Source organism: Leucobacter albus (assembly GCF_039528015.1).
In the GTDB taxonomy this organism is placed as follows: Bacteria; Actinomycetota; Actinomycetes; order Actinomycetales; family Microbacteriaceae; genus Leucobacter; species Leucobacter albus.
In genome coordinates, this window is sequence record NZ_BAAAKZ010000006.1 from 56,747 (window position 1) to 112,536 (window position 55,790).

The window sequence follows — 55,790 nt, forward strand, 5'->3', positions numbered from 1 at the left end:
GAGCCTGTCGGTGAGCGACCGCACCTCTACCACAGTGTCGACGGGCACGGCGGGCGCCTCGGCAAGCGGAAATGCGCGCATAACGAGCACCACGGGGGTGTCGTCCATAATTCCGGCTGGCGCCTGCGTGCAGCCGTATACGGCAAGCACGTCGCCTCGGGTTTGCAGCCGCACCTCCGCCTCCCCGAGCCGCACCAGGCGGCCGAGAAAGTTCTGCAGGTCTTGGCGGGTCGCCGTGTCGGCGAGGGCTAGGGAAAGAGTCTCAGCGGTCATCGATCTCAGCTTAGCCCCGCGAGGTGAGCGCGGGCCGAGCGGCCGCGGCCTAGACTGAGCCCTATGACTGACCAGGCGAAACTGTCCCAGGCTCGCGACGTTCCTGCCCCGAACCTCGCCGAGATGCTCTCGCTCGCAAACACCGAGGCACGCACGCACTACGACATCTTCACCGGGCCCGCGATGCCGACGCCGCACGGCCGCGCCTTCGGCGGGCAGGTGCTCGGTCAGGCGCTCGTGGCCGCGGGGCTCACGGCGCCAGAGGGCCGCGAGATCCACTCCATGCACGGCTACTTCGTGCGCCCCGGAGACAGCCGCACCCCGATGACCTTCGAGATCGCACGGCTGCATGACGGCCGCTCATTCTCTACCAGGCGCGCCCAGGCCTACCAGCGCGGCGAGGTGCTCATGTCGCTCATTGCCTCGTACCAGGGCCCCGAAGAGGGGCTCGAGCACCAGGAGAGCTTCGATGTCTCGGCGATCGCACAGCCCGAGGACCTGCCGACGGTGTGGGAGAAGTACGGCCACCTCACCGGAGACCCGCGCAGCTCGTGGATTCTCAACCGGCCGTTCGATTTTCGCCACGTGGGGGCCGATATGGTCATGGAACCGGGCGAACTCACGAACCGGCAGTACGTGTGGCTGCGCAGCCGCGAGCCGCTCGCTGGCGGCCAGCCCGTGCACTCGGCGGCGCTCGCGTTCGCGTCAGACTACCTGCTGCTCGAGCCCGTCACGCGCAAGCACGGCCTGCCATGGGCGACACCTGGCATGAGCGCGGCGAGCCTCGACCACAGCATGTGGTTCCACCGCCCGTTCCAGGTCGACGAGTGGCTGCTCTACGAGCTCGAATCGCCAACCGCCCAGAGCGGGAGGGGGCTCGCGCACGGCCGCTTCTACGACCGCTCCGGCGCGCTCGTCGCGAGCGTCTCGCAGGAGTCGATGATCAGGCTGCCGCGGTAGCGCTACCGCGTGCGGAGCACGAGCGGCTCGTCCATCCATGCGGCGACCGCCTCGCGGGCGGGGCCCGTGATCTTCGTCGGGCGCACGGTTTTCGAGTCGACCATCACCGCGGCGGTGATCGCGCGCGCGACAACCGTGCGTTCTGTGGCCGCCCCGTCAAGAATCTCGCAGTGGATCTCGAGGTTGGCCCCGCCGAGCTTGCCGATCCACATCTCGACGATCACCGGGCGCGCCGAGTAGTCGAGCACCCGCACGAACTCGATCTGCTGGCTCGCGACGAGCATCATGTGCTCCGCCGTCTCGCCGGCGTTGAAGTGCTGCTCTAGGCCCGTCGGCTCGGTCGCGGCGCCCATCCAGAGCACGCGCACGCGCGCCTCCTCGAGCAGCCGCGCGTACGCGACGTTGTTGACGTGCCCGTATGCATCTTGGTCGCCCCAGCGCAGCTGCAGCTCGACGTGTGCTCGTGCCATGTTTTCACCCTTCCCAGGCCTTCGGCCCCCACTTCCGCGCACAAACAGCTGTGCCCGCGGGCCGAGGCCAGCGGGCACAGCAGCGCGAACTAGTCGCGCGTGAGCTTGCGGTAGTGGCTGCGCGACGGCTTGGCCGCGTCGACACCAAGGCGCTCAACCTTGTTCGCCTCGTATGCCTCGAAGTTGCCCTCGTACCAGTACCAGTCGGCCGGGCTCTCTTCGGTGCCCTCGTACGCGAGAATGTGCGTCGCGATACGGTCGAGGAACCACCGGTCGTGCGTGATCACCACGGCGCAGCCGGGGAACTCGAGCAGCGCGTTCTCGAGCGACTGCAGCGTTTCGACGTCGAGGTCGTTCGTAGGCTCATCGAGCAGCAGCAGGTTGCCGCCCTGCTTGAGCGTGAGCGCGAGGTTCAGGCGGTTGCGCTCACCACCCGAGAGGACGCCGGCCTTCTTCTGCTGATCCGGGCCCTTGAACCCGAACTTCGAGACGTAGGCGCGCGACGGGATCTCGGTCTTGCCGACGGTGATGATGTCGAGGCCGTCGCTCACAACCTCCCAGAGCGTCTTGTCTGGGTCGATGTTCGCGCGGTTCTGGTCGACGTAGCTGATCTGCACGGTCTCGCCGATCTTCAGGTCGCCACCGTCGAGCGGCTCGAGCCCAACGATCGTCTTGAAGAGCGTGGTCTTGCCCACACCGTTCGGGCCGATGACGCCGACGATGCCGTTTGGCGGCAGCGAGAACGACAGCCCGTCGATGAGCATGCGGTCGCCAAAGCCCTTCTTCAGGTCCTTCGCTTCGATGACGATGTTGCCGAGGCGCGGGCCTGCAGGGATCTGGATTTCCTCGAAATCGAGCTTCCTGGTGCGCTCAGCCTCTGTCGCCATCTCTTCGTAGCGCGCGAGACGCGCCTTCGACTTCGCCTGGCGGCCCTTGGTGTTCGAGCGCACCCACTCGAGCTCCTCCTTCAGGCGCTTCGCGAGCTTCTGATCTTTCTTGCCCTGCACGTCGAGGCGCTCGTGCTTCTTCTCGAGGTAGGTCGAGTAGTTGCCCTCGTAGCCGATGAGACGGCCGCGATCGACCTCGGCGATCCACTCGGCGACGTTGTCAAGGAAGTACCTATCGTGGGTAATCGCGATGACGGCGCCAGGGTACTTCTGCAGGTGCTGCTCCAGCCACAGCACGCTCTCGGCGTCGAGGTGGTTAGTTGGCTCATCGAGCAGCAGCAGGTCTGGCTTCTGCAGCAGCAGCCTGGTGAGCGCGACGCGGCGCTTCTCGCCGCCAGACAGCGGCCCGATCTCAGCATCGCCGGGCGGGGTGCGCAGCGCGTCCATCGCCTGCGCCAGCTGGTTGTCGAGATCCCAGCCGTCTGCAGCGTCGATCTCTTCCTGCAGCGTGCCCATCTCTGCGAGCAGCGCGTCGAAATCAGCGTCTGGCTCGGCCATGAGCGCCGAGATCTCGTTGAAGCGGTCGAGCTTGCCCTTGATGGCGATGCCGCCCTCGATGTTCTCGAGCACGGTCTTCGTCTCGTCGAGCTCTGGCTCCTGCATGAGAATGCCGACGGTGTAGCCGGGCGTGAGCGCCGCGTCACCGTTCGAGGGGGTGTCGAGCCCCGCCATGATCTTCAGGATGGTCGACTTGCCCGCACCGTTCGGGCCGACCATGCCGATCTTCGCGCCGGGAAGGAACGACATCGTCACGTCGTCAAGGATCAGCTTCTCGCCGACGGCCTTGCGCGCGCGAACCATCTGGTAAATGTATTCAGCCATATATTTTCCGGGCGAGCGTGCCCCGAACTCCCTGCTTCACGAGGTGGAATCTAACGCGGACTACTCTACCCGGTCTGCGCCTGCCTGGCAGTTCGATCTTGCACGCCTGCCGGGCGGCTTGCTCTTGCACGCCTGCCGGGCGGCTTGCTCTTGCACGCCTGCCGGGCGGCTCGCCCTCACGGGCCATTCTGGCGGCCGTGCGCCCGTAGACTCGTCAGCATGAGCGAATTCCCCTCACCCGTCGCCGAGATCCCTAGCGGGCCGGTCGCCGTGCCACCGCGAGTGGCCGAGCTCACGGGCGGCCGAGAGCTCGTTCCCGTGTGGGTAAACGGACTCGGCGGGCTGACGTTTCGCGACCCTGGCTCGGGTGGTTCGGCTGGCTCGGGTGGTTCGGCTGGCTCGGGTGGTTCGGCTGGCTCGGGTGGGGCCGAGTACGCCTCCGCGAGCTTCGTCAAGTGGGTCGCGGCCGGCACACCTGAGCTCGACCTCGCCGCTGAGGCTGAGAGGCTCGCGTGGGCGCGGGCTCGCGGCGCTGTGGTGCCCGAGGTGCTCACGCACGGTGAAGACGCGAGCGGGTCGTGGCTCATCACACGCGCGCTCGCGGGCGAGTCGGCCGTCGCGCCGCGGTGGATCCCCGAGCCCGAGACCGCCGCACGGTCGATCGGCGCTGGTCTGCGGGCGCTCCACGACCGGTTGCCGGTTGACGAGTGCCCGTTCGAGTGGGCGATCAGCGATCGCATCGCACGGTTCGAGGAGCGCGTGGCCTCGGGCGAGAGCCCGGCAGACTGGAGCCGCGACTACCGCGGCTTGTCGGTCGCGGAGGCGCGCTCGCTGCTGCACGATGCGCCAGCGGTGGATCGGCTCGTGGTGTGCCACGGCGACGCCTGCGCGCCGAACACGCTGCTTGACGCTGAGGGCCGGTTCGCCGCCCACGTCGATCTTGGTTCGCTCGGCGTGGCAGATCGCTGGGCCGATCTCGCAGTGGCTGCCTGGAGCATCGACTGGAACCACGGCCCGGGGTTCGATCACCTCGTCTACGAGGGCTACGGCATCGACCCCGACCCGGAGCGCATCGCCTACTATCGGTTGCTCTGGGATCTCGGGTAGGAGCGCGGGGCGAGCCGGGCGGGGTTTCTCCCGGCGCTCGAGTGCCCGCCGCCCCGGCCTCTGACCCGTCGCTTGGCTGGCTGCGCCGCCCACTGTCTCGGCCGGCCTTGGCCCGCTCACAATTACCAGTCGATGGGCCGGGTCTCGCCAATCATGCAGACGTTGCGTTCGGGGCCGACTGCGGCAACGGCCTCGGCCGCTACCTCGCGGCTGTCGGTGGCAATCTGGCCGATGAGGCAGGTCTCACCCGAGCGCACGGCGACATAGATGCTGTCGGCGACGAGGTTCGTTTTCGACTGATCGAACGAGACCTGCATGTCTGCTTTGTCGAACCCGCCAGCAGCCACGGCGTCGACGAGCGGTTGCCCCTGCACGGGCTGCTCCCCCGCCGCATAGTCGGTGAGCACCTGGGTGAAGAACGGCAGGTTCTCTTCGGCGGTACCGCCTGGCACGAACACCGCGGGCTCGGCCGGCGGCGCCGGGGTCGGCCGCTCGGGCGTCGCGGGCGTCGGGCCCTCGAGCAACGAGCACGAGGCAAGGCCGGCGGCGAGCAGCACCGCCCCCGTAACAGCGACAAGTGTGCGGCGAGCGCGTTTCACAACCATGGTGCAAGTCTAGGGGGCTCGCTGCTGTGAGCACCCAACAAGTCACGGAGTCGCCGAAGGCCCCGTTGAGCGTTCTCCACAGTGCGCGGCTCCCCTCGCCGTAGGGGCACGGTCTCCACATTTTCGTCATGCGACCGCTGGGTCGGCACACAGGCATGCACCCTGGATGCGAGGAGCGTCGCATTCCCGGCGTCGCCACCAACCACGAGGAGTTCCCATGTCACACAATCTCAGTCTCGTCGGCCAGATCGCGACCGACCCGAAGTTTTTCACCCCGCAGGGCGGTGCCGAGTTCTGTACCTTCAGGTTGGCGAGCACGGAGCGTCGCTACGACGCGAACAGCCAGGAGTGGGTTGACGGCGATACCAACTGGTTCACCGTGAATACGTTTCGCAGCCTCGCGCGCCATGCGAACCGTTCGTTCAAGAAGGGTGACCGCGTCGTGCTCACGGGTAAGCTGCGGGTGCGCACTTGGGAGAAAGACGAGAAGCGCGGCACCTCTGTTGAGGTAGACGCCGAGGGCATCGGGCACGACGTGCACTTCGGCGTATCGGCGTTCACGAAAGCCATGAGCGCCGAGGCGCCCGCGGGCCAGCCGACCGGAGCCGTGGCTGCGCCGAACCCCCACGACGCTCCGGTCCCTGCACCGGCGCCACCCTCCGCGCCCCCGCCAGCGGTCGCTGCCAGCGCGGCGGTCACCGGGTCAGGCAGCGAGCCGATGTCGCCCGACGGGTTTACCCCGAAGGTGCCATCGGCAGCCTAGCCCCAGGGGCGTGGTCGTGCCCCGCGGCCACGCCCCTGGCCTTGCCCGCAACCCGCAACCCGCAACCCGCCACCCGCCACCCGCCACCCGCATCAATATCCGCGCCCAATCGGCAATCTGCACCCAATAGCCTCTGAGATCGCGCCCCGGGCCGTGGGAGCGCAGATCACCTATCTACCGCAGGCGGCGTCGCGGGAGACGGCACCCAGGGTGGAGGGCCCCAGGGTGGAGGGCCGAGAGGCTACGCCGCTACGAGGCTTGGTGGCCACGCCGGTTGCGCGAGAGGAGTCGGTCGAGACCGAAGTAGGCGTAGCCGACGCCGATGAGTGCGACGGCGAGCACACACACCCGCACTGCGACGCCGGCGACACCGTGCTCATCGACGTTGAGAAACGGGTACGGGTAGCGCTGACCTGGCGAGAACTCGCCCCCAAGCCCGCCGTACACAAACGCGAACACCAGGTACAGCAGGGGAATAATCGCCCAGAGCAGCGGGTCGAACGCTCGCAGCCTCCCCTTGGGCACGAACACCATCCAGTCAACGATGAGCAGGCAGGGAGTAATGATGTGAATGAGATTGTCGGTCAGCGAGAACGGAACGTAGCCGCTGTCTTGCACGAACGTCGCCGGCACGAGCACGATGAGGTAGACCAGCATGGTGATCGTGATCGCCATCATCACGGCCGCGCTCCACCGCACCGAGGGCGTCGAGTACCCCCGCACGCCCTGCCCCCGCAAGTCGCGCACTGTCGCGACCACGAGCAGCGCTACCCAGACCAGGCACAGCAGGTTGCTCTGCACGGTGTAAAACGAGAACGCGGCCCACCCGGGGTTCGGGCCGAATATGCCGGTGATGCGAACAATGCCCAGAGCGATGAGCACCAGCGACACGACACGAAACGCCAGCGCCGCCGGGCGCCATGCCAGCGCGCCGTCGCGAATCATCCGGTCGGAGCCCGCGCCCGCGGGTGCACGATGTTCGGTGGTTGAGCGTTCTGTGGTTGAGCGTTCGGCCGTGGCTCGTTTGGTCATGGCCAAATCATACGAGACCGCGGGCCGACCACGCGGCAGGCCGCGCGCTCACACCAGGTACTCGGCGAAGCCCGCGCGAATCTTGTTCACCTTCGGCACGGCAACCGCGAGGCAGTACCCCTGCGTCGGGTTCTTCGCGAAGAAATCCTGGTGCTCCTCGGGGCCAGGGAACACGTCGCCGAGCTCTGAGATCTCGGTCACAACGCCGCCGCCCCAGGCCTCGTCTGCGCGGGCACGCGCCGCCTCGAAGAGTTCGCGCTGCGCCTCGTCTGCATAGAACATCGCGGAGCGATACTGGGTGCCAACATCGTTGCCCTGACGGTTCAGTTGGCGCGGGTCGTGCATCGTGAAGAACGCGTCGAGCACGATAGCTGCCGGCAGCACCCGCTCGTCGAACTCGACTTCAACGACCTCGGCGTGGCCCGTCAGCCCCGTGCAGACGGCCTCGTAGCTGGGGTTCGGCAGCTCGCCCCCGGTGAACCCGGAGCGAACCGCCACGACACCGCGAAGCGCGCGGTAGGCCGCATCGAGGCACCAGTAGCAGCCGCCACCGAGTACAAATGTCGTCGTCATGCGCGCTCTCCCTCTGTTGCTGCGTCGTCGCCCGCTATCCACCACGAGTCGTTCGGCCCGACGGGCACGCGCCGCTTGTGATCGGTCGCGAGGAAGCGGCGCTCGAGGTTCGTGCGCGCCTCGTCGGAGACGGGTTCTCCGCGCAGGTAGGCGTCGATCTCGGGGTAGGTCACGCCGAGGCTCGACTCGTCGGTCTCCCCAGGCTTACCGTCGAGCAGGTCTGCTGTCGGCACCTTCTCCCACAGCCTGTCGGGGGCGCCGAGCTCTCGCAGCATCTCGGCGCCCTGGCTCTTCGTGAGCCCCTGCAGTGGGATCGCATCTGCCGCGCCGTCGCCGAATTTTGTAAAGAACCCGGTAATTGCCTCGGCGGCGTGGTCGGATCCGATCACTATGAGCCCGCGATCGCCCGCCAGGCCGTACTGGGCGACCATGCGCGCGCGGGCCTTGATGTTGCCCTTGTTGAAGTCGCTCACGGCCTCGCCGGTAGCTTCGGTGAGTGCGTGGACCAAGCCGTCGACCGAGGCGGCGATGTTCACGGTGACCGTGTGGTCTGGCTGAATGAACTGCAACGCGAGCTGCGCGTCGGCCTCGTCGTGCTGCACCCCGTAGGGCAGCCGCATGGCCCAGAACTCGGCGTCGCGCCCGGCCGCACGCAGCCGCTCGACGGCGAGCTGGGCGAGCCTGCCGGCGAGCGAGGAGTCCTGCCCGCCGGAGATGCCGAGCACGAAGCCGCGAACGCCGGGGATGCTGGCCGCGTAGTCCGCGAGGAATGCGACGCGGCGCTCGATCTCCTCAGCCGGCACGATCGACGGCTGCGACCCGAGTTCGCGAATAATCCGCTGCTGCAATTCGTTCACGACACAAGCTCCTCTACGTCCATGAGGCACCGGGGCCCCAGCAGTCCCTTGAGTTCCCCAAACAGGTCAGACGAGATCCGCACCTGCTCGCGCAATTCGAACACCCGCACCGCGTGCGGGGTGATGAGATTCAGTCTAATCTCGGAGTCGCCGGGGTGACGCTTGAGCGTTGACTGGAGTTCTTCCATGAGCGGCTCGGTCGCGCGGGCCTCCGAGATCGTCAGGGTGAGTGCCCCGGCCTCGTCTTGCACTGACGTGTCAACACCGCGCACCCCATAGGCATGCATCGACATCCCGTCGTCGCGCGCGTTGAGCTTGCCCCGCAGCGCGACGACCGAGTCGGCCTGCAGCATCGGCCCGAACTCCTGATACGACTTCCCCATGAAGAGCGCCTGGATCTCACCAGTGAAGTCTTCAATCGTGGCCATGCCGTAGAGGTTGCCCGACTTCGCGGTGCGGTGCTGCACGCTCGTGAGCAGCCCCGCGAGCACGACGGTCTCGCCGTCGAAGTTGCCATCGGGGTTCGTTACCTGCTCGACCGTCGCCGTTGCCTCCTTCGCGAGTGTGGTTTCGAGGCCGCGAAGCGGATGGTCTGACACGTACAGCCCGAGCATCTCGCGCTCAAACGCGAGCTTGTCTTTCTTCGTCCACTCCGGCCGCTCGGGCACGAGCGACACCGTCTCGGCGCTCTCCCCCGAGGCCTCTGCAGCCTCGGCGAAGAGGCTGTCGAAGTCGAAGCCGACGTCGCCCTTCTCTTCGGCGCGCTTCTCCTTCACCGCCCCTTCGACCGCGCTCTCGTGAATCTCGAGCAGCGCACGCCGCGTGCCGCCGAGCCCGTCGAACGCGCCGGCCTTGATGAGCGACTCGATGGTGCGCTTGTTCAGGGCGGGGAGGCCGACCTTCTTCAGGTAGTCGTGGAAGGTCTCGAAGTTGCCGAGCTTTTCGCGTGCCTCGCGCACCGCCTCGACGACGTGGCCGCCGACGTTGCGGATCGCGCCGAGGCCGAAGCGAATGTCGTCGCCAACTGCCGAGAAGTTCGCGAACGACTCGTTCACCGCGGGCGGCAGCACCTTGATGCCCATGCGGCGGCACTCGTTGAGGTAGATCGCGAGCTTGTCTTTAGAGTCGCCGACGCTCGTGAGCAGCGCGGCCATGTACTCGGCCGGGTAGTGGGCCTTCAGGTAGGCCGTCCAGTAGCTCACGACGCCGTACGCGGCCGAGTGCGCCTTATTGAAGGCGTAGTCGGAGAACGGCAGCAGAATATCCCAGAGCGCCTTCACCGCAGCGTCGGAGAAGCCGCGCTCGTGCATGCCGCCCGAGAACCCCTCGTACTGCTTGTCGAGCTCCGATTTCTTCTTCTTGCCCATCGCGCGACGCAGAATATCTGCCTGGCCGAGGGAGAACCCGGCGACCTTCTGCGCAATCGACATCACCTGCTCCTGGTAGATGATGAGGCCGTAGGTCGTGTCGAGCACGTCTTTCAGCGGCTCTTCGAGTTCGGGGTGGATCGGCGTGATCGGCTGCAGCCCGTTCTTTCGCAGCGCGTAGTTCGTGTGCGAGTCGGCGCCCATCGGGCCCGGTCGGTACAGCGCGAGCACGGCCGAAATGTCTTCGAAGTTATCGGGCTTCATGAGGCGAAGCAGGCCGCGCATCGGTCCGCCGTCGAGCTGGAACACGCCGAGCGTGTCGCCGCGGGCGAGCAGCTCGTACGAGGGTGCGTCGTCGAGCTCGAGGCGTTCGAGGTCGAGCTCGACACCGCGGTTCAGGCGAATGTTCTCGAGCGCGTCAGAGATGATCGTGAGGTTACGAAGCCCCAGGAAGTCCATCTTGATGAGGCCGAGGCCCTCGCACGTCGGGTAGTCGAACTGCGTGACGATCTGGCCGTCTTGCTCACGCTTCTGCAACGGGATGATGTCGATGAGCGGGTCGCTCGACATGATGACGCCGGCGGCGTGCACGCCCCACTGGCGCTTCAGCCCCTCGAGGCCGAGCGCGGTGTCGTAGACGCGCTTCGCATCAGGGTCCTCCTGCAGCACGGCGCGGAACTCCGCCGCCTCCTTGTAGCGGGGATGCTCGGGGTCGGTGATGCCAGACAGCGGAATGTCCTTGGCCATGACAGCCGGCGGCATCGCCTTCGTGAGCTTCTCGCCCATGCCGAACGGGAAGCCGAGCACGCGCGACGCATCTTTCAGCGCCTGCTTGGACTTAATGGTGCCGTAGGTGACGATCTGGGCGACGCGCTCGTCGCCGTACTTCTCGGTCACGTACTTGATGACCTCGCCGCGGCGACGATCATCGAAGTCGACGTCGAAGTCGGGCATGGAGACGCGGTCGGGGTTCAGGAAGCGCTCGAAGATGAGGCCGTGCTGGAGCGGGTCGAGGTCGGTGATGCGCATCGCGTACGCGACCATCGAGCCCGCGCCCGAACCACGGCCGGGGCCGACGCGGATGCCGTTCTCTTTCGCCCAGTTGATGAAGTCGGCGACGACGAGGAAGTAGCCGGGGAAGCCCATCTGAATGATGACCCCGATCTCGTACTCGGCCTGCTTGCGCACCGAGTCGGGGATGCCGCTCGGGTAGCGGTAGTGGAGGCCCTTCTCGACTTCCTTGACGAACCAGCTGTCTTCCGACTCCCCTGCTGGCACGGGGTAGCGCGGCATGTAGTTCGCCGAGGTGTTGAACTCGACCTCGCAGCGCTCGGCGATGCGCAGCGTGTTATCGCACGCCTCGGGCAGCTCGCGGAAGATATGCCGCATCTCTGCTGCGCTCTTCAGGTAATAGCCCGAGCCGCTGAACTGGAAGCGGTTCGGGTCGTCGAGCCGCGAGCCCGACTGCACGCAAAGCAGCGCCGAGTGCGCCTCTGCATCGTTCTCGTGAACGTAGTGGAGGTCGTTGGTCGCGAGCAGCGGAATGCTGAGGTCGCGCGCGATCTCGAGCAGCTCCTTCTGCACCCGGCGCTCGATCTCGAGCCCGTGATCCATGATCTCGCAGAAGAAATTCTCTTTGCCGAAAATGTCTTGGAACTCGGCGGCCGCCTGACGGGCCTCGTTGTACTGACCAAGGCGGAGGCGGGTGTGGATCTCCCCCGACGGGCACCCAGTCGTCGCGATGAGACCCTTCGAATAGGTCTGCAGCAGCTCGCGATCCATGCGTGGCTTGAAGTAGTAGCCCTCGAGCGAGGAGTAGCTCGACAGCCGGAAGAGGTTGTGCATGCCCTCGGTTGTCTCCGAGAGCATCGTCATGTGCGTGTACGCACCGCCGCCCGAGACATCGTCGCCACCGCCGTCGCCCCAGCGCACGCGCGTGCGGTCGGAGCGGTGCGTGCCGGGAGCGAGATACGCCTCGATGCCGATGATCGGCTTCACTCCGGCGTCTTTTGCGGAGCTCCAGAAGTCGAACGCACCGAACGTGTTGCCGTGATCGGTCATGGCGACCGCTGGCATGCCCTGCTCGGCGACCGCTTGCATGAGTGGCTTGACTCGCGCCGCCCCGTCGAGCATCGAGTACTCGCTGTGCACATGGAGGTGAACAAAACCGTCAGAATCCGACAAGTGTGGGCCCCTTTCGAAGACCTCTCAAGGGTACCGCGTCGCCCACCGATCCACACTCAGAATGCCCGGTGGGCGCGGCCCAAAAACACACCGCGGGGCACGGCGCCCCGCGCCCCTGGCCCCGCGATATCGCTACGCGTCGAGCACGTCGATCGCGTGCTGCAGATCTTCCGGGTAGGTCGACTCGAACTCGACGGGCTCCCCCGTGCCTGGGTGTCTGAACCCGAGCCGCATCGCGTGCAGCCACTGCCTGGTGAGCCCGAGTCGCTCCGACAGCACCGGATCCGCCCCGTACATCGTGTCGCCCACGCACGGGTGGCGCTGCGCCGACATATGGACGCGAATCTGGTGCGTGCGGCCAGTCTCGAGTTCCACCTCGAGCAGCGTCGCGAACGGGTAGGCCTCGACGGTCTCGTAGTGCGTGATCGACGGCTTCCCGTCGCTCGTCACAGCGAACTTCCACTCGTGGCCGGGGTGGCGACCGATCGCGCCCTCGATTGTGCCAGAGAACGGATCGGGGTGCCCCTGCACGACGGCGTGATAGATCTTCGTCACCTCGCGGTCGCGAAACGCGCGCTTGAGCAGGCTGTAGGCGCGCTCGCTCTTCGCGACGACCATCAGCCCGCTCGTGCCTGCGTCGAGGCGGTGCACAATGCCCTGGCGCTCGGGCGGCCCGGAAGTCGCGATGCGGTAGCCGGCGCCCGCGAGCGCCCCCAGCACCGTCGGGCCAGTCCAGCCCAGCGACGGGTGCGCGGCAACGCCAGCCGGCTTATCGATCACCACGAGGTCGTCGTCGTCGTAGACGATGCCGAGCTCTGGCAGGTGCACGGGCACGACGGTGGGCTCGGCCTTTTCGGCCCAGCTCACCTCGAGCAGCGCGCCGGGCGCGAGCCTCGCCGACTTCGAAACGGTCTCGCCGTCGAGGGCCACGCCGCCGGCGACGATGACCTCCTGCGCGAAGCTGCGAGAAAAGCCAAGGAGCTTCGCAAGGGCGGCATCGACGCGTTCACCGGCGAGCCCCTCGGGCACGGGAAGGCTACGGTGTTCCACCCTCGGGCCCCTCCTCGGCGGTCATCGGATCCGCCGCGACCTCGTCTTTCGCGCCGCGCTTCTCTCGGCCGCCCTCGATCGAGAAGCCGAAGAGCGTGATGAGCACGAACAGCACCATGCCGCTCACGATGCCGATGTCTGCGATGTTGTAGATCGCCGGCATCATCCACGGGGTGTAAATGAAATCGATGACGTGCCCCTCGGGGAAGCCTGGGGCTCGCGTCAGCCTGTCTGTGAGGTTGCCCAGCACGCCGCCGAGCAGCAACCCGAGAAACAGCGCCCACGGCACCGACCGCAGCCGGCGAATCTGCCACACGATCACGCCGACAACGATGGCCGAGAGAATCGTGAAGATCCACGTCTGGCCGCTCGCGATCGAGAACGCGGCGCCCGGGTTTCGCACGAAGTGCCACTGCAAGAACTCGCCGAGCACCGGCACCGACTGGCCCTCGGGCAGCGAGGCGACCACCCAGTTCTTCACGAGCTGGTCGCTAACGAGCACCGTTGCGGCAACGGCAACGAGCAACAGCGGCACCAAGACCCGGCGAAGGGTGCTTGGTGCCGCTGTGGCAGAAGTGTGTGTCTCCACCCTCGATTTACTCGAGGCCCTCGGGCCTGACGAGCGGCTCCGGCGAGCTGTCGAGGTCGCGCAGCTGCGACTGGATGTAGGAGCGCAGCGTGGAGCGGTACTCGCTCTCGAAGCCGCGCAGCTCTGCGACAACCTGGTTGAGCTTTTCCATCTCGTCGCTGTGCGCGCGGAGCTCGTCGGTGCGACGCTTCTGAGCCTCTTCGACGAGATCGCGTGCGGTGCGCTCGGCGTCGTCGACCATCTGGGTGCTCTTGGTCTTCGCTGCGGTGATGAGCTCGTCGCGGGTGGTCTCGCCCTCGCTGACGTACTTGTCGTGCAGCTCGAGCGCCATCTGCAGCATCGCGCTCGACTTAATCGCGTCGGGGCGCTGTGCACCCGAGTCGTCGGCGGCCTGCGCTGCCGGCTCCGCAACCGGCTCGGGGGCGACTGCTGCGACGGGGGCGTCGACAACGATCGTCTCCTCGGAGGGGTTCACGGAACCGCGCTCCTCGAGCTGGGCGGTGAGCTCGGCGATCTTCGCCTCAAGCTCCTGCTTCTCTGCGTCGCGCTGGCGGATCTCTTCAACGACTGTATCGAGGAAGTCGTCGACCTGATCGAGATCGTAGCCGTCACGGAACTTTGTGATCGTGAACTTCTGATTCACAACGTCTTCAGGAGTTAAGGCCATCGGTAAGTCTCTTTCTGTGGGATGGATCGCTTGCGCAATCTACACGTCAACGCTAGCAAACTCTCATTGAGCTTACGGTGTTTACACCCAGCTCGGGATAATCCGGATCAAAATGATGCAGGCGAACATGGTGAGAAACCAGCCGAGGTCGAGCGCGACCTGGCCGAGTCGAATGGGGGGAAGGATCTTGCGGAACATCCGAATTGGCGGATCCGTGACCGTATACACGACCTCAACGACAATCGCGAGAAAGCCCTTCGGTCGAAAGCCGCGCACGAGCACGGTCACCCAGTCAAGGATGAACCGCGCCCACAACAGCAGCACGAACAGCCGCAGCGCAACAACGACTACGGTGCCAAGGATGTAGAGAATCTCCACTATGCAGAGGGCGCCACGAAGAACGAGCCATCGGCCTCGGGAGCGGGTTCGTCACTGCCGACCTCAATGTGCTCCGGGGTGAGCAGGAACACCTTGCTCGTCACGCGCTCAATGCGGCCGTTCAGCCCGAGGGTCAGCCCGCTCGAGAAGTCGATGAGGCGCTTCGCCTCTTCGTCACTCATGCGCGAGAGGTTCATGATGACGGGAATGCCGTCACGGAAGCTCTCTGCGATCACCTGGGCGTCGCGGTAGGCGGTCGGGTGGACGGTAAAGATCTCGTTCATCGCCTGGGGTGCTGGGTTGCGGACTGGGGTGACCCGGCGAAGCGGGGCAACGGCTGGGCGAACGGCCTGCTGGGGCTGCTTCGCGGGCTGGGCCGCGGGAGCAGGGTCGCGCTCGGGCGCCGCCTGAGCGACAGGCTCATCTTCAAGGCCTTCCTCGGCCAATCCGAGGAACACCATTGTTTTCTTCAACGGGTTGCTCATCTGTTCTCCCAACGGTTGTTTGCATCGAGACTACCGGGCATCTGGCCGGTTTCCCGTGATTGCGCTGCCGATTCGCAGGTGTGTCGCCCCCGCGGCGATAGCCTCGGCGTAGTCGTGGGTCATGCCAGCGGAAATGTCGGTCGCATCGGGGGCCAGCGCGCGAACACGCTCGGAGTAGCCGGCGAGCCGGGCGAAAGCCGCGGAGGCTGGCTCCTCGAGCGGAGCAACCGCCATCACGCCACGCAGCCGAAGCGTCGGTGTTTCAAGAATACGCTCGGTGAGCGCCTCGATCTCGCTCGGGGCGGCCCCGCCGCGGCCGGGGTCGTCGGTGAGGTTGATCTGCAGGAAGACGTCGAGACTGCGCTCGATCGGCGCGAGGGCGTCAATGAGTCGCGCGCGGTCGATCGAGTGGATCGCCGAGGCATACTGGGCCGCCTGCCTGGCCTTCTTCGTTTGCAGTTGACCGATGTAGTGCCAGTTCAGGTCGAGATCGGCGAGATCGGCCGCCTTCTCTTGGGCCTCCTGGTGGCGATTCTCCCCCACGTCGGCGACCCCGAGCGCGGCCAGCTCGCGCACGAGCGCGGCCGGGTGAAACTTCGTCACGACAATGAGGGTCGTCTCCGCCGCATCGCGCCCGGCAGCGCGGCACGCTTCCGCGATGCCCTGCTGCACGGCCTGCAGCCTGTCGGCAAGCCCCTCGTAGGGCTGCGCCCCCTCAGATACGCTCACGCCACTCGCCTACCTCAGGAAGGCGGGAATGTCGAGGTCGTCGTCATCGTCGCCGTCGAACGCCGGGTCGCGCAGTTGCTCTTCGACCGGCGGGTGGGCGAGCGCGCCGCCGAACTCGGCGGTCTCGTTCGCCTGGTCGGCCTGGCCGGCGCGTGCGCCAACTCCCGACAGCGCGGCGCTGACGGCAGAGGCCTCCTCGATACTCTCGACGTGACCGGCGCGGCGGCCGCGGTCGCTCGCGCGCGCCTGCGCGTTCGGCTCCTCGTCGAAGCCCGCAGCGATAACCGTGACGCGAACCTCATCTCCGAGGGTCTCGTCGATGACGGTACCGAAGATAATGTTCGCCTCGGGGTGCACGACGTCTTGCACGAGCGTCGACGCCTCGGTGATCTCGCTGAGCGCGAGGTTCGACGAGCCCTGAATCGAGAAGAGCACGCCGTGCGCACCCTCGATCGAGGCCTCGAGCAGCGGCGAGGCCACGGCGAGCTCCGCCGCCTTGATGGCGCGGTCGGCGCCACGTGCGGATCCGATACCCATGAGGGCGGAGCCGGCACCCTGCATCACGGACTTCACGTCGGCAAAGTCGAGGTTGATGAGGCCTGGCGTCGTGATGAGGTCGGTGATGCCCTGCACGCCGGCGAGCAGCACCTGGTCTGCGGCCGCGAACGCATCGATCATGCTGATGCCGGGCTCGCTGATCTCGAGCAGTCTGTCGTTCGGCACGACGATGAGCGTGTCGACGGCCTCGCGAAGCGTGTTCACGCCCGCGTCGGCCTGAGCTGCGCGGCGCTTGCCCTCGAAGCTGAACGGGCGGGTGACGACGCCGATGGTGAGCGCACCAATCGACTTCGCGATGCGGGCAACAACGGGCGCCGCACCGGTACCGGTGCCGCCCCCCTCGCCCGCGGTCACGAAGACCATGTCGGCGCCGGCGAGCGCCTCTTCGATCTCTTCGGCGTGGTCTTCGGCAGCGCGGCGGCCAACCTCGGGGTCGGCGCCAGCGCCGAGGCCACGGGTGAGCTCGCGCCCGACATCGAGCTTCACGTCGGCGTCACTGAGCAGCAGCGCCTGCGCATCGGTATTCACCGCGATAAATTCAACACCGCGAAGGCCGAGTTCAATCATGCGGTTCACGGCGTTGACGCCGCCACCGCCGACTCCCACAACCTTGATCACCGCGAGGTAGTTCTGGTTCATGGCCACCTGGTCCCCTCAACCTTAAAGTTCAATCAACATTAAAGTTCTAGTTGAACTTCAAAGTTAGTATTGCCGTATACGCTTTCGTGACAACGGTATGGGTCGAAGCCGCGCTGGCACCTCCGACACGCCGCGAAGCTACCTGAAGATGGGCGACTCGGTCGACGACACGTCGATATGGCTCACGGGGCGATCGGCCAACGAGGCAAGCATTGCCTCGAGTACGAGCGATTTGCGCTTCGTCTCATCGTCGTTGCCCCAGAAGACTTCGATGCCGTTCGTGAGCATAAAGGTCACGTCTTGGCCGCTCACAGCGCTCACCTCAGCGAGCTGCGCCCGCATCGCGCCCGGCATGTCTCTCACGACCTTTGCCGCCATGAGAAACCCCTTCGACGAGGTGCTGTGCAGGCCGTCGCCGCCAAGCGGAACGCCCTCGGGCCGCTCAGCAACCTCGCCGACGAGCACCCCGGCTGCGTCGTAGAGCTTGAACACGTCGCTCTCGGCAAGCGCGATCACGGGCACTCGCTCCTCGATGCGCACGACAAGCGTGCTCGGCGGCACGCGCTCGACCGCGAAGCGCTGAATCAGCGGGAACCCCTCGAGCGCCCGCAGCACCTCATTCTCGTCGACAAGCGCGAGCGGCACCCCGTCAAACGGGGCGAGCGCTTGCTGCACCTCGTCGACGTTCACGCTCGAGGCCCCCTCGATGCGCACCTCGCGCACCGCCATCACCGGGGTCAGGGTGCCGACGAGCACGAAGAGCACGAGGCCCGCAACCGTGCCGAGGGCGATGTACACCCGCCGCCGCTTGCGCCTGGCCCCTGCCGTGAACCGCCGCTTCTCCCGCTGCTGTCGCTGCTTGTTCTGGCGCTCCGCCGTGCGCAGCCGCCGCTCGGCGGCGCGCACCGGGTCTGCGTCGCGCGCACGTGGCGCGAACCGAGCGAGCCCGGTGCGCGACGAGCGTACCTCGGAGAGCTCGAGCTCGCCGAGGGTGAGATCAGACAGGTCAACGGTCTCCGCTTCTGCGGCACCCGATGGCGCGGCGCTTGATGGCGCGGCGCTTGATGGCGCTGCGCTTGATGGCGCTGCGCTTGATGGCGCTGCGCTCGATGGCGCGGCGCTTGATGGCGCTGCGTGCCCTTCGGCATTACTGAGCGCGGCGGCCCGCATCTCAACTGCTTCGGCCTCGGCGGCGCGAGCCTGCGCGGCCCGAGCCTCGGCGGCCCGACGCTGCAGTTCGTCGTCTTCGACGCCCCCGTCGAACCCGCCGGGTCGCTTCATACGGCCCCGTTCGCCTCGCCGAGCGCCTCGGCAAGCTGCGGCACAATCTTGTACACGGTTCCAGCTCCGACGACGAGCACGAGGTCTCCCGGCGAAGCGAGTTCGCGCACTTGCTCGGCCGCCCGCGCCCAGTCATCGACATAGCTCGCGCGCGACGGGTCTGCGAACGCCTCCGTCACCAGCGCGCCGGTCGTGGAGGGGTCTGGGGCCTCACGCACCCCATCGATTTCCAGAACAATCGTGTGATCCGCCGCCGCGAACGCCGCGGCGAACTCGCGGTAGAACGTTCGCGTGCGGCTGTACAGGTGCGGCTGATGCACAACGATGAGCTTGCCCTCGCCCGCCACCGAGCGCGCCGAGGCCAGCAGCGCCTGCACCTCAGTCGGGTGGTGCGCGTAATCGTCGTAGAGCCGCACGCCGCCCGGCTCGCCGTGAAACTCGAAGCGCCTGTGCGTTCCCGTAAACGCGGCGACCGCGGTGAGCGACGCCTGCAGGGTGAACCCGAGCCCGGTGAGCACCGCAACAGCCCCGGCCGCGTTCACTGCGTTGTACTCGCCGAACACTCCGAGCTGAGCGCTCGCGCGCTCCCCCGCGCTCTCGAGCTCAAGCGTTGCGCGGCCGCTGGTGTCGACAGACACGATGCGCACATCGGCTTCTGCCGCGTACCCGAAGGTGCGCACTGGGGTCACGCTGCCCCCGCGATCCGCCCCCGGCGCGCGCTCAGCACGCTCAGCACGCTCAGCACGCAGCGTGGCAAGCACCTCCTGGGCTCCCGGGTCGTCGGCCGAGATCACGAGCAGCTCGCTCGCACCACGCGCAAACTCCACGAACGCTGCCATGAAGTTCTCGCGCGAGCCGAAGAAATCGAGGTGCTCGGGGTCGACGTTCGTGATGAGCGCTACCTGCGTGTCATAGATGAGGAACGACTTGTCGCTCTCGTCGGCCTCAATGACGAACAGCTCGTCCGTTCCCGCGGCAGAAGCCGCACCAATGCCGGCGATCACGCTGCCGTTCACAAATGAGGGGTCAGTGCCGAGGCCGCGAAGCCCAGTTGCGAGCATTCCCGTCGAGGTTGTTTTGCCGTGTGCGCCGGCGACTGCGACGAGTCTGCCAGACCTTGCTAGCCAGGCGAGCGCCTGCGACCGGTGCAACACCGGAATGCCGAGTTCGCGGGCGCGCAGATACTCCGGGTTTTCGGGCGAAAGTGCCCCGGTCACCACGAGGGTGTCGGCCGAGCCGACGTTCTCTGCGGCGTGCCCGATGGCCACCCTGACTCCGGCGGCCTCGAGCGCGCTGGTGCTGTAGTTGGCCCCGCGGTCTGAGCCCGTCACTGTGACACCCGCAGTGTGCATCATGCTAGCGATTGCGCTCATACCCGCGCCGCCGATGCCCACGAAGTGCACCCGCCCGAGATCAGTTGGAATTTCGAGCTCGAGGTCGGGGTAGATCATCGGGGTGCCTCCTCAGAGCGTCATGGAGTTCGAGCACGCCATCAACCCGTTCGAGGGCGGCTCAAGACGCCCCATCTTATCGCGCGGCTCCCCCGAACACGCTGCGCCACAGCGGGAAGCGGCAGCAGGCGGCCGCACCGCGATGCCCGCGGCACTGACCGGGGCAATCAGCGCAATAACGCACAGATTTCGGCTTCACGGCCCCTGGCTGTGCAGATCGCATATCTTGCGCAGCTCACCGCGCCCCCTCGGGCCTGGGCGGGGCACCGGCCCTGAGATACCGCCCCTACCGCGCAGCCCGCGCAGCCCGCGCAGCCCGCGCCTACCGCCCCTACCGAGCCGCCCGAGCGGTGCGGGTCGCGGTCGCGTGCGCTTCGCGCTCGCTCGGCACGAGCGGCACCGCGAGCAGCGGCGCAATCGCCACGGCGGCGAGGGTTGCCGGCACCCCAGCGACCGCGATGAGCGCACCGACTGCCGGCGGCAGCAGCGACGATGCGAGAAACTGCCCGGTGTTCTGAGTGCCAAGGGCGCGACCAGACCACTTGGGCCCAGCGATCTCGGCGACTGCGGTGAAGGCAAGCCCGTTGTCTGCGACGCTCACGCAGCTGACAAGCACGTACGCGACGGCCGCAGGCAGCGCCCAGTCGGCCCAGCCGAATGCGGCAGAAATAACGAGCAGCACCGCACACGCGAGCGCGATCAGCCGAATCGGCCGCAGCCGCGAACCTGCCCTGTCGCTCCACACACCAGCCACGACGCGCCCGCCGGCACCGATGAGCTGCGCAGCAGCGACAAGCGCACCGGCGGCAAGCTCGCTCCACCCAAAGCCCAGCACAAACCACACGAGCCCGAACGACGAGAGCACGAACTGCGGCACGACGAGCAGCACCGAGACAGCGTGAATGCGGGCGAGCGTCCACGACTCGCGGTAGGGGTTGCTGCTCGCAGCCGCGAGCGTCTTCGCCGGGATGCTCGGGTCTGCCACGACCACGGCGCAGGCGACCAGGCTCACGAGGGTGAGCAGGCCGCCGAAGGCGAGCGCCCCCGCGATGCCAAAGCTATTGGCGAGCGCCGGAATGGTAACCGCAGCGACCGCCATGCCGACGGGCTGACAGGTCTGCCTGATGCCCATTGCGAGGCCGCGTCGATCGACCGGGAACCACCCCGCGATCAGCCGGCCGCTCGCGTTGTTAATGCAGGCCGACATCGCGCCCGAGGCCACGAGCGCTAGCCCCAACCACACGACGCCCGAGGTGTATATCGCGGCGCACACTGAGAGGGCGATCGCGAGAGTGGTGAGCGAGAGCCCCGTGATCAGCACGCGTCGCTCCCCGAATCGGTCGGTGAGCGCGCCCCACGCGATCAGGGTGAGCACGAGCCCGAAGTGCGGCGCACCCGCGAGCACGCCGGCGCTCGCGAGACTCATGCCGAGCTCGGCGTGCAGATACGGAATGAGGAAGGCCGGGGTCGCCGTGACGAGTGTGGTCGAGGCCTGCCCGAACACCATCACGGCGAGCATTGCCCACGATCGCGGCGCTATGCGAGTGGGCGCGCCAGCGCCGCCAGCGCCGCTGCCGGCCCCGCCAGCCCCGCCAGACCCGCTACCGATTGCCAAGGGCTTCGTGCACGAGGTCGTAGAGCTTCGCGGTGCCGTCGAGCGCGCCTGCGCCCCGTGCCCGCGCCGCCATATCGGTGAGCCGCGCACGATCGCTGAGAAGGGGCAGTAGGGTGCCGGTCACCCACTCGGGGGTGAGCTCTGCATCGTCGACCATGAGCGCGCCACCCGCGGCGACGACGCCCGCGGCATTTGCTCGCTGCTCTCCGTTGCCGTGGCTGAGCGGCACAAACACGGCTGGCACGCCGAGGCCGGAAAGCTCGCTCACGGTCGTTGACCCGGCGCGCGAGATCGCGAGATCGCATGCTGCGAACGCGAGATCCATGCGATCGCAGTACTCGATCACCCGGTAGCCGGGAACGAGCGGATCCTCGATCTCCGTGAGACCGCCCCACACGTGCAGTACCTGCACGCCAGCGTCAACGATCGCCCTGGCAGAGCTCGAGATACCGCGGTTGATCGCCCGGGCCCCGAGGGAGCCCCCGGTGACGAGCAGCGTCGGGCGCTCGGGGTCGAAGCCGAAGTGGGAGCGGGCCTCGGAGCGCAGCGCCTCGAGGTCTAGGTTCTCGATCTCGGGCCGAAGCGGCATTCCTGTGACCCTGGCGTGCGCGATGGGGGTGCCCGCGAACGTCACCCCGACGAACGACGTCGAGCGGGCGCCGAGCTTGTTTGCCATGCCTGGCTTCGCGTTCGCCTCGTGAATCACCGAGGGCACGCCCTCCTTGGCCGCAGCCCGGTAGGCGGGGGCCGATGCGTAGCCACCAAAGCCGACAACCACGTCGACGCCGCGGTGGCGGATGAGCGCCCGCACCTCGCGAATGGCCCGGAAGTAGCGCGCGGGGAACTTCAGCGCGTAGCCGTTCGGGCGGCGCGGGAACGGCAGTCGCTCGATCGTCGAGAGCTCGTAGCCGCGCTCGGGCACGAGCCGCGCCTCGAGGCCCTCCTTCGTGCCGAGCACCACGATCTCCGCGTCGGCCTCGCGCGCCCGAATTCGGTCAGCGAGTGCGAGCAGCGGGTTCACGTGGCCGGCGGTGCCGCCGCCGGCGAGAAGGTAGGTCGTCATACCTGCTATCGTCCCACGGATAGCGTGCCAGCGAGTTCTTCCTGGTGCAGCTTCGCGTCGCGCGCGATCGAAATCACGACGCCCATCGTCACCAAACACGACACGAGGGCGGTGCCGCCGTAGCTGATCAGCGGCAGCGGCACGCCGAGCACCGGGAAGAGCCTGATGACGACGCCGATGTTGATGAAGGCCTGGCCGACGATCCACACGAGCGCGCCACCGACGACCGCCCTGCCGAAGCGGTCTCGTGCGCGCGAGATAACGCGAAGCATCAGCACAGCGAGCCCAATGAACAGCGCAATGACGAGCATCGCGCCGGCAAAGCCGAGCTCCTCCCCGATGATCGCGAAGATGTAATCGTTGTCAGCCGCGGGCAGCCAGTTCCACTTTGCTTTCGAGCCGCCGAGCCCGACGCCGAACAGCCCGCCGTTCGCGAGCGCCCAGAGCCCGTGCTGCGGCTGCCACCCGAGGTTCGAGTAATCCGAGCCACCCCCGGCGTGCTCGAACAGCCTGTCCATGCGGTTCTCGCTCGTCACGACGAAGAACACGACCGAGATGAGCCCGCCGAGCACGATGATGCCGAGCGACTTCCAGCTCACCCCGCCGAAGAACATCGCCCCGACCACGAGCGCGGCCATGATGATGACGGTGCCGAGGTCGCGCCCGAGCAGCACGAGCCCGAGCGCGAGCAGCGCGCCCGGGAAGATGATCGGAATGAGTTCGTGCGACACCCGCCCAAGGAGCTTCTCTTTCTTCAGGAGCACCGCGCCGATCCACACGACGAGCGCGAGCTTCAGCGCCTCAGAGGGCTGCGCCTGAATGCCCGCAACGAGAATCCAGTTGCGGTTGCCGCCAACGGCGAGGCCGAGCGGGGTGAACACGAGCATCTGCAGCACGAGCCCCGCGCCGAAGAACCACCACGCCCAGCGTTTCCAGAAGTCGAGTTTGCGGGTCGCAGCGAACGCCATGAGCGGCAGCCCGAGCGCAGCGAACAGCATTTGCCGCCAAAACACGCCGAGAAAACCCTGATCTGCCGTGTACGACGTGATCGACGAGGCAGAAAGCACCATGATCAGGCCGATGCCGGTGAGCAGCAGCGTGATGCCCCACAGCATCGCAACGGTGCGATCGTTGCCGCCCTTCTCTGCAGCTCCGAGCGAGATTCGGGTGCCGAGAATCGCGGGGCGCGGCTTCCCGCTCCCCGAGTTCGGTGCCCCGGCCCGCCCGGCCATCGGTTATTCCCGGCCCGCCGTCAGCTCCGCGAGCGCCTCTTGGAAGGCGCGGCCGCGGGCGGCGTAATCGGCGAACTGATCCATCGACGCGCTCGCTGGCGACAGCAGCACCGTGTCACCCACCTGCGCGAGCCGCGCGGCCGCGGCAACCGCCTCGCGCATGACGTCGATCCCGCGCTCGGCGAGCACCTCGGCGACGGGCACTCCCGGCGCGTGTTCGGTGAGGATCCGCAACACTTCCGCACGATCCGCCCCAATCACCACTGCCCCCCGGAGCCGGGCCGCGTTGGCGGCAACGAGTGGCGAGATGTCGACGCCCTTGAGCAGCCCGCCAACGACCCACACGACGCCCTGGAGCGCGCGCAACGACGCCTCGGCCGCGTGCACGTTCGTGGCCTTTGAGTCGTCGACCCAGCGCACCCCGGCGAACTCACCGAGCTGCTGGGCTCGGTGCGGGTCGGGGGTGAAGCTCAGCACAGCGCCCGCGATCTCGGCGGGCTCTACGCCGCGCGAGCGCGCGAGCGCAGCCGCAGCAAGAATGTTCAGCCCCATGTGCGGCTGCCCGATGCCGCGGTTCTCAAGCTCCTCGACGGTGACGAGCTCGAAGGCCTCGCCGCGGCGATCGGCGTGGAATCCACGGTCGATGAGAATACCGTCGACAACGCCGAAGCCGCTCGGCGGCGGCGAATCGAGCCCGAAGCTGATCGCGCGGGCGCCCTCGATGACGTCGGCCTCCTCGACCATGCGCTCGGTCTCGAGGTCGCCGCGGTTGTACACGCACGCGACCTGAGTGTTCGCGTAGACCTTCGCCTTCGCGTCGCGGTAGGCCCCTGCGCTGCCGTGCCAGTCGAGGTGGTCATCGGCGAGGTTCAGGCAGGCCGAGGCGTACGGCGACATCGAGTGCACCCGCTCGAGCTGAAAGCTCGACAGCTCGACGACGAGGGCGTCGTACCCGACGGGGTCGCGCAGCGCGTCGAGCAGCGGCGTGCCGATATTGCCGACCGGGGCGGCGCGCAGCCCGCCGGCGACAAGCATGTGCGCGGTGAGCTGCGTCGTCGTGGTCTTGCCATTGGTGCCGGTGATGCAGATCCAGTCGGCAATCCGGTCGGTCTTATCGCGCAGCCGCCAGCCGAGTTCGATATCGCCCCACACGGCGACGCCGTGCTCGGCGGCCCAGGCGACCGCGGGGTGGTGCGCCGGGTAGCCGGGCGAGACGACCATGAGCTCGGGCCCGAAGGCCGCGAGCTCGGCGAGATGCTCCTCGTCGGAGGGGGCGAGAGCGCGCTCGGCGCCGATGACGTCGAGCAGCCGCTCGCGATCGGCATCAGGCTTGCCGTGAATGACGCGCACGCTGGCGCCGAGCTCGACAAGCGTATCGGCGACCGAAAACCCGGTCGCGCCCAGCCCGAGCACGGCGACGCGCAGCCCCGACCAGTCGTGGTGCCAGCTCGTGAGCGCGTCGAGGCGCTCCGCGACCGCGCTCACTGGCTCAGCACCCATTCTGCGTAGAACGCGCCGATGCCGACGATCGCGAAGAGGCCGGCGATGATCCAGAACCGCACGACGATCGTGACCTCGGCCCAGCCCTTGAGCTCGAAGTGGTGGTGAATCGGGCTCATGCGGAAGATGCGTTTGCCCTTCGTGACCTTGAAGTACACGCGCTGCAGAATCACCGAGCCGGTCTCGATGATGAACAGGCCGCCGATGAGCACGAGCAGCACCTCGGTGCGGGTGAGAATCGCGAGCGCTGCGATCGCGCCGCCGATGCCCATCGAGCCGGTGTCGCCCATGAAGATCTGCGCGGGGTTGGTGTTCCACCAGAGGAATCCGGCGACACCGCCGAGGAAGGCGGCGGCAATGACTGCGAGATCCATCGGGTCGCGCACCTCGTAGCAGCCTGCCTCGCCAGCCGTTGTCGCGCAGTTCTGCGCCGACTGCCAGAAACCGATGATGAGGTAGGAGCCGAACGCGAAGATCGAGGCGCCTGCTGCGAGCCCGTCGAGGCCGTCAGTGACGTTCACGGCGTTCGTCGTTGCAGTGACGATCACCATGACCCAGAGAATCACGAGAATCGTGCCGGCGATCACACCGAGGCTCATGAAATCGAACGGCAGGTCGCGGAAGATCGAGATGTGGGTCGAGACCGGGGTCAGCCCGTGGTGGTCCATGAACTGCAGGCCGAGCAGCGCGAACGACACCGCGATCACGACCTGGCCCGCGATCTTTGCCCAGCCGCCGAGCCCCGCAGAGTTCTGCTTGCGCGTCTTCATGAGGTCGTCGATGAAGCCGACCGTGCCGGCGCCGACGGCCATGAGAATGACGAGCAGCGCCGACGGGGTCGGAGTCTCCCCCATGACGAGCTTGCCGACGAAGTAGGCGAGCACCGAACCCGAAATGAAGATCAGGCCGCCCATTGTGGGCGTGCCGCGCTTCGTCTCGTGCTCCTTCGGCCCGTCGACGCGAATCGGCTGGCCCCACTTGAGCTTGTTAAACACGCGCACGAACACGGGCGTAAACAGCAGCGAATACAGCAGCGAGAATCCCGCAGCGATAAGCATCGCGATCATACGTAGGCCTCCCCCAGGCGATCGCCGAGAGCTTGCAGCCCGGCGGAGTTAGATGACTTGACGAGCACAGTGTCGTCGGCGCGCAGCGTCTCGGTGAGGTAGGCAAAGGCCTCGTCTTGCGTCTCGAAGAAGGCACTCTCGCCATCCCACGAGCCCTCGTTAATGGCGCTGATGTGCAGGTGGCGGGCGTCTCGGCCCACGACCACGAGCTGGCCGATGCCGAGGCGCACCACCTGCAGCCCAATGCGCAGGTGCTCCTCGATGGTCAGGGAGCCGAGCTCGGTCATCGCGCCGAGCACGGCGACGGTGCGACCCGCCGGTTTCTTGATCTGCGCGAGGGTGCGAATCGCCGCGCTCATCGAGTCGGGGCTGGCGTTGTAGGCGTCGTTGATGATCGTGATGCCATCGCGCCCGCCGAGCACCTGCATGCGGCCCGGGGCCGCGAGCGTCGCGGCCTCAAGCACGTCGACGACGGCGTCGAGGCTGAGCCCGAGCGTGAGCCCGATCGCCGCAGCGGCAAGCGCGTTCATGACGTGATGCTCGCCGAGCACGTGGAAACGCACTGCGCGAGTTTCGTCACCGTGGTGGATCGTGAAGGTCGTTCCGGCGGCCGAAGATTCGATGTCGGTCGCGCGTACGTCGGCCTCGGGGTGCTGGCCGAACCACAGCACGCGTGCCGGGGTGAGCTCGGCCATCTGCACAACGCGCGGGTCGTCGCGGTTCAGCACTGCGACCCCGGAAGCGTCGAGGCTCTTCACCATCTCGCTCTTCGCACGGAACGTCGCCTCAATGCCACCGAACTCGCCCGCGTGTGCGAGCCCCACCGACAGCACAACGCCGATGTGCGGCTGCGCCATAGCAGTGAGGCGCGCGATCTCGCCGGTCGCGCTAGCCCCCATCTCGGCCACAAGCGTCTCAGTCTCGGCGGTCGTGCGCAGCATCGTGATCGGCCCGCCGACCTCGTTGTTGAATGATTTCTCGCTCGCAACCGTCGGCCCAAGCGTTTCGGCCATCGCGGCAACGAGGTTCTTCGTCGTCGTTTTGCCGTTGGAGCCGGTGATGCCGACGATCGTGAGCGCCCCGCGCTCGCGCAGCCGGTGCACGACGAGCGTCGCGAGCGCGCCGAGTGCCGCGGTGGTGTCGGCGACGACAATCTGGCTGACGGGAGAGGCCGCGTCGGCGAAGCCGAGATCCGCCGCGCCAAGCTCGCGCTCCACGATCAGCAGCGCCGCCCCCGCGCGCACGGCCTTGCCCGCGAACAGGTGACCGTCGGTGCCCTCACCGCGCCTCGCAAAAAAGAGCTGCCCTGGCTGCACCTCGCGGGAGTCGGTTTGGGCCTCACCCGAAACGAGCGTCTCGCCGGTCTCCCCGGCGGCCACGATCAACGTGCCGGCCATGGCCGCCGCGATCTCGGAATAAGAGAGTTCAATCACGGAAGCAATCCTGCCTCGCGGAGCGCGCCGCGTACCTCATCACGCGCCGAATACGGCAGAAACGCACCGGCGACCTCCTGGTAATCCTCGTGCCCGGGGCCGGCGTACAGCACGACGTCGCCGGGGCCGGCAAGCGACAGCGCGAGGCGGATCGCCCGGCGCGGATCGGCCTCTTCGTAGAGCGTCGCGTGGTTCGCCGAGCGCGCGCCGGCGAGCAACTGCGCGCGGATCTGCTCCGGCGGCTCGGTGCGCGGGTGGTAGTCGCAGATGATCACGGTGTCTGCGCCCGCGGCCGCGATGCGCCCCATCTCCTCACGCTTGGTAGTGTCGCGGTCGCCGTCTGCGCCGAACATGAAGATGATGTCTCCCTCTACGACCTCGCCGAGCGCGTCGAGCATTGCCTCGAACGAGCCGGGCGTGTGGCCGTAGTCAACGAAGAAGCGCGGCCCCGGGCCGCCCTCGGTCATCTCCTCGAGCCTGCCCGGAATGTGCACGGGAATGAGGCCGCGGTCGAGACCAGCTTCGATGCGGTCGAACGAGATACCGGCCTCGTGCAGCATGATGAGCGCGAGCGCCGCGTTCTCGGCCATGAACCTTCCAAACACGGGAACGCGCCCGCGGAAATGAGCACCCTCGGGCCCCTGGAGCACGAACGAGACGCCGTCGAGGCTCTGTCCGGTAATCGCTAGGTGCCAGTCGGCGGTTCTGCCGTATTCGGTGGCGAGCGTGGTCACGGGAACCTGAGACTCGCGCGCGAGCCGTTGACCGTGCGGGCCGTCAACCACAACGACGCCGCGCGCCGCGTGCTCGGGCACAAACAGCGCCGCTTTTGCCCTGAAGTACGTCTCCATGTCGCCGTACTCCTCCAGGTGATCCTGCGAGAAGTTATTGAAAGCGACGACGTCGAAGTGCACCCCGTCGATGCGGTGCCGGCCAATCGCCTGCGCCGACACCTCGATCGCGATGCCCTCGACACCGCGCTCGACCATGCGAGCGATCAGGCCGTGCAACTCCGATGCCTCGGGGCTCGTAAGGTTCGAGACGATAACCTCGTCGCCGATGCGTCGCTCGGCCGTCGAGCTCAGGCCGGGGCGCAGCCCCGCCGCCTCGAGCAGCTGCGCGATGCAGTACACGACGCTCGTCTTACCGTTCGTGCCGGTGATGCCAAATGTCTTCGCCGCGAGGTCATGCGTGCCGTAGACGCGGGCAGAGAGCTCGCCGAGCACCTCGCGCGGGTGACGGTCGATGACGACGATGGGAAGTGCGGTGACCCCGGCGTCTGTGGCGAGCTTTCGCCCCGCCTCGTCGGTGAGCATGGCTGCGGCCCCGCGTTCGAGCGCCGCCGCAGCGAACGCCGCGCCGTGGTGGCGCGCGCCAGGCAGCCCGACGTAGAGGTCGCCCTGTTGCACGTCGCGCGAGTCGATTGTCACGCCGGTTACGGTCACCCCGCCCGCACCCTCGGCCACCTCGATCGGCAGAGCTTCCGCGAGGGTCGAGAGTTGCACGGGCCGTGGGTGTTGGGGTCGGATCGTCAGATCCTCGTTAGAGCTGCTCACGTGAATCAATCCTACCCAGCCCCGCCGAGCTCATCGCCAATCGGCAGCTTGACGTAGCCCGGCTCCGACGGTGGAATGCGGAACTTGCGAATCGTCGACTCCGCAGCGTCGTGAAACGCCGTCACCGCCGCGGCCGTGCCGTCGCCGCCGTGCGGGAAGCCGATTGAGGCGACAATCACGTACTGCGGGTCATCCATCGGAAAAACGCCGGCGAAGCTGTGCACGTAGTCGGTGCGGTAGCCGCCCTGGCCGTCTGATTGCTCTGCCGTGCCCGTCTTGCCGCCGATGCGGTAGCCGGGAATAGTCGCCATGTCTTTCACCAGGCCGTCGGTGCCCGTCGTTTCAAGCATGTTCTGGGTGATCTTTGCGGCCTCTGGCGAAAGCACCTTCACGGGCTTGCCGTGATCGGGGTTTTCTGCTTTGCCTTCGGCAGGCGTGCAGCTCTTCACAATCGACGGCGGGATGCGCACCCCGTCGTTGGCGATCGCCTGAAACACGCCGGCCGTTTGCACGATTGTCGACGACAGGCCCTGGCCGAACATCGTCACGTAGCTCGTCTGCCTGTCCCAGTCGGCGACGTTCGCAAGGGTGCCCGCGTCTTCAAGCGGCATGCCCGCGTTCGTCGGCTGGCCGACTCCGAACTTCGTGAGGTAGTCGTAGCGCGTCTCCGGCGACATGCGCCCGCCGAGCATAGAGATGCCGACGTTTGACGAGTACACGAGCGTTCCCGTCAGCGTCCAGTCAGCCGGGCCGTGCTGGAACCAGTCGCTGAACGACACGCCCTCCTCGGGTTGCCACGAGTACGGGGCGGTCACGGTGCTCTCGGGGGTCGCCTTACCCTGGTCGATGAGCGCCGCTGCGGTAATCACCTTGAACGTCGAACCGGGTTCGTAGGGCCGCACGAACGCCCGCGAGTTGTGTCGGCTGTCGTCGGAGGCTCCGACATCGTTCGGGTCGACCGAGCCGTCTTCTGCCACGGCAATGAGCTCGCCGGTCTTCACGTCTTGAATCACCAGGTAGCCGTATTCGGCGCCCGCGTTTTGCGTTTGTTCGTTGATAATCTGCTGGGCCGCCCACTGCAGGTCGCGGTCGAGCGTGAGTTCGACCGTGCCGCCGTTCTCAGCGCGCTTGGTTTCGACGACACTGCCGGGGAGCTGCACGCCATCGGCGCCGCGCTCGTAGGTCTCGGCGCCGTCGGTTCCCGCGAGGCATTCGTCTTGCGAGAGCTCAACGCCCGCCTGGGCGATCTCGTCTTGCCCCGCGAACCCAACAATGTTGCCGCCGATCGCTCCGTTCGGGTAGACCCGTTTGTGTTGGCTGTCGAATGTGAGCCACGGAATGCGCAGCTCCTTGAGCGCCTGCAGTTGACTGAGATCGATGCCGCGCTTCACGTAGGCGAAGTCAGAGTTTTTATTGACCGCGATTGCGTCGTCGACGATCTGCTTGATCTCGGCGCCGGTTTGGCCGGTAATCGCCCCGATCTCTTCGAAGGCCTGCTCTGCCGTGACATCGATCGTGCCCGCTCCCCGTTCGAGGTCTGGCCTCGTGAAGACACGGCCGTTCTTCGCGGTCACGTTCTTGGGCGAGAGCTGCACGTCATAGCGCTCGTCGGTCGTAGCGAGCACGTCGCCGTTGCGGTCGACGATGTCGCCGCGCACACTCGGGATCGTAATGGGAACCGCCCGCTTCTCACGCGAATCCTCATTCATCTGCGGCGCAGAGATCATCTGCACATCGATCAGCCGAACCATGAACGCGAACGCGGCGACCAAGATGATGCCAAACGCGACAAGGTTTCGCCCGCGCGTGCCACGAATCATCTTCCAGCGCACGTGCCCGTCCTCTCTTCGCGATTCTGCTGCACCTTCGTGCTCAGCGGGTCTACTTTACGGGTCTGCCTAGCGGGGCTGCTGAGCGAGTCTGGCTTAGCGGGTCTGTGGAGCCGGGAGCTTGCCCTGCCACGCGACGGCCTTCGCCGCGTCGGCAACCGGCGCCTGCCCGGCGTCGCGGCTCGTGAGCAGCCCGGCCGCGTCGAGCACGGGGAGCGTCTCGAGCTGCGCGTTCGGCACGAGGTTCTCGCTCGCCTCGCGGGTTGTCGAGTCGAGCGACCCCTGAATCGCGCCGTCGCTCAGCCGCATCGTCGCCGGGGCGACGTTTTGCACCATGCCGAGCGCCGCGGCGTTCGCGACCAGGTTTTGCGGAGAGGCGAGCTTGTCGAGGTTCTGCGACAGCACTCGCTCCACCCGGCCGAGATCGCGCTCCTCGATCTCGAGCGCGCGGCTCTCGTAGGCGCCCTGCGAGACGAGAATGCTCAGCGCGAGCTGAGCCGCGAAAATACCGAGAATCACGCAGACGGCGACGATCGCGCCGACGACCGGGCTCTTTCTGGGCTTTGGCGCAGGCGTGGTGACCGGGCGCAGCCGATCCGCCCGCTCACGGGTCGTCTCTGGCCGCGGGGCGGGCGCTCCTAGCAGGCGGAGCTGATCCAGCTCGACGGGGGCGGTTGCGTTCATGCCACTTCCCTAACTCGCTCAGCCGCGCGCAGCCGCGCGGGAATGGCGCGCGGGTTCACCGCGCGCTCTGCTTCTGTTGCCTGTTCGGCGCCCTTGGTGAGGATCTTGAGCTCGGGGCGATGCTCCGGCAGCTCGACCGGCAGCCCCTGCGGAGCGGTCGACCGGCTGCGCGCCTGGAATGCCCGCTTGACGATGCGGTCTTCGAGCGACTGGTACGACATCGCCACGATCCGCCCGCCGAGATTGAGCCGATCGATCGCGGCGGGAATCGCGCGCTCGAGCGTTGCGAGCTCTCCGTTTACCTCGACCCGGAGCGCCTGGAAGACACGCTTTGCCGGGTGGCGCTTACCGAGCACCGCTGCCGGAGTCGCCTGCTGCAGCACGTCGACGAGCTGGCCCGAGCGCTCGAGCGGCGACACCTTGCGGGCCGCAACGATTGCGCGAGCATAGCGCCCGGCCAGCGGCTCTTCGCCGTAGCGCTCGAACAGCTCTCGCAGCCTGCCCTCAGGCTCCTCGGCGAGGATCTCTGCCGCCGTGCGCCCGCGCGTCTGATCCATGCGCATGTCGAGCGGCGCATCCTGAGCGTAGGCGAAGCCGCGCTCGGCGTCGTCGAGCTGCAGCGAGGAGACGCCGAGATCGTAGAGCGCGCCGTCGAGGCTCTGGGCGCCGGCCTCGCCGAGCGCGAAGTCGATCTCGTCGTACACGGCGTGAACCGGCACGAAGCGGCTCCCGAAGCGCGCGAGGCGTGCGCTCGCGAGCTCGAGCGCCTCGGTGTCGCGGTCGAGCCCGATGACAGTGAGCTCGGGGAAGCGTTCGAGCAGCGCCTCCGTGTGACCGCCCATGCCGAGCGTCGCGTCGATGACGTGAGCTCCTGGGCGCGCCGCGGCAGGCGCGAGCAGCTCAACGCAGCGCTCGAGCATCACCGAGGTGTGGAGGTCAGCTGGGTTGCGGGGGGTGAGATCATTCATACAGCGTTCCCGGCTAGAACATGCCGGGAATCACCTCCTCTTCAATATCTGAGAAGACCGATTCCTGCTCAGTGAGGTAGGTCTCCCACGCAGCCGCATCCCAGATCTCTGCGCGGGAGCCCGCGCCGATGACTGCGAGCTCACGGTCAAGCCCCGCGTAATCGCGCAGGCCCTGCGGAACGGTGATGCGGTGCTGCTTGTCTGGGGTCTCGGGGTGAGCACCCGAGAGGAACACGCGGAGGTAGTCGCGCGCCTGCTTCGAGGTGAGCGGAGCCTGCCGTACTCGCTCGTGCATCGACTCGAACTCTGCCTCGCTAAAGACGTACAGGCAGCGCTCCTGCCCGCGAGTAATGACGAGGCCCTCTGCGAGCTCATCTCGGAACTTGGCGGGGAGAATGAGCCGCCCTTTTTCGTCGAGGCGCGGGGTGAACGTGCCGAGAAACATGGTCCACTCCCCTCCTCCGCCGTTACGTTTCTCCCACGGTACTCCACTTTCCTCCACAATTCACGCAAATGCGGCGCTAATTCAACAAATTGACACCGATTGACGGCTCAACTACTGGTGGAGTGAAGTGGAGGTAATTTCGAGTTAGGTACGTTGTTTTGGGCATGGCAGTACTCGGCGGGGCCCCGAGGGGTGCGCTGTGGGGCCTGACGGGGGCAGCGTGGGGCCCGACCGGGGCGCGCCTGGTAACAGCGGCGCGCCCCGGCCGCCGCCCCGCTACCCGGCTACCCCGCTACCCCGCTACCCCGCCGCCCCGCTACCGAGTTCATGTCAGTTTCCCCGCGAAACCGGCTCTAACGGCCTCAAATCCGGGGGAAACTGACATCGAGTTGCTGCGCGGGCGAATGCTGGCGGGCCGGGCTGTCAGTGGGCCGGTGGACCGGTGGCGGCAGCAGCGGCAGCGGCAGCAGCGCGGGGCCACCGCAAAAAACAATGGGCCGCAGCCGAAGCTGCGACCCATTGGGGAGGAAAGTGGAGCGGAGACCCGCGGCGGGCTATTGACCGCCCATGCGCTCGTCCCAGCGGCGCTCCATGCGGTCGGAGAGCGACTCCTTCGCCGCGGCCTGCTGCCGCGTCTTCGACGCGAGCTGGTCTGGCTCAACCTCGGTGCGCTTCGAGAACATCACGAGCACACCGCCGAGCATGGCAACGAAGCCGAGCAGCCCCAACCAGAGCTGCTGCATGGCCGCACCCCCGATGAGCAGGCCAATGCCCGCGAGCCCGAGCAGCGTGCCGAGCACGAGCGAGCGATAGTTGAACCGACGCGGCACGCCCGTCGACGCAGGAAGCAGATCGGCCTCGCTCTGATAGAGCCTGCGCTCCATCTCGTCGAGCAGCCGCTGTTCATGTTCTGACAGCGCCATGATGCCCCCTTCATCTATAAGAAAAGTCTTTCCTACCATTTTACGACCACTGCTCCCAGATAGGCTAGTCGGGTGGACGAAACGACGAGACTCGCAGGCCTTATACAGGAGCGACTGAACGACATCATCGACACGCATCGAGCCGAACTGGAGCCCCTCGGCCCCGATGCCGAGCCGCTGCTCGATGAGGTCACCAGCTTCCTGACCGGCGGCAAGCGGTTCCGCGCACTGTTTGCGGTGCACGGGTACCGAGCCGTGAAGCCACTCGCTATCGACGGCCCGGTAGACGCTGAGTTTGGGGCCCTGCTCGATGCGGCCTGCGCACTTGAGCTCTTTCACGCGGCCGCGCTGATCCACGACGACGTCATCGACCGTTCCGACACCCGCCGGGGCCGACCATCGGTGCACCGCTCGTTCGCGCGATTGCACGAACAGCACGGCTACCGAAACGCTCCCGACCACTTCGGCATTTCGGGCGCCATTCTCACGGGTGACCTGCTGCAGTCGTGGTCTGACGAACTGATGGCGAGCGCGTGCGACGCGATCGACGATCGCGCCGCGGCCCGTGCCACCCGCGCCCACTTCAACCGCATGCGAAGCGAGGTCGCGGTCGGTCAATACCTCGACGTGCTCGAGGAGCAGCGCGGTGGCTTCGCCGAACACGCAGAGCAGCTCGACCGCTCCACCCGTGTGCTCGTCTACAAGTCGGCGAAGTACAGCGTCGAGGCCCCACTACTCATTGGCGCGGCGCTCGCCGGAGCCTCTGATGCGCAGGAGGCCGCGCTCGCGGGGTTCGGCCTTCCCGTTGGCGTAGCCTTCCAGCTACGCGACGATTTACTCGGCGTGTTTGGCGACGAAGAGATCACGGGCAAGCCGAGCGGCGATGACCTCATCGAGGGCAAGCGCACCGTGCTCGTTACGCTCGCCCGCGAGGCACTGCCGGGCACTCAGCGCCGCATTTTCGACGACCTACTCGGCACCGATCTCGACAAGGAGCAGGTCGCAATGCTGCAGCGCACGATCCGCGGCAGCGACGCCGATCAGCAGGTCGAACGCATGATTAGCCGCAACATCGAGCGGGCGCACCGCGCCCTGGCCGACGCGAACCTCGACAGCGCCGCTGCCGATCGGCTGATGAGCCTCGCCGACCGCGCCGCCAGCCGCGATTCCTAAACCGCCGCGCTGAGCAGCCCGCCGCAGCTAGAACGCGAGCGACTGCGTCGCGCGGCGAACCGCGCTCTTGCGCCCGTCGACCAGCGAGTCGATGGGGCATTCGCCGAGCTCGTCGCTCACGCTGAACAGCCAGTCCATCGCCTCGTCGTCTGAGAAACCCGCGTCGATGAGCACGAGCAGGGTGCCGCGAAGTGAGGGCAGCGGCTGATCGTCATGGATAAATTCGGTGGGAATGTGCAGAGCGCCGTCGATGCGCACCGCGCCAAGGTAGTGGTCTTCAATGAGACGTCGAACCTTGCTCACAGAGAGCCCAAGGCGCTCTGCAACTTCGCTGAGGGTGAAATAGGAGCGTGTTGATCCGCTGTTTTCTGGCACCCTCTAACTCTGCCAGCGTGATTGCCGAAGCGCAATCCGCGCAAACGCGGCGCGCGCCACGACTCACACAGTCAAACTTCCGTAGACTTTCGGCGTGACCGCTCCACCCATCGACCCGCTCATCGGGCAGACGCTCGACGCGCGCTACGTGATTCGGTCGCGCATCGCGCGCGGCGGCATGGCGATGGTCTACCTTGCGCACGACCTCAGGCTCGAGCGCAAGGTTGCCGTGAAGGTGATGCACGAGCACCTGGCAGAAGACGAGAACTTCACCCGCCGCTTCGACCGCGAGGCGCGCAGCGCCGCCAGGCTCTCGCACGCAAACCTCGTGAATGTTTTCGACCAGGGCCAAGACCTCGGGCGCGTCTACCTCGTCATGGAGTACCTGCCGAGCATCACGTTGCGGCAGCTGCTCAAGAAGCAGCAGCGCCTCACCCTCGACCAGAGCCTCGAAATCGGCGACGCAATTCTCGCGGGGCTCGCGGCCGCCCACAGCGCAGGCATCGTGCACCGCGACCTCAAGCCCGAGAACGTGCTGCTCGTCGACGACGGCCGCATCAAGATCGGCGACTTCGGCCTCGCGCGCGCGGTGAGCGCGAACACGACCACGGGGCAGGCGCTGCTCGGCACGATCGCCTACCTCTCCCCCGAGCTCGTCACCCGCGGCATCGCCGACGAGCGCAGCGACCTCTACGCCTTCGGCATCATGCTCTACGAAATGCTCACCGGCACGCAGCCGTTCACCGGCGAGCAGCCGATGCAAATCGCCTACCAGCACGCGCACTCAGACGTGCCGCCACCGTCGGAGGCGGCCGACGTCTCGACTCCCGCACTCGACAGCTTCGTCGTCTGGCTCACCCAGCGCGACGCGGCGCTCAGGCCAGCAAATGCCGGCGAAGCGCTCACGCACATGCGAGAGCTGCGACACGATCCATACAGCTTTCCCGAAGCACTGGCCACGGCGGTGCTGCCGACCGGGGCGCTGCCAGGAGACACGACCGTATTGCCAGCTGGCTCGCAGTTCACCGACGCAGCCACCACCAACCTCACGCCAGCGACCGCGGTGCTCGGGCGCCCCGAGCAGGCGTCGTTGCAGGGCAGCGAGACGGGCAAGCTCGCGCCCGCGCAATCGGCGAGCGACGTCGATAGAGTGCGCGATCAGGGAGCGAAGCGAGCGCGCTCGGGCCGCATCACCGCCGCAGTGATCGCGGTGCTACTCGCCGCGACGACGGGGGTTGCGCTCTGGTTCGGGCTCGGCCCTGGCTCGGCCGTAACCGTGCCCGAGGTCGCTGGCCAATCGATGGCCGAAGCGCAGGCGACACTCGAGCAGCTCGATCTCGTTGTGGCGACCGGCGAGTGCACGAGCCTCGACATCGAGGTCGGCCTCGCAGCCGGCATCACCCCCGAACCGGGAACGAGGCTCGACCGGGGCAGCGATGTGACGCTGTGCCAGTCAACCGGCCCGGAGCTGCTCGCCGTGCCAACCCTCGTCGGGCTCAGCCTCGACGATGCCATCGCCCAGATCGAGGCAGGCCGCTTCACCTTCGGCAAGGTGACCGACACCAGGTTCTCGGGGGCCGCGGCTGACGAGGTGCTTGCCGCCCTCGATTCGAACGACGCCGAGCTCGGAGACACCTTCCCAGAGCGCGGCACGATCAACCTCATCGTGTCGGCGGGGCCGGTGCCCGACGTGAGTGGCCTGAGCGTGGAGCAGGCGACAAAGACCCTCGCGGGCAGCGAGCTCAGCGTCGATGCTTCCCAGAACACCGAGGTGATCAGCGACGAGGTGCCGAAGGGGCAGGTCGTTGGCATCGTGTGGCTCACCGACCCCGTGCGCCCCGGCGACTCCGTTGGGCTGCAGATCTCGTCTGGGCCCGAGCTCTTCGCCATCCCCGACGTTTCTGGCATGGGCCTGCAAGAGGCGATGGACACGCTTGCGGCCGCAGGGTTTTCGCCGACGACGCTCGTGCCCGAGGCGCTGCGCGGGCTCGCGCGTGCAACCGGCACCAACCCGGCAGCCGGCACCGAAGTCGAAGCGGGAACAGAGATTCGCGTCACCTCGCAAATCTCGCTGTAGCCGCCCCACACCGCCTCAACACAGCAGTGCGGCCGCAGCCCCGAAGGGCCACGGCCGCACTCACCAGGTCGTGCAGAACCGGCGCGCGCCGTGCGCTTACGGCCGGCGCACGCCCACGGTGCGCTTCAGCTCCTCAGCCACCTGGAAGGCGAGCTCGAGCGACTGCATGTGGTTCAGTCGCGGGTCGCACACCGACTCGTAGCGCTGCTCGAGCGCCTCTTCGTCGATGTTCTCGGAGCCGCCGAGGCACTCGGTGACGTCGTCACCGGTGAGCTCGACGTGAATGCCACCGGGGTAGGTGCCGACCTCGCGGTGCGCCTCGAAGAACCCGAGGAGCTCGTCCATCACATCGTTGAAGCGGCGCGTCTTGAAGCCGTTCGCCGTGGTGATGCCGTTGCCGTGCATCGGGTCGGTAACCCACAAAGGCTGCGCCCCCGCGTCTCGCACGCCGGCGAGCAGCCCCGGCAGCACATCGCGAATCTTCTCGGCGCCCATGCGGGTGATGAACGTCAGGCGCCCGGGCTCGCGGTTCGGGTCGAGCTTGTCGATGAGACGCATCGCGTCGTCGGTCGTCGCGGTCGGCCCGAGCTTCACGCCGATGGGGTTGCGCAGCTTTGACAGGTAGTCGACATGGGCTCCGTCGATGTCGCGCGTGCGTTCCCCGATCCACAGCATGTGGCCCGAGGTGCCGTACAGCTCGCCGGTGCGCGAATCAATGCGCGTGAGCGGCCGCTCGTAGTCGAGCAGCAGTGCCTCGTGGCTCACGTAGAACTCGGTCTGGGTGAGCGCGGTGTGATCGACACCGCACGCATCCATGAACCGCAGCGCCCGGTCGATCTCGGTCGCGAGCGCCTCGTAACGCTGATTCGCTGGGTTCGAGACGAAGCCCTGGTTCCAGGCATTCACCTGGCGCAGGTCTGCCATGCCCCCTTGCGTGAAGGCGCGAATGAGGTTGAGCGTCGATGCCGAGACGTGGTAGCCGCGCACCAGCCGGCTTGGGTCGGCTGTGCGAGACTCCTCGGTGAAGTCGTAGCCGTTCACCAGATCGCCGCGGTACGCGGGCAGCGTTACGCCCTCGCGCGTCTCTTCGTTGCTCGAGCGCGGCTTCGCGAACTGGCCGGCCATGCGGCCAACCTTGATCACCGGCATCGAAGCGCCGTAGGTCAGCACGACGGCCATCTGCAGCAGCGTCTTCACGCGGTCGCGAATCTTGTCGGCGGTTGCCGCCTCGAACGTCTCAGCGCAGTCGCCGCCCTGCAGCAGAAAAGCCTCGCCGCGCGCCGCGCTCGCAAGCCGCTCGCGCAGCTGGTCGACCTCGCCCGCAAACACGAGCGGCGGCTGCGTCGAGATCTCTTGTTTCGCATACTCAAGGGCGGCGGCGTCGGGCCAGCTCGGCTGCTGCTTCGCGACGAGTGCACGATAGGTGTCGAGCTGCTCGAAGGTCTGCTGTGCCGTCAGGGTCTCTACGCTTACTGCGTTCATGGCCATCCCGTGTGTATCTCAAACGTGCCGCCCTGTTTGGCGGCCCCACTCAAGACTACCCAACACGCCCGACATTCGGCGCATGCGCGTGCGATGCCCAGAGCGAACGAGCAGCGCGAGGCGGATCCGCGGGCGCTCTAGCGGTTACGCACGCTCGAGGCGTAGACGTCGACGTACTCCTGGCCACTGAGCTCTTGAATCGCGAGGGTAATTTCGTCGGTCACGCTGCGCAGCACGAAGCGGTCTGCGCTCATGCCCTCGAAACGGCTGAAGTCCAGCGGCTTGCCGATAACCGTGCCGATGCGGCGAACCTTCGGAAACTTCGCGCCGATGGGCATGGCCTTCTCCGTGTCGATCATCACCACGGGCACCACGGGCACCCCTGATTCGAGCACCATGCGCGCGACGCCGGTGCGCCCGCGGTAGAGCCGGGCGTCGGGGCTGCGCGTGCCCTCGGGGTAGATGCCGAGCACATCGCCGCGCTCCAGCACCTGCAGGCCGGTGTTGAGCGATGCCTCCGATGCCTTCCCGCCCGATCTATCGATCGGCAGCTGACCAACGCCGAGCATAAAGTTCTTCACGAGCCAGCCCTTCAGGCCCTTACCTGAGAAGTATTCGCTCTTCGCAAGAAAGTACACTCGGCGCTCGATCATCACGGGAAGGAAAAACGAGTCGATCACCGATAGGTGGTTCCCGACAAGAATTACGGGCCCTGTGGCCGGAATATTCTCGGCTCCCTCCACCCACGGACGGTACACGGCCTTCAGAAAAGGCCCGACAATCAGGTGTTTAAAGATCCAGTAGAGCAAAGTGACCTGGTTCCCTTCGTAGATCTTCACAATAGCGGAGCCGCGCGCCCTCAGGCGCATAGAGATAGGCTGTGAGCATACATGTCCGTGGCCCCCTGGCCGCGCATTGCACCCGACACGAGGTACAAAGGAGTTGCCGTGAAGCTGTCAGAAACACCACTGCTCGTTCCCCCGGTTCCAGAGGACAACATTACCGACCTCCTCGAGCAGCGGGTCGCCGCTACTCCAGATCGCCCCCTGTTCGCCACACCAGCCAACGGCGGCTGGAGCGACATCAGCGCGACGGAGTTCAGAAACCAGGTCGTCGCGCTCGCCAAGGGCTTCGTCGCCGCCGGCGTCGAGCCGGGCGACCACATCGCGTTCATGTGCAAGACGACCTACGAGTGGTCGCTCGTCGACTTCGCGCTGCACTACGCGGGCGCGGTGATGGTTCCCGTCTACGAGACCTCGTCTGCACTGCAGATCCATTGGATTCTCGAAGACTCGGGGGCCCGCGGCTTCATGATCGAGACGGGCGACCAGTTCGCACGCTTCGCCGAGGTGCAAGATCAGCTCACGAAGGTCGACCTCGTGTGGCGCCTTGACGAGGGCGCGGTCGCGAGCCTCACGAGTGATGGATCCGCCGTCGCCGACGAAGAGATCGAGCGGCGCCGCAACCTCGCGAACGGCGATGACATCGCGACCCTCATCTACACCTCGGGGTCGACCGGCCGGCCGAAGGGCTGCGTGCTCACCCACTCCAACTTCGTCGAGCTGTCGCGCAACGCCGGCAGCGCGCTCTCCGAGCTCGTGCAGCAGCCCGGTGCGGCGACCCTGCTCTTCGTGACGCTCGCGCACGTGTTCGCCCGCTTCATTTCGGTGCTCTGCGTGCACGCCGGCGTGCGCGTCGGCCACCAGGCAGACACGACGCAGCTGCTGCCCGCGCTCAGCACGTTCCACCCAACGTTCCTGCTCGCGGTGCCGCGCGTCTTCGAGAAGGTGTACAACTCGGCCGAGCAGTCGACGGAGGCAGAGGGCAAGGGCAAGATCTTCCGCTCCGCGGCGAAGGTCGCCGTCGCCCACTCCGAGGCGCTCGACGCAGGCAAGGTTCCCTTCGGGCTCGGCCTGAAGTTCAAGGTCTTCGACAAGCTCGTCTACTCGAAGCTGCGCGAGAAGCTCGGCGGGCGCGTGCAGTACGCGGTCTCGGGCTCGGCCCCGCTCAGCCGCTACCTCGGGCATTTCTACCGCAGCCTCGGCATCAAGATTCTCGAGGGTTACGGCCTGACCGAGACGACTGCCCCCGTGACCGTGAACCTGCCAGACAAGTTCAAGATCGGCACCGTTGGCCCCGCGCTCCCCGGTCACACCGTGCGCATCGCCGACGACGGCGAGATCGAGGTCAAGGGCATCGACGTCTTCAAGGAGTACTGGAACAACCCGGAGGCCACCAAGGCGGTCTTCACCGAAGACGGGTTCTTCAAGACCGGAGACCTCGGCTCGCTCGACAGCGACGGCTACCTCTCGATCACCGGGCGCAAGAAAGAGATCATCGTCACCGCCGGGGGCAAGAACGTCGCCCCGGCCGCGCTCGAAGACCCTATCCGCGCGAACACGATTATCAGCCAGGTCGTTGCCGTCGGCGAGCAGAAGCCGTTCATCGCGGCCCTCGTCACGCTCGACATGGAGATGCTCCCGGCCTGGCTGAAAAACCAAGACGAGAACCCCGATATGACCGTCGAGGAGGCGGCCCGCAACCCCAAGGTGCTCGCCGAGGTGCAGCGCGCCGTCGACCAGGGCAACAAGTTCGTCTCGCGCGCCGAGTCGATCCGCAAGTTCGTCATTTTGCCGACCGACTTCGTCGAGGCCAACGGGCACCTCACGCCGAAGATGAGCATCAAGCGCGACAACATTCTGCGCGACTTCTCCGCCGAGATCGCGGAGCTCTACGGTGAGAACCCGCAGACCGATTTTGTGCAAACGCAGTAATCAATCGACCGCGCATTGGGGTTGGCGCTGCGCACGCGTACCCATCCCAACTTGCGCCTCGTAACAGCGGCCCTCGGATCCACATCCGGGGGCCGCTTTGTCGTCGCCGAGGGCGGCCCCTAGAACCAGTTCGACGTGCGAATCTGCCGCATCGCCTCGCCGCGCGCCTCGCGGTCGAGCCGCGAAATGTAGAGCTTGCCGTCGAGGTGGTCGCACTCGTGCTGCAGCGCCTGCGCCTTGAGCCCCTCGCCCTCGATGATGAGCTCGTTGCCTTCGAGATCGATGCCACGCACCTTCGCGTAGGGGTAGCGGAGCACCTCGAACCACAGGTCGGGCACCGACAGGCAGCCCTCGCCAGTAGGCACGGGCTCCCCCGACACCTCGATGAGCTCGGGGTTCAAGACATACTCGATCACCCCATCAATGTTCAGGCTGAACGCGCGCTGCGTGTAGCCGATCTGAGTGGCGGCCAGCCCGGCCCGGCCGGGTTCGTCGACCGTTTCGCACAGATCCGCCACGAGCGCGTGCACGCCCGCATCTAGCTCCGTAATTTCCTCACACACGGTACGAAGCACCGGGTCCCCAAACAAGCGAATCTCGCGTCTAGCCATAGTGAAATGCTATCGGGTGCCGCAGTTCGAGCTCACAAAGCTGAGAACGGCCACCAGATTCCAATCGGAATCCAGTAAGCTCGAATTGTGCATGTATTGAGTGTCAGCTCCCTCAAAGGTGGCGTAGGAAAGACGACCGTGAGTCTAGGCATCGCGTCGGCAGCGTTCTCGCGTGGCCTGCGCACGCTCGTGGTTGATCTCGACCCGCAGTCCGATGTTTCGACCGGCCTAGCTGTCGACCCTGACGGGTACGCGAACATTGCCGATGTGCTCGAGTCTCCAAAAGAGAAGGTCGTTCGCTCCGCAATCGCGCCGAGCGGTTGGAACGAGTTTCACGAGGGCGGCAAGATCGACCTGCTCGTCGGCAGCCCCTCGGCCATTAACTTCGACGGGCCGCACCCGTCTGCGCGCGACATCTGGAAGCTCGAGGAGGCGCTCGCGATTGTCGAGGCCGACTACGACCTCGTGCTCATCGACTCGGCGCCCTCGCTCAACGCACTGACGCGCACCGCGTGGGCCGCCTCCGATCGCGTGCTGATCGTCACCGAGCCCAGCCTGTTTGCGGTCGCCGCAACCGACCGTGCGCTGCGCGCCATCGAAGAGATTCGGCGCGGCGTGAGCCCCCGGCTCCAGCCGCTCGGCATTCTCATCAACCGCGTGCAGCCGCAGTCGATGGAACACCAGTTCCGCATTCGCGAGCTGCGCGAGATGTTTGGGCCCCTCGTGCTCAACCCACAGCTGCCCGAGCGCCCCGCACTGCAGCAGGCACAGGGCGCGGCAAAGCCCGTGCACCTCTGGCCAGGCGAACCTGCGCAAGAGATGGCAGCGAACTTCGACCTCGTGCTCGATCGAGTGCTCCGCTCCGCCGGCGCCGCCGCCGCACAGGCAAAGTAGCGTGCGCAAACACCCCCGCCCCGGCAGCCCTCTCTGAGAGCGCCGGCGCGGGGGTGTTTGCTCGCTGCGCGGTTCGCCGGCGGGCCAGCCAGGGCGAGACCTACATTTATCTCCGAGCACCCCTCACTGCACGCGGGTGCAAGGGGGTGCTTTGGGAGGCATGTGCAGGGATCGGGTCCCCGCCCCCGGGCAGCGCGCAGGGCGGCGCGGCGCAGGGCGGGCGCGGCGCAGGGCGGGCGCGGCGCGGGGCTGCGCGGCGCGGCGCGGCGCGGCGCAGGGTCGTACCGCGCGGCGCAGGGTCGTACCGCGCGGCGCAGGGCGCGCTACGAGGTTTTGCGGGCCGCGCGGCGCGCCGCGAGCTCATCGCCAGCAGCTGCCTCGTCGGCACTCTTCTCGCGGTGGTCGTCGAGGTCGACGAGCGAGGTCTCCACCTCGCGCAGCACCTTGCCTACGGCAATGCCGAAGACGCCCTGACCGCGGCTTACGAGGTCGATCACCTCGTCGCTCGAGGTGCAGAGGTAGACGCCAGCCCCGTCGCTCATGAGCGTGGTCTGCGAGAGATCGTGCACGCCCGCGGCGTGCAGCTGCGCGACCGCGGTGCGAATCTGCTGCAGCGAGATGCCCGTGTCGAGCAGTCGCTTGACGAGCTTCAGCACAAGAATGTCGCGGAAGCCGTAGAGGCGCTGCGACCCCGAGCCCTGTGCCCCGCGCACCGTTGGCTCGACGAGCCCCGTGCGCGCCCAGTAGTCGAGCTGGCGGTAGGTGATGCCTGCGGCGCGGGCCGCAACCGCGCCCTTGAACCCGCCGTCGGTGTTGGGCTTCGGGAGGCCGTCGCTGAAGAGCATGTCTGCGGCGTCCAGGTACTCGTTTGCACCCTGCCCGCTACCGCCGGCTGGCGGCTCGATCTGCTCCATGACGTCCCTCTCTTCGCGCTGTGCTCAGTTCACCTAACGCTATCGCCGGGAGGGGCCCATGGCAACGACCGCGGGCACCCATTTCACCACACCCACCTTAAGGTTCAACTTGAAGGTGAGAAATCAGCGGAAACACGCCAAACTACTGCGCGCCAAACTTGCGCCGCAACACGCCGGAGCGAACGGTCTCCAGGTATTCGAGCAACTCGAGCGAGCCGTCGACCGCGCTCGGCGACCCCTGCTTCTCGCCGCGCGAGGCAACGGCGTGCGACAGCATCTCTGCCTCGCGCTCCGCAGAGATGCGCAGAGACCGCAGGTGTCGCGGCGTGAGGCCCGCCTGAGCGAGCTTCATCAGTGCCGTCAGCTGCGCGATCGAGTCAAACGGAAACACCTCGGTAGCGGGCAGCAGCCCCGCCGCAATGGCCTCGCCAAGGAATCGTTTGTTCGTCGCGGCCGCACGGCACAGCTCGTCGCTCGATAGCACCTCTTTCGACGAAAGAATCGTCGATGCGCTGCGCGTCGACGCGCCGGGAATCACGGGGTCGCGGCCCGCATCGAGCTCCTCGAGCACCTCCGCGATCTTCTTCAGCGGCAGGTAGTGATCGCGCTGCAGGGTCAGCACGAGGCGAATGCGCTCGACGTGCTCCTGCGAGAACTTTCGGTAGCCCGACTTCGTGCGCTCCGGGGCGACGAGCCCCTGGTCTTCAAGAAAGCGCAGCTTCGACGGCGTCAGGTCGGCAAACTCCTCTTGGAGCGCCTGCAGCACCTGCCCGATGCTCAGCAGCCCGGCCGGTACGGCGCGTAGCGGCAGCGCCCCCATTAGAACGAGCCCGGCAGATCGAATCGCGATGCGAAGAACGTGAACCGAAACTTGCCGACCTGCACCTCGACGCCGTCTTCGAGCACGACCTCGCCATCGATGCGCTCCCCATCGCAGTAGGTGCCGTTGAGCGACCCGCGATCAGCGACCGAGAAGATTGTGCCGCGGCGCTTAAACTCCGCGTGCTTGCGCGACACCGTCACATCGTCGAGAAAGATGTCTGCCGCGGGGTGGCGCCCGGCAATCGTGAGGTCTTGGTCGAGCAGAAACCGTGCGCCAAGATCGGGGCCGCGGCGCACGACGAGCAGCGCCGCCCCCGAGGGCAGCGACTGCACGGCCTCGAGCTCGTCGACGTTGAGGTCGGTCACCTGCGCCCGAATCATCGCGTTCAGATCTTCACGGAACTGCTCCGTGGCGCGTACCTCGGTATCCTTGTTCCGCTTCTCGCTCACCACTGCATCACCCGTTTCATACTCAACGGAGCAAAGGCTCCGATACTGTCCCCCTACGCTATCGCAGTGGGGCATCATGGCGCATCCCTAGCGCCGATTTACGCGTGTGTTTGTCAGCCTTGCGTGCCCCCGCACCGCCAAATGCGACCCTCGCCGCAGCTTTCACTCGTGCGACTCGAGAAACTCGTAGACCTCGTGCGAGTCGACCCCGGGGAAGGTGCCCGTCGGCAGCGCTGCGAGCAGGCTCGTTGGCGTCGCTGCCTCGGGCCAGGCCGAGGCCTGCCACTTGTGCGTGAGCTCGGTCGAGGCGCGACGACAGCAGCGCTCGTCGGGGCAGAACGACTGCGAGCGGTGCTGGGTTTCGCGGCCGCGGAACCACTTGACGTCTTCGAATCGCACGCCGACACTCACCGAGTACTGCCCCTCCTTGGCGTTCTCGAGCCGCGAGGTGCACCAGTACGTTCCCCCAGATGCCATGTCTGTGTACTGGTACCAGGGGTTAAAGAAGTCGGGCTGGGCGAACACCGTGCGGGCCGTCCAGTTACGGCACACCATGGCACCCTCAAGGTTGCCGAGGGCGTCTGACGGAAACCGCACCCCGTCGTTCTCATACGCCTTAATCAGCGTTCCAGATTCGTGGGCCTTCATGAAGTGAACGTTCAGGTCGAGCCACTCGGTCGCGAGGTTGGTGAAGCGGTGAGCTGCCATCTCGTATGAGACGGCGAACGCATCCCGCAGATCCTCCATCGAAATCTCGCGGCGGCTCTTCGCGTCTTTGAGCGACTCAACCGCGGCCGCCTCGGGCAGCAGCACCGCGCCAGCGAGATAATTCACCTCGACACGCTGCTTGAGAAAATCGCCATAGTTGCGCGGCTCCTCGTGCCCGCAGACCAGGCTGCCGAGGGCACGCAAGATCGGCGCACGCGCATCGCGGGAGGGAAGGTTCGCGCTGAGGTAGATTCGGCCGTTTCGGCGATCGATGACGGATCGCGTCGAGTGCGGCAGATCGCTGACGTAGTGCAGCGTGAACCCGAGTTTCTCGGCCACTCGCGCGACGGTCTGCTGCAGCACCGGCCCCCCGGAGTACCCCACACTGTCGAGGAGCTGGGCAGCGGCCCGCTCGAGATCGGGGTAGTAGTTGTTCGCGACCCGCATGCCGGCGCGCAGTTCGGTGTTTGCTCGCCGCGCCTCCTCAGGCGTTGCGGCCCGCTCGGTGTGCAGCCGCTCAACTTCCTGGTGCAGGCCGATAATGGCGCGCAGCGTTTCGTCGTTCGTTGTTTTCGATACGCGGATCGGCTGCAGCCCGAGCGACCGAAACACCGACCCGCGCTGTGCTCGCTCGACAGCGATCTCGAGGGCTGCCCGCTCACTCGGCGCCTCGTCAACGAGGAGCTCGTCGACCGTCGATTGGAGGGCAGCCGCGAGCGCGCGCAGGAGCGGCAGGCGCGGCTCCCGCTTACCGTTCTCGAGCGCGGAGAGCTGCGATGGGGCCCGGTCAACGGCCGCAGCGAGCTGCTCAAGCGTCATGCCGAGCTCAACCCGCCGCTCGCGAATGCGCCGCCCGAGCGTGAGGGCGTCGCCCGCGTCGGTTTCGGCTTCTGGCTTCGCGAGATCGAGTGCGTCAATCGTCATACTCCCATCGTGACAGAGCGCAAATGTTTCGGCAAGCAGAAATATCGCAATATTTCACGTTCAAAACGACCGGCGCGCCGCTCGATCGGGGTCGAAGATAGAAACAACCCACATCACGAGCACTCGCCGCACGACCGGCACCGCGCACCCACCACTCCAAAGGAAACGACCATGAACACCCCAACCGCAACAGCAGAACGGCCGCGCACGTACTCCCCTGCAGCGCACGAGCCCCGCCTCGAGGTGAACGGCCGCCCGTTCGACCGCTCCGACGAGATCCTCACCCCCGAGGCGCTGGAGTTTCTCACCGAGTTGCACGCCCGCTTCGCGAGCCCCCGCCACGAGCGCCTCGCAGACAGGCAGCGCAAGCGCTACGAAATCGGCAACGGCCGCGACCCGAAGTTCCGCGAGGACACCCGCCACATTCGCGAGGACGCGAGCTGGCAGGTCGCTCCCCCGGCCCCTGGTCTTGAGGATCGCCGCGTCGAGATCACCGGGCCCACCGACCCGAAGATGACCATCAACGCGATGAACTCGGGCGCTCGCGTCTGGCTCGCCGACCAGGAGGACGCGACGAGCCCCACGTGGAAGAACGTTATCGGCGGCCAGCTCTCACTCTTCGACGCGATCCGCGGCCAGCTCGAGTACACGAGCCCCGAGGGCAAGCAGTACCGCATCACCGCTGAGCGCACCCCCACCATCGTGATGCGCCCCCGCGGCTGGCACCTCGTCGAAAAGCACATCCGTTTCACCGACGCGCAGGGCCAGCAGGGCGCGGCGTCAGGCAGCCTCGTCGACTTCGGCCTCTACGCGTTCCACAACGCGAAGCAGCTCATCGCGAACGGCCACGGCCCCTACTTCTACATCGCCAAGCTCGAGTCGAGCGAGGAGGCGAAGCTGTGGGACGACATCTTCAGCTACACCGAGGAGCGCCTCGGCCTCGAGCACGGCACGATTCGCGCGACGGTGCTCATCGAAACGCTGCCGGCAGCGTTCGAGATGGAGGAGATCCTCTACGTGCTGCGCGACCACATGGCGGGCCTGAACGCGGGCCGCTGGGACTACATCTTCTCGATCATCAAGAACTACCGCGGCCGCGGCGCACGCTTCGTCATGCCAGACCGCAGCGAAGTCACCATGACGGTGCCCTTCATGCGTGCGTACACTGAGCTGCTCGTGAAGACCTGCCACAAGCGCGGCGCCCACGCCATCGGCGGCATGAGCGCGTTCATCCCGAACCGCCGCGACCCCGAGGTCACGCAGCTCGCCGAGCAGAAGGTGCGCGCCGACAAGCAGCGCGAGGCGACCGACGGCTTCGACGGCACCTGGGTCGCTCACCCCGACCTCATTCCCGTCGCGCAGGCCGAGTTCGACGCCGTGCTCGGCGACCGCCCGAACCAGATCGATCGCCAGCGCGACGACGTCGAGGTAACCGCAGCACAGCTGCTCGACGTGCACATCGGTCGCGACATCACCGAGGCTGGCGTGCGCGACAACGTCTCGATCGGCGTCCGCTACATCGAGTCGTGGCTGCGGGGCATCGGCGCCGCGGCAATCGACAACCTCATGGAAGACGCGGCGACCGCAGAAATCAGCCGCTCGCAGATCTGGCAGTGGATCCACCAGGATCAGCGCACCGCAGACGGCACCCAGATCACCCGCGCCTGGGTCACCGAGATTCTCGCTGACACCGTGCGCGGCTTCGAGCGATTCGAGGGCGACCGCTACGACGACGCGGCCGAGCTGTTCGCTGACGTGGCGCTGGGCGACACCTTCCCGACGTTCCTCACCGTGCCTGCCTACAGCCGGTATCTCGTTGACGCGTAGGGGCAAGCGCGGCTCGTAGCGCCCCTGGTGAAAGAAGGCGGCCCCTCATCGGAGGGGCCGCCTTTTCGCGTATCTCGAGATGCCCGTCAGCTCAGCGTCGGGGGCCGCACCGGTTTGATGCGGTCACGCTCCGCGTCGCGCTCTGCCGCCAGCTCTGCCTCAATCTCGCGGTCACGTGCGGCCTCGGCGAGCGCCTGCTCGCGATCCTGCTCCGCGGCCTTCGCGGTTGCCCGCGCGACTGCCGGGCCCAGCTCGTCGACGAGAATCGTGCGGGAGTCGAGCTGCCCAGTACGGTAGGCAGCGCGCCCAACCATGTGCGCCGCCGTCGGCGCTGTCAGCGCCTGGAATACAAACACCGGCACGAGCGCGAGAAACACCCCGAGCGAGCGCTGATCGATGGCGACCGCGGCGATCACGAGCAGCAACCCGAAGATCTGCGGCTTTGTCGCCGCGTGGAGCCGGCTGAGCGAATCGGTGAAGCGCAGCAGGCCGATGCCCGCCGCCGCAGAGAGCATCGCGGCGAGCAGCAGGCAAATCACGGCGAGCGCGTCGAGAATCGTGTCAAACATGCTCTGTCTCCCCCACCGAGTCTGAAACCTCAAGCTCGTTGCGCCGCTTGACATATCGCGCGACAACGATTGTCGCGAAGGTCGCGGTCGCCGCGATGGCGACCATGATGGGAATCGAGTCTGTGTGCTGGCGCGCGACCATGTCAGCGCCGAGCGCCAAGATCACTGTTGTCAGCAGCACGTCCGAGGCCACCATGCGGTCGAGAATCGTGGGGCCGCGCACAATGCGCACGAGCGCAGCGAGCGCGGTAAACGTCAGGCCGACGCCCACCAGCACAAACATGAGCACCGCAAAGGTCATCGCCGCACCGCCTTCACTTCTTCTTTGGAGCCGAGCGTGAGAATCAGCAACCGCTCAATTGTCGCGACGTCGTGTCGCATCTTCGTGATCTGCTTCTGCGATGGCGTGTTCAGCACGTGCAGGTACAGCGTCGACCCGAAGCGATCGACCTCGGCAACGAGCGATCCCGGAATGAGCGAAATCGTCAGACCCACGATCGTGATAATGAAGTCAGAGCTCGTGCGCAGGCGAACCGCGATAATCGAGGTCATGGGAACGGGGCCTGGGCGAAGCGCCAGCCACGCCACCTCAAACGACGCCTTTGACAGGTTCCAGAGAAAATACCCGAGGTACCCGAGGGCATACCAGGGGTTGAACCTCCCGGCGAGGGCCACGGGAGGCAGATAGAACACTCGCATCATGACGATTGACACGATGATGCCGCTCACGAGCGAGAGCAGCGAGGCCTCCTGCCAGAGCATCATCCAGAGCACCACGAGGCCGACAAGCAGCGGCAGCTCGTGGAACCGAACGATGAACTCCATGCCGGTGACGGTGCGGGGCGTGCGCCTAGCCATGAGCGGCCTCCTCAGGGGCAGCGGTCGAACCGCTGCCACCGTTTGGCTGTTCGCCGTGCAGCACGAGCTCAGCGAGCAACTCGGGCGAGGCGAGGTCGTCGCCGGCGCGCTCTGCGTAGCCGAACAGCGGGCCAGCGGCGAAGGTAAGAATCAAGCTGACGCCGATCATGCCCGCGGTCGCCCCGACCATCAGCCTCGGGATGCGGCGCTGCTCTTGCGCTGGGGCCGCGTCTGGGGCGTCTTGCAGTCGCTCGATCATCGCCTGTTCGCGCTGCCGCAGCATCAGCGCCTCGGTCGAGGGCGGCTTCGCTGGCTCCTTCGCGGGCTCCTTGGCTGGGCCCGCAGCTGCCCCGCCGGCGCTGGCTGGCCGCGGGCGCCAAAACGCCAGCACCCAGGCCCGGGCAAGCGCGTACAGCGTCAGCAGCGACACGAGCGCCCCGATGCCGATCAGCCAGTAGGCTGCCGGGGTCTGTAGATCAGCGCCGGCAGTGAACAGCCCCACCTTGCCGAGAAAGCCAGAGAACGGCGGAATGCCGCCGAGGTTGAGCATAGGAATGAAGAACAGCACGCCGATCACCGGGGCGCTGCGCATCAGGCCGCCAAGCCCCGAGAGCGACGTGGTGCCGCCCTGGCGCTCCATCAGGCCAACGGCGAGGAAGAGCGTGGTCTGCACGATGATGTGATGCGCGATGTAGTAAATCGTCGCGGCGAATCCCGCCGACGTCGCGATCGCGATGCCGAAGATCATGTAGCCGATATGGCTGATGAGGGTGAACGACAGCATGCGCTTGACGTCGAGTTGCGAGATCGCGCCCAAAATGCCGACTATTAGCGTCAGCGCCGCGATCACCATGAGCAGCGGATCGACGCTCGACTCCGGGAACAGCATAGTCTGCGTGCGAATGATTGCGTACACGCCAACCTTGGTGAGCAGCCCGGCAAACACCGCGGTGACGGGCGCGGGCGCGGTCGGGTAGGAGTCTGGCAGCCAGAACGCGAGCGGGAAGACTGCCGCCTTGATGCCAAACGCGATGAGCAGTGCGAGGTTCAAGATGAGCTGCAGATCGCTCGGCAGCTCGGCGATGCGGGTCTGGAGCTGCGCCATGTTCACGGTGCCGGTAGCGCCGTAGACGAGGCCGATCGCCGCGAGAAACAGAATCGATGACACGAGCGAGACGACGACGTAGGTGACGCCAGCGCGAATGCGCGGCGCGGTGCCGCCAAGCGTGATGAGCACATAACTCGACACGAGCAGAATCTCGAAGCCAACGTAGAGGTTGAACAGGTCACCGGCGATAAAGGCGTTGAACACGCCGGCGCCCAGTACGAGGTACGTCGGGTAGTAGATCGACACGGGGGTTTCTTCATCGCCATCGGCGAGGCCCTGCCCGATCGAGAAGATAAACACCGCGAGCAGCACCACAGCCGACACCGCAAGCATGAGCGCGGAGACGCGATCCACCACGAGCGAAATGCCGTAGGGCGCCGCCCAGCCGCCAACCTGCATGACGAGCGGCCCGCCGCGATCCACCACGAACATGAGCAGCACGCCAAGCACCGAACTCGCCGTCAGCGCGACGAGAGTGATGCCTCGCTGCAGCTCGCGGTGGCCCGGCACCGCGAGGGCGAGCGCCGCCCCCACGAGCGGGAGCAGCACGACAATGGGAACGAGGAATGTCACTTGCGAACCTCCTCGGGGTCGTCTTCTGGCACGTCTTCTTCGAACTCGGGGGCGTCTTCGAGGTCGTCTTCGGTCACCTGACCGGTCGTGAGCGCCTCCGCGCTACCGATCGCGAGATCGTCTGCGTCATCCTCAACATGGTCGTCGCTGACGCGTGCGAGGCGCCACGAGCGATAGATCAGCGCGAGCAAGAACGCGCCGACGCCGAAGGTGATCACGATCGCCGTGAGAATAAAGGCCTGCGGGAGCGGATCGCTGATGGGCTCCTCGCCCCCGGCGAGCGGAGCTGCGCCGAAGTCGCCCGACATGAGGAAGATCAGGAGGTTAGTCGCGTTGCCGACGAGCAAGAAGCCGAGCAAAATGCGCGTCAGGCTGCGATCGAGCAGCAGGTAGACGCCCGCGACATACATGACCACCATCACGGCGACGAGAACGAGTGGCATTGTCACCGTGCGGCCTCCTCTGCAAATTCTGCGTTGTCTGCTTCCTCGTGCTCATCGATCTCGGAGCCAAGGCTGCGCAGCACATCGAGCACCAGCCCAAAGACCACCAGATACACGCCGATATCGAACAGTGTCGACGTCACGAGCGGCAGCGACCCGAAGGGGCCGAGGTCGAGATCGACCCAGCTCGACGACAGCGCCGGCTGGCCGAAGAAGAGCGGCACGATCGCCATCGAGACCGCGAGCGCAAGCCCGATGCCGAGAATGCGGCCGGCGTCGAGCGACACCGTCGCGCGCAGCTCGTGGCGCCCGCCCGCGAGATACCGCGCCACGAGGGCGAGGCCCGCGACAAGCCCGGCAGCGAACCCTCCACCGGGGAGGTTATGGCCCGACAGCAGCAAGAACACCGACAGAATCAAGAGGCCGTGGAAGACCAGCCGCACGACAACCTCGAGAATGATCGAGCGCCGCTCCGGCCGCAGGTAATTGCCGGCAAGAAGCCAGTTCATGCGGCTCGCAGGGTCCTCAGGATCGGCGACACGGAGCAGGTGGGCGCGCGTCGCGTTACGCGCTTCTCTGCGGCTCAGGTGCGGGCTCTGATCGACTCGGGTATTGAGGAACACGAGCGAGGCCACGCCGGTCGCGGCCGCAAGCACCACCGACAGCTCCCCCATCGTGTCCCAAGCGCGTATGTCGACGAGCATGACGTTTACGACGTTGTAGCCGTGACCACCCTCGACAGCGAGCTGCGGCAGCGCCGCCGAGATCGGGTCGGCGATTCTCGCGCCGAGCGACACGACGGCGACTGCGCCGAGCACGAGCCCGACACCGAGGCCGAGCGCGAGCCGAAACACCCGCGTCGCGCGACGCGGCCGCTGCGCCATGTGCGCCGGCAGGCGACGAATCACAAGCACGAACGCGATCAGGGTGACCGTCTCGACGAGCAGCTGGGTGAGCGCAAGATCAGGGGCGCCATGGAGCGCGAAGATTGTCGCCATGCCGTAGCCCGTCACACCAACGAGTAGGCCGCCCTGGAACCGGGTGCGGGCACGCATTGCGAAGAGCGCAGCGACAATCATGACAATGGCGATGGGAATGTCGACGGGGCTGGAGATGAACGAGATCTCTTCTGGCCACTGCTGCACGGAGAGCACGGTGCCGCCAAGCGCGACGACCATCACCGAAAGAATGACCGCGAGGTAGAACGGCAGCGAGCCGCGTTGGGTCAGCGAAGTGAACCGCACGGCGATCGTGTCGAGCATGTGCGTTGCGACCCAGTATGCGTGTGAGCCAGACAGCCGCTCAGATGGCGGCGGCAGCGTCACCGCGAGCCTGCGCGCCGGGAAGAAGAGCAGCACGCCGAGCAACAAAATAACGCCAGACAGAAGCAGCGGAACCGTCCAGCCGTGCCAGATGCTGAGGTGCTCGGGGGCACCGAGCGGCGTCAGCGGCACAGAGGCGCGCACGAGCGGATCGAGCAGCGGAGACGCCACGCCGTAGAACACCGCGACGGCTGCAAACAGCGCCGGGGCGATGACGATCGACCGCGCAACCTGCGTTTCGAGCGGAGTGTCTGCCACACCGGGCTTTGAAGCGAACGCTCCCCACAAGAAACGCACCATGTAGGCCACGGTAAGAACACTGCCGATCACCGCGACCACGAGGGCGACGATCGCCACGGGGTGCTCGTGACCGACCTCGAGCAGCTCGGCGAAGGCAGCCTCCTTGGCGACGAAGCCGAAGAACGGCGGCACGCCAGCCATCGACGCAGAGGCGACGATCGCGACGCCAAGCAGAGCTGGGAACCGACGGCCAATCCCGCTGAGACGGCGCAGATCGCGCACGCCGGTCGAATAGTCGATGATGCCGACCGTCAAGAACAGTGGTGCCTTCGCCACGGCGTGGGCGAACAGCAGCACGAGGCCGGCAAACGTCACGCGCGGGTCGCCGACGCCGATCACCATCACGAGGAGGCCGAGCTGACTGACAGTGCCCTGCGCGACAATGAGCTTGATATCGAACTGGCGCAGCGCGCGGAACCCGCCGACGAGCATAGTGATGCCGCCGAGAATCACCAGCGCCCAGCGGTAGCCTGGCACGTCTGCGAATGGCTCGCTCATGCGGGCGATGAGGTAGACCCCGGCTTTGACCATGGCCGCTGCGTGCAGGTACGCGCTCACCGGGGTCGGCGCAGCCATCGCGCCCGGGAGCCAGAAGTGGAACGGGAAAATCGCTGACTTCGAGATCGCACCGAGCAAGATCAAATACACCGAGACGGTCACCAGCGTGCCCTCTGGCGGGCTGGCGATAATCTCGGAGAGCAGGGGTGTGCCCCCGGCCTGCACGAGCAGCACAAAGCCAACGAGCATCGCGAGCCCGCCGAGCGTCGTGATCATCAGGGCCTGGAGCGCCGCGGAGTTCGCGGTTCGCAAACGCGTGACGTGCCCGATGAGCAGGAAGGAGAATACCGTGGTCGCTTCCCAGAAAATGAACAGCAAATAGACGTTGTCTGCGACGACGAGGCCAAGCATGCTCGTCGCAAACCCCATGAAGACACCGGCGAAGCGGGGAATGCCGAGCTCGCCGTCGTCAAAGTAGTTCGCGCAGTACAGCAGCACGAGCGCGCCGGCGCCGGTAACCAGCAGCGAGAACAGCGCTGAGAGCGGGTCGAGCCGCAGCGTGAGCGCCATGTTGAGCTGCGGAATCCACTCAACGTGCTCGACGAGGGTGTTGCCAGCAAAGACCGGAATCGCGAGAGTAATAAACACCGCGAACGCTCCGGCCATGAGCGCGGCAAGCACGAGGAAGGCCCGCCGCCCGAGGCGCTTGGTGAGCGGGTGAGAAATCAGAGACACGAACGCGAGGAGGAGAATTGCACCCATCATCGCGCCCATTGGCTGCCCACTTTCGCTTCTTTTCGTCGTCCCAAATTCCAGTTTATCGGATGAAGGGGCGACCGGCTGACCCATCTGGCAATCCCGTGGGAATTCTTGAATTGAGTACGTAAATACTTCCACGCGAAATGGCAAAGGCCCCTGAAATGACGAAAGCCCCGGAGCGCAATTGCTCCGGGGCTTTCCCAATAAATGTTCGGCGGTGTCCTACT

General features: G+C 66.6%; 51 protein-coding genes (1 of these 51 cut by a window edge). 8 read left to right on the forward strand and 43 right to left on the reverse strand.

Annotation, left to right across the window (positions count from 1 at the left end):
* Positions 1–273: the start of a DUF8185 domain-containing protein gene (locus tag ABD115_RS08385; protein ID WP_343960193.1), read on the reverse strand. It extends 390 nt beyond the left edge of the window; the window shows 273 of its 663 coding nt (coding positions 1–273); it begins with the start codon at positions 271–273; its stop codon lies beyond the left edge, outside the window.
* A 63-nt stretch (positions 274–336) separates the two neighbouring features.
* Between ABD115_RS08385 and ABD115_RS08390 the strand changes: the two genes are divergently transcribed.
* Entirely contained in the window at positions 337–1,233 is an 897-nt protein-coding gene (locus ABD115_RS08390; RefSeq protein ID WP_343960195.1) for an acyl-CoA thioesterase, read from the forward strand.
* 2 nt (positions 1,234–1,235) lie between these two features.
* Here ABD115_RS08390 and ABD115_RS08395 read toward each other — a convergent pair whose 3' ends face one another.
* Both ABD115_RS08395 and ettA read right to left on the reverse strand, forming a co-directional pair.
* Complete coding sequence (locus tag ABD115_RS08395) at positions 1,236–1,703, reverse strand: acyl-CoA thioesterase (protein ID WP_343960197.1); 468 nt, start codon at positions 1,701–1,703, stop codon at positions 1,236–1,238.
* Between the two features lie 89 nt (positions 1,704–1,792).
* On the reverse strand, positions 1,793–3,472 hold the full coding sequence (ettA, locus tag ABD115_RS08400; protein WP_343960200.1) for an energy-dependent translational throttle protein EttA: 1,680 nt from the start codon (positions 3,470–3,472) through the stop codon (positions 1,793–1,795).
* Positions 3,473–3,691: 219 nt separating this feature from the next.
* Here ettA and ABD115_RS08405 point away from each other — a divergent pair, with 219 nt between their 5' ends.
* A complete protein-coding gene (locus ABD115_RS08405) occupies positions 3,692–4,579 on the forward strand; it encodes a phosphotransferase (RefSeq protein ID WP_343960202.1) in 888 nt (295 codons plus the stop codon).
* 122 nt (positions 4,580–4,701) lie between these two features.
* Here ABD115_RS08405 and ABD115_RS08410 read toward each other — a convergent pair whose 3' ends face one another.
* The gene (locus tag ABD115_RS08410; protein ID WP_343960204.1) at positions 4,702–5,184 is read right to left on the reverse strand and encodes a DUF6993 domain-containing protein; all 483 of its coding nucleotides are present in this window, start codon (positions 5,182–5,184) and stop codon (positions 4,702–4,704) included.
* A 217-nt stretch (positions 5,185–5,401) separates the two neighbouring features.
* On the opposite strand from ABD115_RS08410, the gene ABD115_RS08415 reads away from it, so the two are divergent.
* Positions 5,402–5,947, forward strand: a complete 546-nt coding sequence (locus ABD115_RS08415) for a single-stranded DNA-binding protein (RefSeq protein WP_343960206.1) — start codon at positions 5,402–5,404, stop codon at positions 5,945–5,947.
* A gap of 249 nt (positions 5,948–6,196) precedes the next feature.
* On the opposite strand, the gene ABD115_RS08420 is transcribed toward ABD115_RS08415, so the two are convergent.
* The 25 genes from ABD115_RS08420 to ABD115_RS08540 all read right to left on the reverse strand — a co-directional run bounded on the left by ABD115_RS08420 (position 6,197) and on the right by ABD115_RS08540 (position 34,102).
* Positions 6,197–6,979, reverse strand: a complete 783-nt coding sequence (locus ABD115_RS08420; RefSeq protein ID WP_343960208.1) for a Pr6Pr family membrane protein — start codon at positions 6,977–6,979, stop codon at positions 6,197–6,199.
* A gap of 48 nt (positions 6,980–7,027) precedes the next feature.
* Positions 7,028–7,552, reverse strand: a complete 525-nt coding sequence (msrA, locus tag ABD115_RS08425; RefSeq protein WP_343960210.1) for a peptide-methionine (S)-S-oxide reductase MsrA — start codon at positions 7,550–7,552, stop codon at positions 7,028–7,030.
* A complete protein-coding gene (gene nadE / locus ABD115_RS08430; protein ID WP_343960211.1) occupies positions 7,549–8,409 on the reverse strand; it encodes an ammonia-dependent NAD(+) synthetase in 861 nt (286 codons plus the stop codon). Before nadE ends, msrA begins: the two co-directional genes overlap by 4 nt.
* On the reverse strand, positions 8,406–11,909 hold the full coding sequence (dnaE, locus tag ABD115_RS08435) for a DNA polymerase III subunit alpha (protein WP_382388691.1): 3,504 nt from the start codon (positions 11,907–11,909) through the stop codon (positions 8,406–8,408). Before dnaE ends, nadE begins: the two co-directional genes overlap by 4 nt.
* Positions 11,910–12,092: 183 nt before the next feature.
* A complete protein-coding gene (locus ABD115_RS08440) occupies positions 12,093–13,010 on the reverse strand; it encodes an RluA family pseudouridine synthase (protein WP_343960215.1) in 918 nt (305 codons plus the stop codon).
* Entirely contained in the window at positions 12,997–13,599 is a 603-nt protein-coding gene (lspA, locus tag ABD115_RS08445) for a signal peptidase II (protein WP_343960217.1), read from the reverse strand. The genes ABD115_RS08440 and lspA overlap by 14 nt, the downstream gene beginning before the upstream one ends.
* Positions 13,600–13,606: 7 nt before the next feature.
* The gene (locus ABD115_RS08450) at positions 13,607–14,266 is read right to left on the reverse strand and encodes a DivIVA domain-containing protein (protein WP_343960219.1); all 660 of its coding nucleotides are present in this window, start codon (positions 14,264–14,266) and stop codon (positions 13,607–13,609) included.
* Between the two features lie 81 nt (positions 14,267–14,347).
* Positions 14,348–14,644 (reverse strand): YggT family protein, encoded by a 297-nt coding sequence (locus ABD115_RS08455; protein WP_343960221.1) that lies wholly within the window; start codon positions 14,642–14,644, stop codon positions 14,348–14,350.
* On the reverse strand, positions 14,644–15,129 hold the full coding sequence (locus ABD115_RS08460) for a cell division protein SepF (RefSeq protein ID WP_343960223.1): 486 nt from the start codon (positions 15,127–15,129) through the stop codon (positions 14,644–14,646). The genes ABD115_RS08455 and ABD115_RS08460 overlap by 1 nt, the downstream gene beginning before the upstream one ends.
* A 30-nt stretch (positions 15,130–15,159) precedes the next feature.
* Positions 15,160–15,858 (reverse strand): YggS family pyridoxal phosphate-dependent enzyme, encoded by a 699-nt coding sequence (locus tag ABD115_RS08465; RefSeq protein ID WP_343960225.1) that lies wholly within the window; start codon positions 15,856–15,858, stop codon positions 15,160–15,162.
* Positions 15,859–15,867: 9 nt separating this feature from the next.
* Complete coding sequence (ftsZ, locus tag ABD115_RS08470) at positions 15,868–17,061, reverse strand: cell division protein FtsZ (protein ID WP_343960227.1); 1,194 nt, start codon at positions 17,059–17,061, stop codon at positions 15,868–15,870.
* Positions 17,062–17,193: 132 nt separating this feature from the next.
* Positions 17,194–18,336 (reverse strand): cell division protein FtsQ/DivIB, encoded by a 1,143-nt coding sequence (locus ABD115_RS08475; protein WP_343960229.1) that lies wholly within the window; start codon positions 18,334–18,336, stop codon positions 17,194–17,196.
* On the reverse strand, positions 18,333–19,787 hold the full coding sequence (gene murC / locus ABD115_RS08480; RefSeq protein ID WP_343960231.1) for a UDP-N-acetylmuramate--L-alanine ligase: 1,455 nt from the start codon (positions 19,785–19,787) through the stop codon (positions 18,333–18,335). The genes ABD115_RS08475 and murC overlap by 4 nt, the downstream gene beginning before the upstream one ends.
* 331 nt (positions 19,788–20,118) lie before the next feature.
* Positions 20,119–21,402 (reverse strand): MFS transporter, encoded by a 1,284-nt coding sequence (locus ABD115_RS08485; protein ID WP_343960233.1) that lies wholly within the window; start codon positions 21,400–21,402, stop codon positions 20,119–20,121.
* Positions 21,389–22,465 carry a UDP-N-acetylglucosamine--N-acetylmuramyl-(pentapeptide) pyrophosphoryl-undecaprenol N-acetylglucosamine transferase gene (locus ABD115_RS08490; protein ID WP_343960235.1) on the reverse strand — a complete coding sequence of 359 codons (1,077 nt, stop codon included), beginning with the start codon at positions 22,463–22,465 and terminating at the stop codon, positions 21,389–21,391. Before ABD115_RS08490 ends, ABD115_RS08485 begins: the two co-directional genes overlap by 14 nt.
* 5 nt (positions 22,466–22,470) lie before the next feature.
* Entirely contained in the window at positions 22,471–23,697 is a 1,227-nt protein-coding gene (locus tag ABD115_RS08495; RefSeq protein WP_343960237.1) for an FtsW/RodA/SpoVE family cell cycle protein, read from the reverse strand.
* A 3-nt stretch (positions 23,698–23,700) separates the two neighbouring features.
* A complete protein-coding gene (gene murD / locus ABD115_RS08500) occupies positions 23,701–25,182 on the reverse strand; it encodes a UDP-N-acetylmuramoyl-L-alanine--D-glutamate ligase (RefSeq protein WP_382388682.1) in 1,482 nt (493 codons plus the stop codon).
* The gene (gene mraY / locus ABD115_RS08505; RefSeq protein ID WP_343960241.1) at positions 25,179–26,264 is read right to left on the reverse strand and encodes a phospho-N-acetylmuramoyl-pentapeptide-transferase; all 1,086 of its coding nucleotides are present in this window, start codon (positions 26,262–26,264) and stop codon (positions 25,179–25,181) included. Before mraY ends, murD begins: the two co-directional genes overlap by 4 nt.
* Complete coding sequence (locus tag ABD115_RS08510) at positions 26,261–27,697, reverse strand: UDP-N-acetylmuramoyl-tripeptide--D-alanyl-D-alanine ligase (RefSeq protein ID WP_343960243.1); 1,437 nt, start codon at positions 27,695–27,697, stop codon at positions 26,261–26,263. The genes mraY and ABD115_RS08510 overlap by 4 nt, the downstream gene beginning before the upstream one ends.
* Entirely contained in the window at positions 27,694–29,253 is a 1,560-nt protein-coding gene (locus ABD115_RS08515; RefSeq protein ID WP_343960246.1) for a Mur ligase family protein, read from the reverse strand. Before ABD115_RS08515 ends, ABD115_RS08510 begins: the two co-directional genes overlap by 4 nt.
* Before the next feature lie 11 nt (positions 29,254–29,264).
* Entirely contained in the window at positions 29,265–31,085 is a 1,821-nt protein-coding gene (locus ABD115_RS08520; protein WP_343960248.1) for a peptidoglycan D,D-transpeptidase FtsI family protein, read from the reverse strand.
* Between the two features lie 93 nt (positions 31,086–31,178).
* Complete coding sequence (gene ftsL, locus ABD115_RS08525; RefSeq protein ID WP_343960250.1) at positions 31,179–31,766, reverse strand: cell division protein FtsL; 588 nt, start codon at positions 31,764–31,766, stop codon at positions 31,179–31,181.
* On the reverse strand, positions 31,763–32,734 hold the full coding sequence (gene rsmH, locus ABD115_RS08530) for a 16S rRNA (cytosine(1402)-N(4))-methyltransferase RsmH (RefSeq protein WP_343960252.1): 972 nt from the start codon (positions 32,732–32,734) through the stop codon (positions 31,763–31,765). The genes ftsL and rsmH overlap by 4 nt, the downstream gene beginning before the upstream one ends.
* Positions 32,735–32,747: 13 nt before the next feature.
* Positions 32,748–33,179, reverse strand: a complete 432-nt coding sequence (gene mraZ / locus ABD115_RS08535; protein ID WP_343960254.1) for a division/cell wall cluster transcriptional repressor MraZ — start codon at positions 33,177–33,179, stop codon at positions 32,748–32,750.
* 554 nt (positions 33,180–33,733) lie between these two features.
* Positions 33,734–34,102 (reverse strand): DUF3040 domain-containing protein, encoded by a 369-nt coding sequence (locus ABD115_RS08540; protein ID WP_343960256.1) that lies wholly within the window; start codon positions 34,100–34,102, stop codon positions 33,734–33,736.
* A gap of 72 nt (positions 34,103–34,174) precedes the next feature.
* Here ABD115_RS08540 and ABD115_RS08545 point away from each other — a divergent pair, with 72 nt between their 5' ends.
* Complete coding sequence (locus tag ABD115_RS08545; RefSeq protein WP_343960258.1) at positions 34,175–35,275, forward strand: polyprenyl synthetase family protein; 1,101 nt, start codon at positions 34,175–34,177, stop codon at positions 35,273–35,275.
* Positions 35,276–35,302: 27 nt separating this feature from the next.
* On the opposite strand, the gene ABD115_RS08550 is transcribed toward ABD115_RS08545, so the two are convergent.
* Positions 35,303–35,650, reverse strand: a complete 348-nt coding sequence (locus ABD115_RS08550; RefSeq protein WP_343960260.1) for an Rv2175c family DNA-binding protein — start codon at positions 35,648–35,650, stop codon at positions 35,303–35,305.
* A 94-nt stretch (positions 35,651–35,744) separates the two neighbouring features.
* Between ABD115_RS08550 and pknB the strand changes: the two genes are divergently transcribed.
* Positions 35,745–37,727: a Stk1 family PASTA domain-containing Ser/Thr kinase gene (pknB, locus tag ABD115_RS08555; protein WP_343960262.1), complete on the forward strand. Its 1,983-nt coding sequence runs from the start codon at positions 35,745–35,747 to the stop codon at positions 37,725–37,727.
* Positions 37,728–37,823: 96 nt separating this feature from the next.
* Here the strand turns inward: pknB and ABD115_RS08560 are convergent, their stop codons facing one another.
* Together ABD115_RS08560 and ABD115_RS08565 are read right to left on the reverse strand one after the other, a co-directional pair.
* Positions 37,824–39,209, reverse strand: a complete 1,386-nt coding sequence (locus ABD115_RS08560; protein ID WP_343960264.1) for a class II 3-deoxy-7-phosphoheptulonate synthase — start codon at positions 39,207–39,209, stop codon at positions 37,824–37,826.
* 137 nt (positions 39,210–39,346) lie between these two features.
* Complete coding sequence (locus tag ABD115_RS08565; protein ID WP_343960294.1) at positions 39,347–40,018, reverse strand: lysophospholipid acyltransferase family protein; 672 nt, start codon at positions 40,016–40,018, stop codon at positions 39,347–39,349.
* A 138-nt stretch (positions 40,019–40,156) separates the two neighbouring features.
* Here ABD115_RS08565 and ABD115_RS08570 point away from each other — a divergent pair, with 138 nt between their 5' ends.
* Positions 40,157–41,983, forward strand: coding sequence for an AMP-dependent synthetase/ligase (locus tag ABD115_RS08570; RefSeq protein ID WP_343960266.1), 1,827 nt, complete (start codon positions 40,157–40,159; stop codon positions 41,981–41,983).
* 119 nt (positions 41,984–42,102) lie between these two features.
* Here the strand turns inward: ABD115_RS08570 and def are convergent, their stop codons facing one another.
* The gene (def, locus tag ABD115_RS08575; protein WP_343960268.1) at positions 42,103–42,594 is read right to left on the reverse strand and encodes a peptide deformylase; all 492 of its coding nucleotides are present in this window, start codon (positions 42,592–42,594) and stop codon (positions 42,103–42,105) included.
* Between the two features lie 87 nt (positions 42,595–42,681).
* On the opposite strand from def, the gene ABD115_RS08580 reads away from it, so the two are divergent.
* On the forward strand, positions 42,682–43,488 hold the full coding sequence (locus ABD115_RS08580; RefSeq protein ID WP_343960270.1) for a ParA family protein: 807 nt from the start codon (positions 42,682–42,684) through the stop codon (positions 43,486–43,488).
* A gap of 323 nt (positions 43,489–43,811) precedes the next feature.
* On the opposite strand, the gene ABD115_RS08585 is transcribed toward ABD115_RS08580, so the two are convergent.
* The 4 genes from ABD115_RS08585 to ABD115_RS08600 all read right to left on the reverse strand — a co-directional run bounded on the left by ABD115_RS08585 (position 43,812) and on the right by ABD115_RS08600 (position 47,306).
* Positions 43,812–44,333: a MerR family transcriptional regulator gene (locus tag ABD115_RS08585; protein ID WP_343960295.1), complete on the reverse strand. Its 522-nt coding sequence runs from the start codon at positions 44,331–44,333 to the stop codon at positions 43,812–43,814.
* A 211-nt stretch (positions 44,334–44,544) separates the two neighbouring features.
* A complete protein-coding gene (gene ftsR / locus ABD115_RS08590) occupies positions 44,545–45,222 on the reverse strand; it encodes a transcriptional regulator FtsR (RefSeq protein WP_343960272.1) in 678 nt (225 codons plus the stop codon).
* The gene (locus tag ABD115_RS08595) at positions 45,222–45,674 is read right to left on the reverse strand and encodes an FHA domain-containing protein (protein WP_425560055.1); all 453 of its coding nucleotides are present in this window, start codon (positions 45,672–45,674) and stop codon (positions 45,222–45,224) included. Before ABD115_RS08595 ends, ftsR begins: the two co-directional genes overlap by 1 nt.
* 162 nt (positions 45,675–45,836) lie before the next feature.
* Entirely contained in the window at positions 45,837–47,306 is a 1,470-nt protein-coding gene (locus tag ABD115_RS08600) for a helix-turn-helix domain-containing protein (protein ID WP_343960274.1), read from the reverse strand.
* A 171-nt stretch (positions 47,307–47,477) separates the two neighbouring features.
* On the opposite strand from ABD115_RS08600, the gene aceB reads away from it, so the two are divergent.
* Complete coding sequence (gene aceB / locus ABD115_RS08605; RefSeq protein WP_343960276.1) at positions 47,478–49,133, forward strand: malate synthase A; 1,656 nt, start codon at positions 47,478–47,480, stop codon at positions 49,131–49,133.
* An 86-nt stretch (positions 49,134–49,219) separates the two neighbouring features.
* Here aceB and mnhG read toward each other — a convergent pair whose 3' ends face one another.
* Genes mnhG through ABD115_RS08635 form a run of 6 tightly spaced genes read right to left on the reverse strand, consistent with a single transcriptional unit; the run spans position 49,220 to position 55,566 of the window.
* Positions 49,220–49,702, reverse strand: a complete 483-nt coding sequence (gene mnhG / locus ABD115_RS08610) for a monovalent cation/H(+) antiporter subunit G (RefSeq protein WP_343960278.1) — start codon at positions 49,700–49,702, stop codon at positions 49,220–49,222.
* Entirely contained in the window at positions 49,695–50,003 is a 309-nt protein-coding gene (locus ABD115_RS08615) for an MrpF/PhaF family protein (protein WP_343960280.1), read from the reverse strand. Before ABD115_RS08615 ends, mnhG begins: the two co-directional genes overlap by 8 nt.
* Positions 50,000–50,560 carry a Na+/H+ antiporter subunit E gene (locus ABD115_RS08620; RefSeq protein ID WP_343960282.1) on the reverse strand — a complete coding sequence of 187 codons (561 nt, stop codon included), beginning with the start codon at positions 50,558–50,560 and terminating at the stop codon, positions 50,000–50,002. The genes ABD115_RS08615 and ABD115_RS08620 overlap by 4 nt, the downstream gene beginning before the upstream one ends.
* Entirely contained in the window at positions 50,553–52,241 is a 1,689-nt protein-coding gene (locus ABD115_RS08625; protein WP_343960284.1) for a Na+/H+ antiporter subunit D, read from the reverse strand. Before ABD115_RS08625 ends, ABD115_RS08620 begins: the two co-directional genes overlap by 8 nt.
* Positions 52,238–52,684 (reverse strand): Na(+)/H(+) antiporter subunit C, encoded by a 447-nt coding sequence (locus tag ABD115_RS08630; protein ID WP_343960298.1) that lies wholly within the window; start codon positions 52,682–52,684, stop codon positions 52,238–52,240. Before ABD115_RS08630 ends, ABD115_RS08625 begins: the two co-directional genes overlap by 4 nt.
* A gap of 2 nt (positions 52,685–52,686) precedes the next feature.
* Positions 52,687–55,566, reverse strand: coding sequence for a Na+/H+ antiporter subunit A (locus tag ABD115_RS08635; RefSeq protein WP_343960286.1), 2,880 nt, complete (start codon positions 55,564–55,566; stop codon positions 52,687–52,689).
* Positions 55,567–55,790: the final 224 nt, after the last annotated feature.

What these genes read in the sequence shown, in the direction of transcription:
- msrA (WP_343960210.1), bottom strand. Translation starts at nt 7,552, where the DNA reads ATGACGACGACATTTGTACTCGGTGGCGGCTGCTACTGGTGCCTCGAT.
- ABD115_RS08390 (WP_343960195.1), top strand. Translation starts at nt 337, where the DNA reads ATGACTGACCAGGCGAAACTGTCCCAGGCTCGCGACGTTCCTGCCCCG.
- ABD115_RS08620 (WP_343960282.1), bottom strand. Translation starts at nt 50,560, where the DNA reads ATGGCTAGGCGCACGCCCCGCACCGTCACCGGCATGGAGTTCATCGTT.
- murC (WP_343960231.1), bottom strand. Translation starts at nt 19,787, where the DNA reads ATGATCTACCCCGACCTCGAGCTCGAAATTCCAACTGATCTCGGGCGG.
- ftsR (WP_343960272.1), bottom strand. Translation starts at nt 45,222, where the DNA reads ATGGGGGCGCTGCCGCTACGCGCCGTACCGGCCGGGCTGCTGAGCATC.
- ABD115_RS08495 (WP_343960237.1), bottom strand. Translation starts at nt 23,697, where the DNA reads ATGGCCGGGCGGGCCGGGGCACCGAACTCGGGGAGCGGGAAGCCGCGC.
- ABD115_RS08540 (WP_343960256.1), bottom strand. Translation starts at nt 34,102, where the DNA reads ATGGCGCTGTCAGAACATGAACAGCGGCTGCTCGACGAGATGGAGCGC.
- mraY (WP_343960241.1), bottom strand. Translation starts at nt 26,264, where the DNA reads ATGATCGCGATGCTTATCGCTGCGGGATTCTCGCTGCTGTATTCGCTG.
- ABD115_RS08395 (WP_343960197.1), bottom strand. Translation starts at nt 1,703, where the DNA reads ATGGCACGAGCACACGTCGAGCTGCAGCTGCGCTGGGGCGACCAAGAT.
- ABD115_RS08410 (WP_343960204.1), bottom strand. Translation starts at nt 5,184, where the DNA reads ATGGTTGTGAAACGCGCTCGCCGCACACTTGTCGCTGTTACGGGGGCG.
- ftsL (WP_343960250.1), bottom strand. Translation starts at nt 31,766, where the DNA reads ATGAACGCAACCGCCCCCGTCGAGCTGGATCAGCTCCGCCTGCTAGGA.
- ABD115_RS08475 (WP_343960229.1), bottom strand. Translation starts at nt 18,336, where the DNA reads ATGAAGCGACCCGGCGGGTTCGACGGGGGCGTCGAAGACGACGAACTG.
- ABD115_RS08490 (WP_343960235.1), bottom strand. Translation starts at nt 22,465, where the DNA reads ATGACGACCTACCTTCTCGCCGGCGGCGGCACCGCCGGCCACGTGAAC.
- ABD115_RS08405 (WP_343960202.1), top strand. Translation starts at nt 3,692, where the DNA reads ATGAGCGAATTCCCCTCACCCGTCGCCGAGATCCCTAGCGGGCCGGTC.
- ABD115_RS08560 (WP_343960264.1), bottom strand. Translation starts at nt 39,209, where the DNA reads ATGAACGCAGTAAGCGTAGAGACCCTGACGGCACAGCAGACCTTCGAG.
- ABD115_RS08460 (WP_343960223.1), bottom strand. Translation starts at nt 15,129, where the DNA reads ATGAGCAACCCGTTGAAGAAAACAATGGTGTTCCTCGGATTGGCCGAG.
- rsmH (WP_343960252.1), bottom strand. Translation starts at nt 32,734, where the DNA reads ATGAATGATCTCACCCCCCGCAACCCAGCTGACCTCCACACCTCGGTG.
- ABD115_RS08615 (WP_343960280.1), bottom strand. Translation starts at nt 50,003, where the DNA reads ATGACCTTTGCGGTGCTCATGTTTGTGCTGGTGGGCGTCGGCCTGACG.
- ABD115_RS08635 (WP_343960286.1), bottom strand. Translation starts at nt 55,566, where the DNA reads ATGGGTGCAATTCTCCTCCTCGCGTTCGTGTCTCTGATTTCTCACCCG.
- mnhG (WP_343960278.1), bottom strand. Translation starts at nt 49,702, where the DNA reads ATGTTTGACACGATTCTCGACGCGCTCGCCGTGATTTGCCTGCTGCTC.
- ABD115_RS08600 (WP_343960274.1), bottom strand. Translation starts at nt 47,306, where the DNA reads ATGACGATTGACGCACTCGATCTCGCGAAGCCAGAAGCCGAAACCGAC.
- ABD115_RS08420 (WP_343960208.1), bottom strand. Translation starts at nt 6,979, where the DNA reads ATGACCAAACGAGCCACGGCCGAACGCTCAACCACAGAACGCTCAACC.
- aceB (WP_343960276.1), top strand. Translation starts at nt 47,478, where the DNA reads ATGAACACCCCAACCGCAACAGCAGAACGGCCGCGCACGTACTCCCCT.
- ABD115_RS08450 (WP_343960219.1), bottom strand. Translation starts at nt 14,266, where the DNA reads ATGGCCTTAACTCCTGAAGACGTTGTGAATCAGAAGTTCACGATCACA.
- ABD115_RS08585 (WP_343960295.1), bottom strand. Translation starts at nt 44,333, where the DNA reads ATGCTCTTCAGCGACGGCCTCCCGAAGCCCAACACCGACGGCGGGTTC.
- ABD115_RS08630 (WP_343960298.1), bottom strand. Translation starts at nt 52,684, where the DNA reads ATGCCACTCGTTCTCGTCGCCGTGATGGTGGTCATGTATGTCGCGGGC.
- dnaE (WP_382388691.1), bottom strand. Translation starts at nt 11,909, where the DNA reads ATGCTCGACGGGGCGGCGCGAGTCAAGCCACTCATGCAAGCGGTCGCC.
- ettA (WP_343960200.1), bottom strand. Translation starts at nt 3,472, where the DNA reads ATGGCTGAATACATTTACCAGATGGTTCGCGCGCGCAAGGCCGTCGGC.
- def (WP_343960268.1), bottom strand. Translation starts at nt 42,594, where the DNA reads ATGGCTAGACGCGAGATTCGCTTGTTTGGGGACCCGGTGCTTCGTACC.
- ABD115_RS08415 (WP_343960206.1), top strand. Translation starts at nt 5,402, where the DNA reads ATGTCACACAATCTCAGTCTCGTCGGCCAGATCGCGACCGACCCGAAG.
- mraZ (WP_343960254.1), bottom strand. Translation starts at nt 33,179, where the DNA reads ATGTTTCTCGGCACGTTCACCCCGCGCCTCGACGAAAAAGGGCGGCTC.